This window comes from Armatimonadota bacterium, assembly GCA_020354555.1.
GTDB lineage: Bacteria > Armatimonadota > Hebobacteria.
Map to the genome: position 1 here is coordinate 3751601 of CP070648.1, position 41507 is coordinate 3793107.

Here is a 41507-nt window from a genome sequence, read left to right on the forward strand (position 1 = left end):
GACGCCTTTGCCGAGCAGGTTGCGCTCCTCCTTGGGGTCATCCCCGAGATCGAAGAAGTACCGAGGGACGTCGTTCTCCATGATCAGCTTGAAGCGCCCCCGGCGCAAGGCGGTCATGTGGATCCAGTGGTCGTGCTCCCAGTGGACCCATGCCTCGCTGAGGATGGACCGCGGCGTCCACCTATGTCCTGCCATCAACCTCGCCAGGGAGCGGCCGTGCAGGCCGCCTGGCGCCGCCAACCGGCACATGTCCAGCACGGTGGGATAGACGTCTGTCAACTGCACCGCAGTCGCGACACGTTTGCCGGGCGGGACGCGGCCGGGACACGCCATTATAAGGGGCACGCGCAGCGCCGGCCGGAAGACGGTCAGTCCGTGGGCAACCGCCCGGTGCTCCCGGAATTCCTCGCCGTGATCCGCGGTGAGGATCACCAGCGTACGGTCCGCGATGCCCAAGCGGCGCAGCTCTGCAAGGACGCGCCCGATCTGCTCATCGGTGAAGCTGATCTCGCCGTCGTAGAGCGCTTCGAAGTAGGCCACGTCTTCTGTCGTCATGTCGCGGGCGGCAACCTGCAACTCGTCGTGGCTCATGGTCGGTGGGAAGCGGCCTTTGTAGCCGCCGGTGTAATCGTACTTGGGCTGCGGCATATAGGGGTGGTGCGGATCGAAGTAGTGCGCGTAGATGAAGAGCGGTCGGGTGCGGTTATGGCGAAGCCACGCGATCACGTTGTCTGACACGCGTGCGGAGGTCACGGCGGATTCGGGTTCGTCGAGCAGGGATTCGTCCATGTGCTGGAATCCCTGGTGATGTCCGAAATGCGTGCTGACAAACGGAACCGTGACGAAGGACGCGGTGCGGTAGCCCGCTGCGGAAAGTTGCTCGGCCAGCGTCACTGCCCTCTGGGGCAGCCCGATCCACGTCCACTTGTCTTCGCTCGTGCGGTACGAGCCCGCGCCGTGCGCGCTCGGGTAGAGCCCTGTCATGAAGCTGCTCATCGAGGGCAGCGTCCACGGCGCCTGACTCGTGGCATCCTCGAACAGCGTTCCCTCGCGGGCGAGGGCGTCAATGTTGGGGCTCGTCGGGCGCTGATAGCCGTAGCATCCCAGGTGGTCCGCCCGCAGCGCATCCACGACAATGACGATGACGTTGGGCCGGGGCGACAGATGGTCCGAGGCAAGAACAAGCCCCGTGACTAGTGCCGACGCGACCACCGCGCTCGCCAGCAGAAGCCCATGCCATAGACGCCGGCGACGGGCTTTCTGCCCCGCGCCGGCAGCGGTTTCGCCGCGCCGCCTGCCGTCGGCGAGCGCGGCATGGGCGGCGCCTATGACCCAGCCGCTGAGAGCCGCGACGAGGATGAGGCCGCCGCTGAATCCCACCTTGCCCGCCACCGCCGGCGCCAGGCCCGATGTCAACGACCACAGGTTGTCCCCGCGGACGAGCCAGAGCCACCCCGCACACGCCGCCCACATCATAATGCCCACGGCGAGCAGCGCCCGCGCGGCGCCGGCGCGCCCGGAGAGCCGCAGGACCGCTCGCCCCGCGGCGATGCCGACGGCAAAGACGCCGAGAACGACCATGTGACTTGCCGCCCAGCTCGCCACATATGCGGCCAGCATTCGCGCCAGGTCGTAGTCGCCGAAGCGCAGCGCTGCCAGCCGCGGTATGGCGCGCGCAATGCCGATCACAAAGCCGGCCAAGACGCCGGTTGCAGCTATCGCGAGCGCATCGCGAAGCCATCGCCGGGCCTTGGGCTCGATTGCAGCAGCGTCAGGGGAACTCATAGCGGTCTATTCTCTTGAATGCCCAAATCGGCGGGAAACTAACCCGCGGTCGTCGTGCGGCAAATCCCGCCCATCCGCGTCGACGGGGCATTCCGCGCGAGACCGAGGCACGCCCGACGCACGGCGCCGCGAGGAGCGCACCGCGGGGCCGATGCTCGTTGTCAGAGCGGGCTCAGGCTCACTCACCCACGGCGAGGCGCTCGAAGCGCCGCATCTGCTCGGCATAGCGGCTGAGGATGGTCTCCGGGCTGCCGGCATCGGGCCAGATCTCCGCCGACGCGTAGCCGTCGAAGTCCTGCCGCGCCAGAGCGCGCACGTACTCAGCGATGGGCAGCCAGCCGTCGCCCGGGACGCAGGCGCTTCCTTCGTCGGTGCTGTCGTGAAAGTGGACGTGGGCGACGCGGCCGTCGAGCCAGCGCAGCGTCTCCGGCAGATCCTCGCGCGCGCGGTAGGGATGCATGACATCCCAATTCGCTCTAACGGAATTGTGGTTGGCGAGTTGCAGCACGCGACCGACGCTGCTGCCGAGGCGGAAATCGTCGTGCGTTTCGAGGCAGATCGTGACGCCGCCCTCCGCCCCGATGTGGGCGGCCGCCCGCAAATCCTCCGCGACTATCCCAATCGCCGTGTCGAGATCGAGACCCTCCGGTCGCTTGCCCCCGAAGACGCGCAGCCGCTCAGTCCCAACGTCCCGCGCCAATTCCAGGTGTCGCCGGAGCGATTCGACATTCTCCTTGCGCTTCGCGGCGTCATCGGTGGCGAACCGGCATGACGTCGCGACACAGCTGATCGCGAGCCCGGCGTCGCGCACCAATCGTCCCGCCCGCTGCCGGTCCGCCGCAGACGCGCTGAGCTCGATCCCGTGAGCATGATCCGCTTGAACGCGCGGCTCGAAGCCGTCGAACGCGTGCTCCTTCGCGCCCTTGATGACGTCGGTCAGACTCCACTCGGGGCACGCGAACGTCATGAAACTGAGCTTCATCATCTCTCCTCCGATCCTCGTGGGCACGTGCGTCTAAGCCGCTACCTCGTCGGCGCCGGCCGCCGCGCTCGTGGCAAACACCATCGGCTCGATGCCGGTTTCTTCGTGGTAGCGGCGGGCGACCCCTTCCTGAAGCGCCGGCACCGCGTCCGGGCGCACCAGGGTGATGGTGCATCCCCCGAAACCGGCGCCGGTCATCCGCGAGCCGTACACCCCCGGCATGCTCAACGCGAGTTCCACCAGGAGATCAAGCTCCGGACAACTCACCTCATAGTCGTCGCGCAAGCTGTGGTGGGATGCGACCATGAGTTCGCCGAAGGCGTCAAGGTTGCCGTCCTTCAGCGCCCGCACCGCCTGCAGCGTCCGCTCATCCTCGGTCACGACATGGCGCGCGCGGCGAAGCTCGACGGGCGCAAGGAGTTGCGCATGTTCCTCCAGTTGCGCCGATGACACATCGCGCAACGCGCTGATCCCGGGCAGCACCGGCGCCAGCTTGGCCACCGCCGATTCACACTGCGCGCGCCGCTCGCGGTATTCGGAGCCAACGAGTTCCCGCCGTACGCCCGAATGTGCGATGACGAGCGATGCCGCGCTTACAGGCACGTATTCGTAATCCAGCGACCGGCAGTCGAGCAGGAGCGCGTGGCGTTCGCGCCCGAGGGCGGCGATGAACTGATCCATGATCCCGCAGGGCATGCCGACGAATGCGTTCTCGGCGCGCTGGCAGAGCTTGGCGAGGGCGGGACGTTCGATCCGCAGGTCGAACAGCGTCTGAAGACCCAACGCTGTGGCCAACTCCAATGCCGCCGAGGACGATAGCCCTGAACCGGGCGGGATCGTGCTCTGCAAGGCGATGTGGGCACCGCCGATTCGGTGGCCGGCATCCGACAGCGCCCATGCCGCGCCGGCGATATAGTTCGACCACGGCTCGTCCGCGTTTGGCTCGAGGCGCTCGACATCGAAGACTGCGTGCCGGTCGAAGTCAACCGAGAACGCGGTCAGCGACGAGTCTCCGCTGGGACCGACCGCCATCAGCACATCCCGCTCTATAGCAGCCGGGAGCACGAAGCCGTCGTTATAGTCCGTATGCTCGCCGATAAGGTTCACGCGACCGGGCGCGCGAACGAACCCCGCCGGCGGAGCGCCGAAGACGCGCTCGAAGTGTTCCCGAAGTGCTGTCACTCGCTGGGTCAACGTCACGTCCTTCCTCCTGCGGCATCTCGGCGATCGGCGCGCGGGCTATCTCGCCAGGGCGCCTGTGTTCGCGGCGTTGCCCCGCGCGCCAGGCCAGGGACGCCGGTCTTTCATTTCCGCCGCAAGCGAGAAGCAGTAGAGCCGGCTGTCGGTGCCGCCGACGACGAGCTCAAGTGATCCGTCATCATTGACATCTGCGACCAGGGGCGTCGTGGCGACTTTGTCCCGCGCATCGAACTGCCACAGGAGATCCCCTCGGCTGTCGAGGCAGTGAACCACCCCGCCGGTATCGCCGAGTACGATTTCGAGGCTACCGTCGCCATCGAGGTCGGCGACCGCCGCCGCGCTTTCGGTCGTCGCGGCGACTCCCGCGGTCCACAGTTCGGCGCCGTCGCTGCGAATGCAGTAGATGCCACCCATGCCGTCGCCCGCGAAGATCTCCGGTTTGCCGTCACCCGTGACATCACCCGCGGCGAGCGTCGCGTCGAGCGCGCCGCGGACCGGGAATCGCCAGACCTGTCCCCCGTCGGTCCCGGAGACGGCCGTGACGCTGCGGTCGGCGGAGGCGAAGATAACCTCCATGTGCCCGTCGCCATTGAGATCGGCAATGACCGGGCTCGAGTTGGCCGCGCCGCCGCATCGCCATACCCAGCGCAAGCTGCCGTCAGGCTCATAGCAGCGGATGATGCCGTCGTCGCAGGGGAACGCCACTTCCAGCTCGCCGTCCGAATCCACATCGCCGACCGCCGGCTGGCCCCCGGCGTTGCCGCCGAGCGCATGACGCCACAGAACCTCGCCATCGGCGCTCACGCACGCCGCGAACCTCTCGCCGCTCACCGCGATCTCGGGCGTGCCGTCGCCGTCGAGGTCGGCGATCGCCGGGCCGCCCCACTCCGCGCGGCCATCGAGATCCGCCCGCCACAGCAACTCGCCCGCCGAACTGAGCGCGAGCAGACCGCCGTCGTTGGGCAGCGCGACGATCTCCGACTTCCCGTCGCCATCCAGGTCCGCGACTGCCGGATTGGAGTTCATGGCGCCGGCGAGGTGATAGCGCCACTTCTCGCGGCCTTGCCCGTCGAGGCAGAAGATGTCCTGCCAGCGCCCCGCCCCGATAATCTCCGTCTTGCCGTCGCGGTCAACGTCCGCCGTGACGCAGGAACTGTATATCGGCGAGCCCGCCTCGTAAGTCCACGCGAGCGGCGGGCGCACGGTGGCCGTCACGACCGCCGGGGCGGCGAATGTCTTGCCTTCCACCCGAATGCGGCAATCGGCGCGCAGGACGCAGCGCCCGAGGCGCGCGTTCCGTCCGGCGCGGATGCGCCACCCCGTCATGCTCTGATGGGTGCCATCGTAGGCCACCTTGTCAAAGCGGGCCGGCCGGGCGGACCAACCATCGGGAAGGCGCCAAGCAACGTCCGCTATCCGTGCCCCGGGCAGGGCTGACGTCACCCAGATCTTAACGGTCTCGCTTCTCCCGGGCGCCAACGACACTTCGCGCGGATAGACCTGCGCTGCAGCGCGGTGGATGGCATTGCTCCCCAGGCCGGTCACATATGTCACCGACGGCGTCAGCTCGACCGTCACCCGCGAGCCACGCACCGGCAAGGGCGCGCCGTATTGATCGAGGAGCTTCACGCCGTTCCCGCGCGCACCCAACGTCACCGTACTCTTGCCAAACGGACGCCAGAGCGCAGCCACTGCGCTGTCGGCATCAGCGAAGATCACCCCGTAGTCCGGCCACGCGAGGGGCAGGAAACCGACGGGCTTGCGCGCGCCGATGACGTCGGTGAGGGTCTCGCACGCGCGGTACGCCGGTCGCAGCCCGTCGCCGCGCGACAGACCGTAGCCGCCGCCCCAAGCGTACCATATGTGCACGGCGTTCCCCAGCGCCCAACTGATGAGCGTGGACCGCGCGAAGTAGTTGGCGTGCCATGCCTCATCGGTCGGCGTACGCGGATCGTCGGGCAGGGACCAGCCTTCCTCCGTGATCCACACCGGCATGTCGGCCAGCCCGTACGTCGCGAGCAGTTCGCGGACCCGGTAGGCGGTCCGTGGTTGCCCCGCCTCGGGCATCGGGCGATAGGGATGCAGCGACAGCGCGTCCATGTAGCGCCCGGCGCCGAGGGCGAAGATCGCCTCGAGGTACGGCCAATCGAGCCTGCCCACGGCCGCTATGGAACCGCCGATGACGATAGCGTCGGGGTTGGCGCGCTTGATGCCAGCGTACGCTTCGCGCAGCATCTCAACGTAATGGGCCGGGTTCGGCTCGCCGTGCCAGAAGCCGCCGAGGTTCGGCTCGTTCCATGCTTCGAACGCGTCTATGCGTCCCGCGTAGTGCCGCGCGGCTTCGAAGGCGAAGCGACCGTAGTCCTTGAACTCGGACCGCTGGTCCGGCTGCTCCTCTCCGTCCCCCCAGTAGCCGGGCCAATAGCAGAGGATCGGCAGTATGTTCAGGCCGGCTTGCTCGCCGCGCTCGACGACGCCATCGTACCACGCCCAGTCGAACTTCCCCGGCTCGGGCTCGGCGCTCGACCACGTCAAGTCGTGGCGCGACCACCCGATGCCGGCTTCGACCATGGTTGGGTAGTCGCCGCCGTGGCACATGCCGAGGCGGTAGTCGGGCTTCGCCTGTCCAGGCAAAGCGCAAGCCGCCAAGGCCGCCGAGACGAGCCACGAGAGAAGCAGTAATCGCATGAGACCGGTCTCCTCCTCAGTGTCGCGGTAGCAACTTCTGCGCGGTGGCAATGCGTCCCTTGCGTTGGCGCCTTCAAGCGCGTCCGGATACGCTCCGCTGACGTGCCCCGTCAATCTCATATCGCCCTGCTGCTGTGGAATAAGCCGATGGAGCAGCCGGAGCGCCTTCACTCCGGCGCGAAATGTTATGACGTCATCCGAGGACCGCCCGAGCGGGACCGCGCAGGCGGACATGGTGCTGCGCGCCCTGGACGAACTCGTGCGCGCTGCGCGCCAATGGTCCCTATACGGCAGCGAACATCGGTTAACGCGAGAGGCGTGCGATGCCGCCGCGGAGGCCCTGGTTGCCATGATGTCCGAGCGCAAGCAATTCACGCTCGCGGTAGCCGAGTCGGGGCTAGTGGCGGAGGGCGAAGAGCTGCCTGATCACGCGCCGCTTCAGCAGCTGCACGAGGCGATCAGCCGTCGTCAGATCGCCGCCGTCACCGTTCGCCCCGGCCTCACCCGTGGCGAGGTAGCGGCCGTCATCAGCGTCCTCGCGACCGACCCCGACGAACTGCTCGAGCGAGGTGGCGCCGGGCGCGTCCTCAGCGAAGCCCAATGCCCACACGTTGACTTGACCGATGTGGACTATGGGCGCCTGGTGCCGGAGTCGCAGGCCGAGTGGATGTCTACCTTCGCGGGCTCTGAGATCGGCATCCAGGCGTCGGTGCAGAACCTGGCCAGCATTTGTTTGGACGCTCTGGGAGACCGCGTCGCCACGACCCAAGGCGGTCCGGCTTCGGACCGCGGGGTGCCCATGCCTTTTCCCATACCTGTCATCGAACCGAAGGATGGCGATGCGGAGTCCGAGGAATCGTCCCTGGAGGAGCAAGTTGGCGCCCTGCCCGACGTGTCGCCCGAGGACTATGTCGCGGTCGGGTTAGCGTGGCTTATACAGGCGAGCGGCGAGGCCGTGCTGGAGAGTCCTTCAAAGGTGCGCCGAGCGTGGCGGGAAACCGTCGCGCAGCGCGTCGCAAGCATCGATCTGCCACTGCAAGCACGCATCTTCCGCGCCCCGCGCCAGGCTGGGAGCACCGCCCCCGACATGCTCGCCGCCCTCGCCGCCGACCGCTCGCCGGAGCAGATAGCGGATCTCATTCTAGCTCGACCTGCCGCTGTCGTTGGGGAGCCGTCAGGCTCTCTCGAGCGCATCCTGCGGCGTACCCTTACCGACGAACGCAAGCTCCTGGCGCTTGAGCCCCTGCTGCGCGAGCGCCTGATGGCGCGCGGAATGAGCCAGGACAGCTTCCGCAACGTCGTCGGGTTACTTCTCGATCAGATCGCGACTGACATGGCGATGCGCGTCGGCGGAGCCGTCGAGTGGATCGGTGACTTCGAGGATCTACCGCCCTCCGAGGGAGGCACCGTCGAGCAATGGCCCGAGCTGCTCAAGACGATCTCCCGGGAAGCCGTGGCGAAGTCGAGGGCGAGCATCTTGCTCAGCATGCTCAAGCACGATCTCGACGCCGCGCATTACCTCGATCTGGTCGGGCACATCGAAGCGTGCGCGACAGAGCGCGCGGCTGCGAACGATCCCGGCGTGTTGGACATCGTGTGCTCGCTGGCCGCGGAAGTGGATGCGGGCGATCCTACCAGATCTCCCATCGCCAAGGCCGGCCTCGAGCGTTTAGCCACGCGAGAGATCGCGCACGCGATGAGAGCGGCTCTGGAGAAGGCATCCGCCGAGCAGCGCCTGGAACTCATCGCCGTCATTGGCAAGATGGGTAACGAGTGCGCCGCAATTCTGCTCGAGCAAATCGAGACGGCAGAGGACCACCAAGTGCGGGCCGTGGCGGCGCGCTGTCTCGCCGAGGCCGGCGAGCGAGGAGCGTCGGAGGTCCGTCATCTCCTGGCACAAGGTCCGTTCGACGTCGCGATGTTTACGGCGGCGGCGCTCGTCGAGGGCGGCGACGAGCGATTCCTGAGCCTGCTCGCGGCCGGGTTCGATCACCGGCAGCCGGCGGTGCGCATGCGGCTCGCGGAGTGGCTCGGCCGCATCCCGGGCCTGGCAAGTGAACAACTCCTGATCCGCGCGCTGTACGACGAGGATCCGGATGTGCAGGCTCGCGCGGCGGAGAGCCTGGGAGCGCTGGGTGCCACCGGCGCTGTGCATGCGCTGAGCCTCGCAGCCAAGAAAGGCCCGCTGCACGGGCGTGCGCTCGAGGTCAGGAAGGCGGCGATCGAGGCGTTGGGCAAGCTCGGCTCGCCGGAGGGCGTGCCTGTTCTCGAAGAGATAGCGCGCAAGCGCAGCCTGCTGTTTCGGGACCGGACGCACGAACTGGCCGCACTGGCGGCAGCGGCGCTGGCGTGCATAGCCGGCCCGGAGGCGGAGCGCGCCCTCGCGGAGTGCGGCCTGAGGCAACGGGATATCGCGCGCCCACAGGACGGCGACGCGCCGACGATCTCGGCGCCGGGGCTCGAAGGGAGACGCGGTCATGGCTGATGTCACCGGCACTGCCTCGCCCGCCTCCGACCGCGAGATGGTCCAGGACGTCGTCAACGCGTTGAGCCGGGCGATGAAGAACGTCACGTTCTACCCGCCCGAGCATCCGCAGGTGGCGGAGATGACCGCCGAGGCGGCGCGCGCTGTGGGCCGTGCCGTGGCGCGCGGGGAATGCTTGATCAAGTTCATCGGGGCCAACGTCGTGCTGGATGACCGCCCGCTGTTCGACATGACGAGCTCCATCGGCAGCCTGGTCGGAGCGTGTCACAATCGTGGGATAGACGCCGTCACATTCGTGCCGGGCGTCAAGCCCAACGAGGTGAGCGAGCTGATCAAGGTGCTGACCACGGATCCGGACGAGGTGAGCGACCAAGGCGGTGCGTCGGCGGTGCTCGGCCGACGCGGGGTGACGCACGTGTCGGTGGATGCGCTGCAAGCGGTGGCGGAAGGAGCGCAGCGCCGCAAGCCGACGTCGCTGGCCCGAGGAACCTACGCGGGCGCGCTCGACGTGATGCGTGGCGCGGTGCGTCGTGCCGGAGCGGAGGCACCGCTTAACATCGAAGGCGCGGAGCGCGCCGTTGATCGGCTCATAGACGCCATCCTGCGCGAGCAGTCCGCAATGCTCGGTTTAGTGTCGGTGAAGAACTACGACGAGTACACGTTCACGCACGCTTTGCACATCTGCATCCTGTGCCTGGGGCTCGGGCACGCGATCGGCCTGTCACACGACAAGCTCAAGGAGTTGGGCATCGCCGCCCTGCTGCACGACGTGGGCAAGGTGTTCGTGCCCCTGGAGATCCTGCGCAAACCCGACAAGCTCACGCCGGAGGAGTTCAAGGCAATCGCCCGTCACCCTGTGGATGGCGCGCTGCTCCTGTTCCGCCAGGAGCGCGCGCCAGCAGTGGCCCCCGTCGTGGCATTCGAGCACCACATTCAATGCAACGGCACTGGCTACCCTCAGGTCAACGGCTCGTGGGAACTCAATCTCTACAGCCTCATCGTGAGCATCGCGGACGTCTACGATGCGCTGACCACCGAGCGCCCGTACCGCCCGCCGCTCTCGCCCGAACAGGCTCTGGAGATGATGCACGAGTCGCGGCGGGGCCAGTTCGACGAGCGGCTCCTGGGGCGGTTCACCGAGATGCTCGGCAAGTACCCGGCCGGAACGCTCGTGCGCCTGAGCAACGGTGACCCGGCCATCGTCTCGCGCCCCAATCCCGCCAACGCGGCACGGCCCTTCCTGCATCACATCGTCACCGACGACGGTCGCGTCACGCTCGGCGGGGATGAGTTGGACACGACGCAGCGCGACCCGGAAACCGGGGAGTATGTCCTGAGCATCGTGCAGGTGCTCGACCCCGTCGCGGAGCGGATTGAAGTTGCCAGTTTGCTCGGCCAACTGGCGCAGCGCGAAACCACCTGACGACGGTCGCCTGTTTCAGAACACCGAACGTACCGCAGACATCTGACCTGCAGCAACCGGCCTGAGGAGTCCTCGGGAACCCTGCAATCAACGGGCGTGGCCATGCCGTAAGTACACGGCGCCGCTCGCGAACAAGGACTCCCGACCCCCAGGAAAAACGCAGGCCCCCGTGCGCTACGGGGGCCTGGTTCATCATCTTCGCGGGCGCCAAGTCTTACGCCATTTCCCCCAACTCGCCATAACGGCTGAGATCGTGCCGGTGGCGGCGATTGAGCAGTTCGTCAATCTCGGGCGACGCATCCTGCGGCGCCACGCCGAAACACTCCTGGCACTTTATCTTCACCGCGCCGTCGAGGTAGCGGGGAAGCTCGACTATCAGGGCGCCACAGCTTGAGCAGCGCACCTTGGTCATACCTCCTGCCATGTCGTGATTACTATTCCACATGGGCATATACATATTTGACAGTTCTTGGGGTTAAATAAACCTCCCGGGTGGCATGGCGGCCGCCAATGGCAACGCGCCGGGCGCGCCATCTGGGGCCCGAGGGGAGGGACGAGCACCCGCGGAGTCGAAAGCTACGTGGGAATCCCGGCGCCGGTGCGGCGCCTCCGGGAGACAAGGAGGTGGACGATGCGGAAGACGACGGTCATCATCGGTTGCGTAGTCCTATTCACGGTCATCGCGTGCGCGGCGAGCGCCGAGAGCCTCAACGAGTTGCTCGGCTACGAGCCGGATCAGAAGCTGTTGATCGTCAACGGCGACGACGCAGGCATGTGCCACAGCGCCAACCAGGCTGTCATGGATTGCATGGAGAACGGCCTGATGACGACTTCGACGATCATGGTGCCGTGCCCGTGGTTTCCGGAAATCGCGGAATACGCGCGCGAGCACCCCGACAAGGACTTCGGGGTGCACCTGACGCACACGGCCGAGTGGGGCCTGTACCGCTGGGGGCCGGTGGCGGGGAAGGCCGCGGTGCCCGGTCTCGTGGACGAGCAGGGGTACTTGTGGAAGGACGACGAGCCGGTGTGGCAGCACGCCACCGCCGACGAGGCCGAGCGCGAAGCCCGCGCGCAGATCGAGCGCGCGCTGGCGTTCGGCGTTGACGTGACGCACATTGACTCCCACATGGGCGCCATGCAGCTCAACCCGGCGTTCCTCGAGCGATACATCAAGCTCGCCCGCGAGTACGACGTCCCGATGCGCGGCGGGCCGAAGGCGATGATGACCGCCGTTCCCAATCTGGCGCAGGCCTTCGTCAAGGCCGGGGAACTCGGGATCATCTTCCCCGACGACCTGATTCACGGGCTGCGCAAGGAAGGCGAGCCGGTGGATGTGTTCTGGAAGCGCGTCCTGCGCAATCTCCAGCCCGGCGTCACGGAACTCTACATCCACACGAATCTCGCCAGCGAGGAATCCAAGGCGATCACCGGGAGTTGGAAAGAACGCGCCGAGGAGCACCGCTTGTTCACCACCGACCCCGAGGTGCGGCAGATCATCAAGGACGGGAACATCGTTCTCATCGGGTACCGCGAGCTGCGTGAGCTGCAGCGAGCGCGACGCAAGGCGGCGGCGCTCGTGCCCGCCGGGCAATAATCGCGCACCGGCTCGCGCCGCGCGGAGACTTTGCGGATTCCTGCCGTAAGCGGGGTCCTTGGATCAACGCGGGGGCGAAGTCGGGCGGATCGTGCCCGACGACCCCATCCCGGAGGACCCCTCGGACGACGCGGCTGCGCCGCGCCTGAGCGCGGCAGGCGCACGGCTTCCGCAGCGCTTGCAGACCGGTAATGCTTGCGGCGCCGCGGGGAGTATGGACAGCGGGCCCGGCGACGCCGGGGAGACCGATCCGGAGCGGAGCCCCGGTGCGGGGGCGGCGCAAGCGACGCTCCGCTGATGCCGAGAATTCTCTATCTCTCATGTGGGCCGGTACGGGCACGGCCCCAGCGTGGGGCGGCGGCAGCAGGTCGAAGCCTGGGCACTCATCTCAAGTGTGGACGATACGCGCTAAGCTGGCCGTTATCATGATCATGGCGCTGGCGCCGCCGATGGCGGTGCTGTCGCTCGGCACGACGCGTCTGATGCTGAGTACGCTCCAGCGTCAGGCCGACGCGACGCTCGGCTACGTCACCGACCAGAACGCCATTGCCATCAACCGCGACCTGTCCGACCTGCGCACGCTGGTTGATCAAGGCGCGGAGCGCATCCAGCAAGCGGTAAGCACCGCGCTCGCGGAGGGGGCGGTTGGGGACCTCATCGCCCAAGGGCGGCATGAGGCGGCCGGCACCCGCCTCGCTTCCGCATTGCAGCCCTCGCGCACGAGCATGATCACCGTGCTCGACAGACGAGGCCTGGTGATTGCCCGCGCGACCCATCCCGCAGTTCACGGCGACCGCATGCTGTGGCATCAAGGCCAGGACACGGAGCCATACGTGACCAATCTGCGGCCGTCGGTGCGTGCAGCATTCGCCGGACGTGAGACCACCGGGATCGTCGTGCTCTCGACCGCCGCCCTACGCGCGGAGAAGGTCACTCCCAGCTCTGTCGTCGCGGGCGTGACCGAGCCCGGCGGCGGGTTGAACGATCAGGCGGCGATTGCGCTGCCGAGCGGACGCAAGCGCGAGTCGAGGGGTATGGCGGTCGGAGCCGTGCTTCCGCTGCGCGATCGGCACGGAGTCATTCGCGGGGTCGCGGTGGCCGCCCAAGTCCTGAACCGCCGTACGGAGTTGGCAAAGGCGTATCGCCACCTGACCGGACGCCGCATGGCCGCCTGCCTCGGGAGCGTCGTGGTCGCGGGAAACCTGCCAACCGACGGCGCGGGGAGCGCGGGAGACGTGATGTTCCATGAGTGCGCGGCCCCGATCCTGGACGAAGGCAAGCAGCGCTGGACCGGGCGCCTGCATTCGACCGGCGTTGACCTCAACGCCGCCGCCAGCGCGCTGCGCGACGTCAACGGCACCGCGGTAGGCATGCTCGTCACCGCGTCGCCGGTGACCGAGCTGCAGCGAGTGGTTGATAACATGCAGGCCGATGCCGCCCGGTTGCGGAGCCGCGCGCTGATCGCGCTGCTGGTGTGGGTTTCGGTGGGTGCCGGACTCGCATTGATACTGGCCGCACTGGCTGCGCGCGGGATCACCCGTCCCATCCAGCAGCTCCAGGCGGGCGCTCGCCGGATCGGCGAAGGGGATTTCTCCTATCGGCTGCGAGTGCGCAGCGGCGACGAACTGGAGCAACTCGCCTCCGAGTTCAACCAGATGGCGGAACGTCTGGCGCGCGCCCGCGACGAGGAGCGCCTCGCGGTTATCGGCCGCACGGCAAGCAGCATCGTCCATGACATCCAGAACACCCTGACCAGCATCCGCGGCTACGCCCCACTCCTCGCGGAGGACGATTTGCCCTCAGATCAGCGAAAGGAGTTCGCCGCCATCCTGGTCGAGTCGGTGCAGCGCATCGCCGATATGGCGCACGACCTCTTGGAGTTCGCACGCGGCGAGGAGGCGAAGCTCGATCTGCGAGCCATAACCGTGGATCAGTATCTGACCGAACTCAGACCACACCTCGAGCGTGACTTCCGCGAATCAAGCATTCGCCTCGCCTTCGATCTCGATTGTCCGACGCCCGTGCGCTTGGATCCCGGGCGCATGAACCGGGTCATCTTCAATCTCGCCGTCAATGCCCGCGACGCGATGGGCGAGACGGGAGTGTTTACCATCACCAGCCGCTGCGAGCGCGGCTACGCCGAGATCCGCTGCTCCGATACCGGGCCGGGGATAGCGCCGCAGATGGCAGGGCGGCTATTCCAACCATTCGTGAGCTTCGGCAAGCCGTATGGCACTGGCCTCGGGCTTGCCATCTGTAAGCAGGTGGTCGAGGCCCACGGGGGCACGATCGAGGCGCGCTCCGAGCCGGAACAAGGGGCGACTTTCATCCTGCGCCTCCCCCTGGTCGAGACCGTGGAGACGCAAGGCGAAGGAGACGGCGACGCCGCGGCCGACGGCTGACGGCGGCTCCCCCAGTCGCCGGTGAGCATCCGTGAGAGGACTGGCGGCGACGACGGCGAAGCGAAGCACATCACCGAAGATGCCGAGAGCCGCATAGCCTTCATGCAATCACCTCACGTCAAGCCCGCCGGTCGCCCGCGCGTGCTCATCATCGGCCTTGACGGCGCGCCCCCGGCACTCGTGGAGCGCCTCGCGGCGGCGGGAGTAATGCCTAACTGCGCCCGGCTGCTGCGCGAGGGCGCGTTCGGCATTCTGCGTTCGACCCCGAACTACAACAGCTTCTCCGCGTGGTGCTCGTTCATGACCGGCGTCAACCCGGGAAAGCACGGCATCTTCAACTTCCTGAACCGCATCTCAGGCACATACGACCTGCGCCGCGTGCACAGCGGCATGCGTCAGGTGCCGTCCGTTTTTCAGATCCTCAGCGACGCCCGTAAGTCAGTGATCTCGCTCAACGTGCCGTCAACGTACCCGGCGGAAGAGGTGCGCGGGCTGGTCGTCGCCGATTGGATGACGCCGTCGGTTCGCAGCGAGGGCTTCACCTACCCGGCCGAGTTGGCGGCCGAATTGCTGGCGGCGACCGGCGGCGAGTACCATTTGCATACCGAGGTGCGCAAACCGGCGTTGTCCCGTCGTTACGATCAAGCCTTTCGCAATCTCGCGGATTCCTTCCGCAGCCGCCTCGCAGCGGCGGAGTTCTGCTTGCGCCGGGTGGACTGGGATGTCGCCGCCGTCGTCTTCACCGAAACGGACGCGGCGAATCACTACTTCAGCCATTTCGACCGCGATCATCCCCAGCACGACTGCCGCGCGTTCGACAAGTACGGCGACGTGCTCGCCGGCGCTTACGCCGAGGCCGACGCCGTGATCGGGCGGCTGCTGGCGCACGTCGACGAGAATACGACGGTCGTCATCCTGTCGGATCACGGGAGCTGCCCGGAATCGCGCGGCAAGGCCTTCACGCGCGGCATTCTGGAGGCGATCGGCGCCCTGACACCGCGGCGCGGGGGCGCCTTGAGCCCCGTCAAGTCGCTTCGCTCCGCTGCGGCGCGGGCAGGCAAGCGTTCCTTCGAGGCGCTCAACCGCATGCTCCCGCGCGGCCTCAAGATGCGCCTGGACGAGCGCTTCCGCGGCCTCTCCCACCGCATGATCGCGGGGTCCTTTATCTTCGACGTGGACTGGGCGCACACGACGGCATACTGTTATTACTGGGACACCGACCCGTACGTGAATCTGCAGGGGCGCGAGCCACACGGCATTGTGCCTCCCGCCGAGTACAACGCCGTGCGCGACGGCATCGCCGAGCAGCTCCTTGCGGCACGCGACGCAGCGACCGGACGACCCGTGGTGAAACACGTGCTGCGATGCGAGGACGCGTATCACGGGCCGTGCGCGGACAGTTCGCCGGACCTCATCGTGTGGTGGGACGATACGGGGCCGATTGAGCGCATTCGACTGGGCGACTCCGCCGACGGCACCCCCGACGCGCTGCCTTCGACAACGCTGTGGGATGTGGTGACGGGCGGACATCATCCCGACGGCACGGTGATCCTGTGGGGCAGGGGCGTGCGACCCGGTTGCTCATTGACCGGCGCCAACATCATGGACATTGCCCCGACCACGTTGCACTTGCTCGGCGAGCCGGTGCCGACCAACATGGATGGCAAGGTGCTGACCGACGCGCTCGTCGCCGGGCTCGCGGAGGTCAGGCACAGCGCCGGAGCCGAGGCCGGCGTGGCGGAAGCCGCGCCCGACGAGGGCTACTCCGACGAGGAACTGGAACTCGTTGAGAAGCGGCTACGCAACCTGGGCTATCTGTAAGCGCGGCGTCGGTGGCGATGCGGTCATCGGGCAGCATGACTCCCGACGGTTGAGGAGATCATAGGTGGTGCGTCATTATCGCGCGATGCTGAGGTCCGGCTGCAATGCGGCGGCCGCCCGAGCGCGCTGGGTATCGCGGTTGTGCGTGACCGCGCTCGTGGTCGCGTTGTCTCAGTCAATCGTTGCAGCCGCGGACGACGACGTGCGACGGTGCGAGCGCTGCGACGGCGTCATCGTCGAGAAGCTGAGAGTTGTGGGCACCGACTTCGCCGACGACCAGGAGCGTCTGTACTGCAACGTCGGCTGCGCGATGGCGGACATGATGGAGAAGTTCCCGACGTCGCGGGTGGTCGCCCACGATCCGTTTGCGGGCAAGGAAGTGAGGGTGATCCGCACCGGCGCGAAGTGGGTGGCGTGGCCGAAGTCGGCGGTGTTCCTATTCCTACCGGGGGCGAAAGAACTCGATCCGGCGCAGAGGTGTCAGGCGTTTCCGCGACAAGTCGAGTATGTGCAGTACCTCGCGACACACCCCAAGGTCGCCGTGTTTAAGCCGCGCCCCTTGCGGCTCGATGACATGCTGGCGGAGTTGAAGCGACACACGAAGCAAGCGCCGGCTGCGGACTGACAGCGCGACGCACCCGGGACTCCCCGTCCGGAGGCCGCGTACGGTCAAGCCACGCGGCTCGCTCCGCTAACCCGCATTACTCGTGCCCGCGACGGGTCGGCGAGGCCGGCCGTTCCTCAACCGGGCCTGAGGGCTCGGGGTGATTCATGACGGCGGATCTGACCTCGTCATGGACAACCCACGCTAATCCTCCGGGAACTTGTCCATGGCGAAGATGGAGCTGTAGTTCGGGTTTTCCCGGGTGATCCACACATCGTGGGGATGGCTCTCCCGCCAGCCCGCGGTGGTCATGCGGACGAAGCGCGCCCTGCCGCGCAACTCGGCGAGGGTGTTGGCGCCGCAGTAGCCCATTCCCGAGCGCAGTCCGCCCACGAGCTGATGCACCGTCGCGGAGAGCGGCCCGCGATGCGGCACGCGCCCCTCGACGCCCTCGGGCACGAGCATGCTCTCGTCGAGGTGCGCGTAGCGGTCGCTCGATCCCTCCTTCATGGCGCCGATGGACCCCATCGCGCGGTACACCTTGAAGCTCCGGCCGCGATAGATCTCGATGTCGCCGGGGCTCTCGTCGGTGCCAGCGAAGAGGCTGCCGATCATCACCGTGTCGGCGCCGCCGGCGAGGGCTTTCACGACATCGCCGCTGTAGCGCACGCCGCCATCCGCGATGACGGGGATGCCCTGAGCGCGCGCCTCGGCGGCACATTCCATGATCGCCGTGAGCTGGGGGACGCCGATGCCGGCCACAACCCGCGTGGTGCAAATGGACCCAGGCCCGACGCCGACGCGGATAGCGTCTGCGCCTGCCTCAACTAAGCAGCGTGTGGCCTCGGCGGTTGCCACGTTGCCCGCGATCACCGGCAGCTTCCGGTGGGCGCGCTTGATCTGGCGCACCGCCTCGATGACACCGCGCGAATGACCGTGGGCGCTGTCCACGACGATCACGTCCACCTCGGCTTTGACCAACGCCTCGACGCGCTCCCTGAGCCCGATCAGCGGGCCGACCGCGCCGCCAACCCGCAGGCGGCCGTTGTGGTCCTTGGTCGCGGCGGGGAATTGGCGAATCTTCTCGATGTCCTTGATCGTCACCAGGCCCTTGAGGCGGTCTTGGCCGTCCACGATCGGCAGCTTCTCGATCTTATGCTTCTGCAGTATCGCCTTGGCCTCGTCCAGGGTCGTGCCCTCGCGGCCGGTGATCAGGCGCTCCTTGGTCATGACCTCGGAGATTTTCTTCGAGTAGTCATCCTCGAAGCGGACGTCGCGGTTGGTGATGATGCCGACGAGCTTGCCGCGGCGGGTAACGGGGACGCCGGAGATGTGGTAGCGGGCCATGGCATCGAGGGCATCGCGCACGGTGTGCGACGGCGACAGCGTAATCGGGTTGCGGATCATGCCGTGCTCGGAGCGCTTGACGCGATCCACTTCCTCGGCCTGGGCCGCGACGGGCATATTGCGATGGATGATGCCGATGCCGCCCTCGCGGGCCAGAGCAATGGCGAGGCGAGACGTGGTAACCGTGTCCATGGGGGAACTGACGAGGGGGACACGCAGAGTGATGTCGCGAGTCAGGGCAGTCGAGGTGTCGACTTCGGCCGGCAATACCTCGGTCTGCCGGGGCACCAGCAGCACGTCGTCGAAACTCAGACCTTCACCACCCGCGATGGACTCCTCTGCCATGAGCTGACCTGCCTCTACTAGGTTAAATAGATAGTTTATTGTAAAGAGCACGGCTGTGTCAATAGCGCAATGCAGGGCGTTTCCGCCGTTACCATACGTAGGTAACAGCTACCGTAGTCTCAGCCCCGCCCAGATCGACGGTGACGCGCGACCCCAGCCGCCGTCAGGCTACTGTCGAGCAGTCGCGCGAGGAACGGCCCACACCCGCGCCGAACTCGACAGCGAAGACGAACATGATCGAGCAAGCACTCATCCTCGCGGCGGGCAAGGGCACGCGCATGGGCAGCCTGACGGAGCGGCGCCCCAAGCCGCTGCTGCGGGTCGCCGGGACGCCGATCCTGGAGCACATCCTGCTTCGCCTCGCCGACGTCGGCGTCAGGCGGAGCGTGTTGGTCATCGGGCATCTCGGCGACCAGATCGAGCGCTATTTCGGCGACGGCGCCGGCGTGGGGATGGCGATAACCTATCGCACACAGGAGCAGCGGACGGGCACGGCGAAGGCCGCGCTTCTCGCGCAGGATGACCTGACGGCGGCGCCGTTTGTAATGAGCTTCGGCGACATCCTGTGCGCTCGCGCCAACTACAGGGGGCTGGTCACCAGCTTCGAATCGAGTTCGTGTGACGCGCTGCTCGGCCTCAACCCGGTTGATGACCCCTGGGAGGGCGCGGCCGTGTACCGGGACGGCGATCGCGTGACGAGGATCATCGAGAAGCCTCCGCGCGGGACATCCTCGACGAAGTGGAACAACGCCGGCGTCATGGTTCTGACCGCCGCTGTGTGGCCGGTCCTCGCGGGGCTCGAGCCGTCGGCGCGGGGCGAGTACGAGCTGCCGGTGGGCATTGGGCGCATGGTCGAGTCGGGATGCGACATCCGGGGCATCGAGTTCGATGGCTTCTGGTCCGACGTCGGCCGGCCGGAGGAGCTGGACAGGATCAACGCTCTCGCGGCGCGCGGCGCTCTCGACCTGTCCTGAGATGCGCGGCGCCGGGCCGCTCCGGCATCAGGTCAGCGCTGGAGCCCCATGAGGCGCTTGACGATCTCGATGCGCTGCACCGGGTCTTCGTGGTATGCGCTGCTCAAGCCGTCCATGAGCGCGCGCATGTCCGGGTCGCGCGTGTAGCTGTAGAGCACGTACTTGCCGCTGCCGAGTTCGAACCGCTCCAGCAGCCCGCCGTCTGCGAGCGCGCGCAAGGCGTCCTCGACCATCCTCGGATCGTGTCCCACTCGGCGGGCGATGCCCTCCAGGCGGTCCACGAAGCCGGGGTTCTGCTGGAAGAACAGCGCCAGCTCCAGCTTCACTAGATCGTCAATGCGCCCGCTTATGAGCCTTTCGATTTCGTCGCGCACTTGAGCCGCCCCGGGTGTCGTTCAACCGCTCGCGATCGTCGCTGTCCGCTTCCGCGCGGCGACCACTCCTCGCCGCATCGCGGCGGCATACCGCAATGACAGAGCATGATGGCTCGCCCACAAGCAGCTCGTTCCATGTGTATCTGCGACGATTGCGCTGTCGGTTCGACTCTCGCTCACACCTCGCGGCAATCGCGGCCCCCCGACGGCCGGTCGGCTTCGTGAGCGTCGAGATCATACGCTTCGACTCCCCGGCTTGACGAGCGCGACGCCTCGAGCGCACAGCGGGCATGAGTCGGGGGAGTAGTTCTCCACCGTGACGCGCGCCAGCGCCTCTATGCGCATGCCGAAATCAACGCCGCCGCTGCGGTCGAGAATCACGCCCGCGCCCACTACCTCGCCGCCGCAAGCGCGCACGAGTTCGGCGGACTCAAGCACCGAGCCGCCCTTGGTGATGACGTCGTCTGCGATGAGGACGCGTTCGCCCGGGGACACAGTGAACCCTCGCCGGAACGCGAGGCGATCGTTCTCGCGCTCCGCGAAGACGGATCTGACGCCGAGCTGGCGCGCGAGTTCGTAGGCGACCACGATACCGCCGAACGCCGGCCCCGCCACCACTTGAGCCCCGAGTTCACCCACGCGCAGTGCCAACTTCTGGCACAGCCGCTCGGTCTGCTCGGGGTATTGCAGGACCTGGGCACACTGGAAATACCGACCGCTGTGCAGTCCGGAACTGAGCACGAAATGGCCGTCCTGCGCGGCACCCGTCTCCTCCAGTATGCGCAGCACCTCGGCGTCCGTCATGAGCCGGCGAGCTCCTGTGAGATTCGCATTGCCGCTGCGGCCGGATCGGGCGCTTGCGTGATCGGCCTGCCGACCACGACGTAGTCGGCTCCGGCCTCCGCCGCCTCGCCCGGCGTCATCACTCGTTTCTGATCCCCGCGGCTGGCCCACGTCGGGCGCACGCCGGGGGTCACGACCAGGAAGTCGCTCCCGCACGCAGCCCTGACGTCGCCGATCTCCTGCGGCGAAGCGACGACGCCATCAAGGCCCGCCTCGCGCGCCGACAGCGCCAGCGCGACGACTTGCTCGCGCATCGGGCGCGCCACGCCAGCCTCTCGCAGGTCGTCGTCGTCCATGCTCGTCAGGACAGTGACGCCGACCACCCGCGGCCGCTCGATGCCCAACTCTTCCGCCTTGTGAGCGGCGGCGCGTACAGCGGCGCTCATGACCTCACGCCCGCCCATCGCGTGCACGTTGAACATGGCGACGCGCTGGGCGGTGATGCTCCCTGCGGCCCCGGCGACGGTATTCGGAATGTCCAACAGCTTCGCGTCGTAGAAGACCGGTCCGGCGATGTCGGCAATCGCCCGCAGCACCCCCGGGCCCTCGGCGCTGAACAGCTCGAGCCCCACCTTGAACACGTCCGCCAGACCCGCCAGTTTCTCCGCCACTTCCCGTGCTTCGCTCAAAGCGGGGAAATCGAGTGCGACGATTAGCTTCGGGCGGGAGCGCGCCATCTCATCGGCGATTATAGCACGCGGGACATCCCTTGGCAACGCGCCTCAGCGCGACATTACTGAGGCCGCGTCAGCTCCGCCAGCCGGGCGAGACATTCGCGGAACTGCTCGTCCTCGATGGCGTCATCCCGGCTCAATGCGGTGATGACGCGCAGCACCTCCGCGGTGCCCGAGTCCACATCTTCGAAGGGCAGAAAGCCGACGGAGGCGGTGGGGCGCCGCGGCGGAGGCAAGTGCGCGCCAGTGGGCTCGATAAAAACACTCGCACTTCCGAGATGGACGCGATACGTCGCGAGCCGCCCTTGCACGACGACGTAGCTGCCCTCCTCAGGGGCGGCGACGTTGTGCAACTCGAGGATGCGTGCGAGCTGACGCGCCAGCGCCCGGCGGAACTGCACCGTCTGGTCGGACGTGAATCCGAGTTCGCCCGCGGTCGCGAGTGACACGACGAGATCGGCATCGCGCATCGTCTCACTGTAGACGAGCGGAGGAACCTCCCCGATGGCAACCGGCTCCCCCCGCTTGCCGTCCGCCAGCAGCCGGTAGAACGCGACGTCGCCGGTTGTCACCGGCTCCGCGCGTCCCTCGCCGCCGAGGTGGTAATCGAGCTTGGGCCGGTCGCGCCCCCAGGTGAAGTGAGCCTGCATGCGCGCGTGGGGCCAGTCGCGACGGGCTTCGCCCCGACCGGGCGAGTAGCCTCTCGACCGCAGCAGCGCGAAGGCGCGCGGGACCAGAACCTGGTGTCCCGCGAACCTCGCGGACCGACCGGCGTTCGCCTCGTCCGGCAGCGGCCGGTAGACCTCGCGGAAACACTGCTTGAACGGTTGGACGATGCGCTCGTCGAAGATCCTGTGCTGCCAGGACTCCAGAAGCCCCGCGTTGAGCAGCTCCACGGGATGGGCGACCCGCGCCGGCCCGGCTGCGGCATCGCGGCCGAGCGCCACCTCCTGCCCCACCCACAGCACCAGGCGCTCGCTCAGGTCGTCGAACACCGGGTTCGACCGCAGCACGGTCAACTCCGACGCCGCATAGACCCGCGAGGTGACCATGGACTCCTCGAGGCTCTTGCGGAACTCCGCGTATTGCTGCGCGAGTTCGCGGCGCGCATCGCTGATCTCTTCGAAATCCGGGTGCTCGCGCACCGCCTTGGGGATCGTCTTGAGCGGCCCGCGCCGGCCATAGACCGTGACCTTCACTTTGCCATGAGCGGCCGACAGCCGGACCCGATAATCCCCGATATTCCACCATACTTTCGAGCGATGCCCCTCGAGGCCGGCGTCCGACCACGCGAGCGCCAACTCCTTGCGGCGTTCCAGTTCGCCGGTATCGGTCAGGCCGTGCCGCCGCGCGACGAGCATCAGCGCATCTTCGGCAGCGGCACGCGTCGAGCGATTGCCCCGCTTCTTGAGCGCGAACAGTTCCGCGACCAGCCTGCTTTCGTCGCCATCGAGCAACCCGAGCGCGCGGATAGCGCTCACCGTGTCGTCGTGCGCGCGCCGGATGAGCGCGTCCTCGTTCCGGCCGGCCAGCGCATCGGCGTAGTCGAGGTTGAGGCTGACGCGGGTGAAGCCCGGGCACAGGTGCGCCGACACGAACCTCTCGACCAGGACGTACCGCTGCGATTCGGCGGACACTGCTCCATCGTCGGGTGCGTCCCGCAGCATCTCCAGCGACCGCGCGGAGATCATCGGAGGCAAGCCAAGCAGCCACAGCTTTTCCACTGCGTCGGCGACCACTTCACTCGAGCGCGCGCACCACTCCACGAGCCAGTCGGGCGCTGCCACGGCGAGCGCCCACGCCGCCTGAGCGGACGTGCGCAGCCACGCCATCGCCTGCGCGTGCGCCTCCGCGTCGAGCGCCTCGCCAATCTCGCGATCGAGGTCGTCCCGGAGCAGTGACACCAAAGCCAGGGTCTGCGGCGCGAACGCCGACAACCGGCGACTCAAGTCCGGGCCGCGTTCGCCGAAATCAAAGCCCCACTTCGCGGCGTGAAGCGCATGCAAAGCCGAGGGATCGGCCTCCAACTCCTCGAGCGCGCGGAAGAAGTAATCGCGCCCGCTCAGCATTCGCAACCACCAGACATCCTCCCAGCGCCCGGCTCGATCCGGATCCGTCTGCTCGTGCGCGAGCCGCTGATACATGAGCCGGAAGTACCGGCTCCGGGTGAGCCCGAGGGAATCGAGCACCGGCTGATAGAACGGTGGCCCTGCGCGGCGCCCGCTATAGTGAGCGGGGTGGAACGCGCCCCCGCAGCGCGCGGCATCGGCGAACTCGTCGTAGGACAGTAGCCGGTGTTGCAGCAACTTGAGGAAGACGAGGAACAGGGCCGGATCCGGCTCGCGGTCCCTCGCAGCGTAATGGCGCGCGGCCTGAGATAGCCTCGGCAGCACGCCGCGCCACATCGCCAGGGTTGCGGTGGTGTCGGTGCCCACGAGCGCGAGGACGCACTGCTCTCCGCGGCGTCTTTCGTGCCAGGGCAGGTCCTCGCCTCGCGCGGCCGCTTCGCTCCAGGCCGCTACCGCATCCGAAAGACCGTCCGGCCGTTGCAGACGCCGGCCGCCGAGCAGCGCCGCCACCGGTCGCCACAGCGCCACCGCCGATGGCGTGGGCGGACCGAGCAACAGGTCCGCCGCGCTCTGCTCCCATCCCGCCGCCTCGCGGTCGAGACGCGAGATCAGCTCGTCGAAAGCGTCCAGCAGCCGCGAGCGCACCTGCGTGCCCGAGGCGCGCCGCATCCAGTCCTGCACGACGGTCGGCATGGCGCGCTGCCAATACGAGGCAGGAAGGCGCATTTCGTCGAGGGCGTCCTCGATGATGGCCTGGGCCTTCTGCCACTTGGAGCGCTTGCGTTGTGTCATGGCTGCGGAGTGCGAAACCGGCGATATCGGGATCGGACTTGCCCGGCGCGGACGCGCGTCACGTCGCCGTCACGGCGTCTGGGGACGCGCGCCTGCAACTCACACCTCGCGGAGCGGCGTCGAACTCATAAACTGCTGCGTCTCGTCCATGCCCCTGATGCCGGCGGTAGTACCGATGGCCAGAGTGCAGAGAGCGCCGACAGCGTTGGCGAAGCGCGCCGTCTCGCGCAGATTCCATCCTTTGACCACGCCGGCGAGGAACCCTGCCGCGAACGCGTCACCCGCCCCAGTCGCATCAATCGGCGATACCTCGTAGGCAGGGACGCGCAGGGCCTCGTTGCCGTTCGCCACATAGCATCCAGCCTCGCCCATCTTGAGCGCCACCACGCCCACACCGCGTGCGAGGAAGAACTGCGCGACGTCCTCCGGCGTGTCGACGCCGCTGAGCATGCGCGCTTCCTCGATGCTCGGCAGGAAGTAATCGACATGCTCGAGGCACGGCGCGAGCGCTTTCATCCAGCGGCCGGTGCCATCCCAGACGGTGTCGAGGCTGGTCGTAACGCCGCGGCTCTTGGCGTGCGCCATCAACTCCGCCGTCGGTTCACCGTCCAGCGCCGGCATGAGCAATGCGCCCGCGACGTGAAGCACCTTGGCGCTCGCCACGCGGTCGAGGTCAACGTCCTCGGAGCGCAGCGTGCCGTTGGCGCCGATATAATGGATGAAGGACCGCTCGCCGTCCCCATGCACGAGCACCATCGTGCTCGACGTGTTGGCCGAGTCGTCGCGCACGATGCCGCCGGCGTCCACGCCTTCGCTGGCCATCGCGGAGAGGAAGAAGTCGCCGAATCCGTCGTCGCCGACCTTGCCGATGACGCTTGCCGGGATGCCGATGCGGCTCAGCCCGATCGCCGTGTTGCCCGCGCAGCCGCCACTGTGGAGCTCGATGCGGTCAACCAACACCAGCCGGCCGCGCTCGGGGTATCGCTCCACCGGCCGCGCGAGGACGTCAGCTACCAGGATCCCCAGGCAGACTACCTCCGACATCGTCCTGCCTCTCCGACCGTTCGTACTTGCGCAGCAGTTCCAGGAGCGCGTTATTCGCCACGAGCGCGACAAAGCCTGCCTCGACGAAGCAGAGCACGAGCGCCGATAGTCCGACCAGCACCGGGATCGCCAGGAGTGCCGGCAGGACCGCGACGAACGTCCACAACACGAGCGCGCCCGCCACGCCGAGGGTGTATCCCGGGTTGTCGAGGGTGAGCAGCACGGAGCGTTTCATCGCCGTCAGCGGCCCGCATCCCTGCTCGACCAGGAGCGGGTAGCAGTAGAGCATGGCGAGCGCGAACATGACGACGACGTAGCCCCAGACGACGCCGATGACGCGCCACCACGGTCCGGAGACGACCTGGAGATAGAAATACACGTTGAAGGCGCCGAGAGCGAGTATCGCCAGGAGAACGAGGACGAGCGCGAGACTGCCCGCGGAGTAGCGTGCGAGCGCGTCGCGGAAATCGCGCAGGGACACGTCGCCGTGGGCCATACGATTGGCAAGGCGGAAGAGCATGGCGTTGCCTGCCGCGAGGGTCAGCACGGTCGTCAGCAGGCCGCCGACGGCCACCGCGGGGTTGAGGGCGAGGCGGCCGAGCAAGCCGAGGGGCAAGCCGAGCAGAATCACCCAGATCACGTTGACGGCGACGAACAGCCCGAGGTAGAGCCACGCGTCGGCAATTGACTTGCGCAGCGCGCGCATGACACTGGGGTGATGCGCCGCGGCTTCGCCCTGGCTGTCGGTATCGGCGCGATCATCGCTCATGAGCGCGCGGTTGCCCCTGCTCCCTGCGTAAGCGCCCGGGCTACATGCTCTCCGGGGCCGAAACCCCGAGCAGCCGCAGCACGTTGCGCAGCGTGATCAGCGCGGCGCCCACCAGCGTCAGCCGCGCCGCAGTCAACGCCGCGTCATCGCCGAGCACCCGACAGTTAGTGTAGAAGACGTGGAACACGCCGGCCAACTCGGAGGCGTAGCGTGTCATGCGGTGCGGCTCATAGCGCTGCGCGGCCACGGAGACTTCGTCCGGGAAGTCGGCGAGCTTGCGCATCAGGGCCAGCTCATCCGACTCCCGCAGCAGTGACAGGTCGGCCTGCGCGGGATCGGGCAGCGCGACGCCCTGCTCCTGCGCGTTGCGCAGGATGCTGCTGATGCGTGCGTGGGCGTACTGCACGTAATAGACGGGGTTCTCGGCGGTCTCCTGCTTGGCCAACTCGAGGTCGAAATCGAGGGGGCTGTCGGAGGAGCGCATCAGGAAGAAGTAGCGCGCAGCGTCGGCGCCGACCTCCTCGGTCACCTCCTCGAGCGTGATGATTTCGCCCGCGCGCTTGGACATGCGCACCATCTCGCCTGCGCTGAACAGCCGGACGAGCTGGTGAATGATGATGTCCAAGTTGTCGGCGGGGTACCCGAGCGCCGCCGTCGCCGCCTTGGTGCGCGCCACGTAGCCGTGATGATCCGGGCCCCAGATGTCAATCAGCCGGTCGAAGCCGCGGTCGAACTTGTTGCGGTGGTACGCAGTGTCGGCCGCGATGTAGGTCGGCTTGCCGTTGCCCCGCACCAGCGCCCGATCCTTATCATCGCCGAATGCGGTCGAGCGCAGCCACAGCGCGCCCTCGGACTCATATGCATACCCGCGCTGCTTGAGCAAGTCGAGCACCTCGTCCACCTCACCGCGCTCGAACACGGAACTCTCGCGGAACCAGTTGTCAAACGTCACGCCGAACGCTTCCAGAACGCGCCGGTGATCCTCGACGAAGCTCCGCTCGGCAACCGAGGCGAACGCGGCAAGCCGCTCCGCCTCGGGCATGGCCAAGTACCGGTCGCCCTCGCGCTCGATGATGTCCTGGGCCATCCGCGCCAGGTACTCCCCTTGATAGCCGTCTTCCGGCACGGCTTTGTCTTGCCCCAGCGCTTGCCCGTACCGCGCGTCCAGGGATGCCGCCAGCTTCTGTATCTGCGTGCTGCTGGCAGCGTCGTTGACGTAGTACTCGCGGGACACGTCATAGCCGCGTGCTTCGAGCAACCGCGCCAGCGTGTCACCGATCGCCGCAGCGCGCCCCTGTGCGACGGTGAGCGGCCCCACGGGGTTCGCGCTGACGAACTCGATGAGGATTCTCCGACCGGCGCCCTCAGCGCCGCCGCCGTAGCGGTCGTCCAACGAATGCACGGCGCGCACCACTTCGTCCAGCCAGGTCGGCTTGAGGTGGAAGTTGATGAAGCCGGGGCCGGCGATCTCGGCCTTCTCGACGATGTCGTCGAGCCCGGACAGCCGCTCCAGCAGAATCGCGGCGACCTCGCGCGGCGGTCGGCCCTGCTCTCCAGCCGCAGTCATTGCCAGGTTGGTGGAGAAATCGCCGAACCTCGGATCCGGGGGCGCAAGCAGCTCGATCTCGGGTTGCGGCGCCGAGCCCAGTTCTCCAGCCTCAATGGCGGCGGCGAAGGCCTGAGCCAGCGCCTCGCGCAGTTTGTCCTTGATCATGACCGCTCTAGCCTGGGCTATTCATACTACGCTCAAGGAGCGTGCATCTCACATGCGATGCGTGCGCGCGGAAACACTGCGCGCCAGCTCAGCGCACGTAGATGGGATTCGAAAGTATCCAGGGGCGCAGTTCGCCGACAAGCTGCACGTAGGCCTCAACTCGATAGACGCCGGGCTGCGAGATCGGCCATGTCGCGCGGCGACCCGTGATCTCGCCGCACTGCTCGCCGTTGCGGTAGAGGCGCACGACAGCCTCGGCCGGCAGCGCGGCCTCCAATGCAAGGCCGGGCGCGCAGGCCGTCTCCTGGCCCATGATCGCCACCGGGCGGTCGTCCTTAACCGCCGTGAAGCGAAAGCCCTCGGGGTTGGCGATCCAATCGAACGCCACGTAGCAGCGGCCGGCGCGCAGGCCGGCGAGAAACTCCTGTGGAGTGAGATCCTTGGCGAGAACGAACGTGCCGACGTGTCCCATGCTGGCATCGTACGGATCGAGTTGCAGCTTGAACAGCACGTCGCCGGGCTGCGCGTCGGGCCGGACGACGCCGGGGAAAGGCACTGCCGCCGCGTCGAGGACGGCGATCTCATCGCCGAGGAGTTCCTCGACGCGCACCTTGCCGTCCTCGGCGGCCTTGAGCACGATTCCCGTATTGCTGTGCGAGTCGGGGGCGGCAACGCCGGTGAGCGGGTACTTCTGCGTCATCTCATCGAACCGGCGCAGATACAGGTCGGGGCGGAAGGCTATCGCCGCCAGGGCCTCGCGCGGGTAGGTCTGAAACGCCTGCACCAGGATCATGAGCCGGGCAACGTCCTGCGCGCTGCGCGGCGTGATGACCTGGAAGATGCCGGGGGCCTCGTACGCCGCCGCGTGCAGGTTGTAGATCTCCATGCCGGTCACGCCGGTGAGGTCGAAGTCCTGATGCCCCTCGATGTGGGACAGGAAGGTCGTGCCTCCCTTCGATTCGACGAGGTCAATCAGATCCTGAAGCGTCGTCGGCGCGTCAATGTCAATCGAAGTCGGCGTGTAGATGAGGAGGCCGCGCGCCTCCGAGCCCGGGAAGAACAACACGCCGTCGTGCATGCCCGAGAACCCTTCGGTCAGCACGTCCTGCTCCTGGGAACGATGGTCGGTGAGCATAACGACGTCGGTGCCGGACGCGTGGGCCGCCGCAACCATTTCCTCGAGCGTGCCTCTACTATCGTGCGAGAGGTAGGAATGGGAGTGGATAACCGCCCGCAAGTCCTTGTACTGATCTCCCGTCTCGACCGGCGTCAGGGTCTCGGCGAGGTCCTTGACCTCCTCGCGCAGCGCAGTGAGCTTGCCGAGCTGCAGGCGCTCGAAGACGGTGTCGGTGTGGTCCGCAGTGACGACGCCGCAAACGAGCACAAGCGCCGCAACCGCAAGGGCGAATCTGGTCACGTGGATCTCCTCCTCGATGCGAATTACCACCGCCCGAACGGGAACAGGCCGAGGTGCAGCCAATCCGACAGATAACCGGCAGCCGACCAGGTTGCGATGAAGCCGAGGGCGACCTGAACGATGCCGACGTTCCACAGCCTCGCCAACCCGCCGGCGTGGTATGAAGGCCGTTGCTGATAGCGCGACAGCAATTGTCGCGCGGCGCGGATAGCGCCTTCGAGCTGTCGCCGACTGGGCGGCTTGGTGGTCAGGAATCGCTGGATGCCAGCCCCGACCCCGCGCCAGATCAGATAGACGACGATCAAAAGCATACCGAGTCCGGTGATGGCGCCGATGCTGCCGAGGTAACTCTCCATAGACATGATGAGCGAGCCGCCGGCGAACACGATGAAGACGAGAGCCATGAGGTTGGTGCCGCAGCGCGGGTGTACACGTGGTTTCCTGGCTACGGTGTCGATGGTGAGTTCCTCACCTTCTTCGATGGCGTGAACCACCATGTGCTCGGCGGCGTGCGTGCCGGTCAGTGGCGCGAGGCGCAGCAGGATGAAGAAGATCGCAAGTTGCAGGCCAAGGATCAGCAGACTGCCGAAACCGGCGATGCCGGCGCCGGCATAGTCCCGGTTCACGGCGACCTCCTGCGCGATAGTCATGGCGAAGATCGGCCAGCCCAGCCACGTCTCGATCCCGAGCGCGATGAGGTTCGTTAGGAAGCTCGCGGCCAGGAACATCAGCACGAGAGCGACGCCGCTCAGAAACAGGCCGATGTCGCCTACCCCTCCGCGCGTGTGCCCTGTGGTAAGGAAGACGCCGAGCGGCGTCGCCAGGCCGCCCACACGCGGCGGGCTGGTGACGCCGAACAGCGCGGACATGACGTCCGCCCGCGTCACGACTCCGCGGAAGGTCCCGGCGGCATCAATCACCGGCAGCACGCGCAGGTCGGATGACGCGAACAGGTCGCGCGCGTGCGCCAGCGTCTGCCCGCCGTACAGAGCGACGATGGGGACGGACATGGCACGGCTCACGGGAGTCGTGCGCAGGCTCTCGACATTGCCGCGGGCGGCTTCCTGCGTGAGCAGGCGCATGATATCGCCCTCGGTGACCATGCCGAGCAGCTGCCCCGAAGCGACGACGGGCAGCGCCGAGAGCCCCGCCTGACGCAACGCTTCGACCGCCTTGCCTAGGCCGTCGGTGGCATCCAACGTGCGGCAGGGATGGGCCAGTGTCTCGATTCTCTGGTCGCCGAGCGATTCCATGGTGTGCGTGCGCTCCCGCGTCCGCCGGGCGGGTTCCGTTCGTCCTTGCTAAACCTTACTCATTATGATAACATGATTCAGTTCCACGGGGAAAGACCACCTTCCACGGCCTTGCTGGAAACCGGCAGGGCTGTGGCTTTTCAACAGGAGACCGCCATGGCACAGCGCTGCGCCGTCTGCGGAAAAGCGCCTCAAGTCGGATACAACGTGAGCCACTCCCACGTGCGCACCAAGCGCCGCTGGTTGCCCAACCTGCAACCAGTGAAGACCGCCGGACCCAAGGGAAAGAAGACCCTGCGCGTCTGCGCGAAGTGCCTCAAGGCGGGGAAGGTCAAGCGCGTAGTGTAAACCGGGCTCGGGCGCTGCCATAAGCCGCGCAGACCTCGGAACCACCCTCACCGACTCCGGTGAGGCTTGGCTTCACCTCCGGCCTCCCCCCAACGGGATCCCGCGAGCGTCTCAGTTGCTTCGCAGATAGCCGAGACCCTCGAACAGCCCGGACTCCGTGGGTCGCCATTCCACAGGCGTGGTGCGGGCCGGGGGGCCACAGCCGTACGCAGCCCACGCAGTTCACCTCAGGCGGTCGTCGGTTACCGGCGCCGCGGGGAGGGCTGACGTGTTGCCGCAGCGATGCAGGCGCGCACTTCGGAGTCGCTCAACTCGCGCGATTCGCCGCGCGGCAGACCGCCGAGCCTGAGCGGCCCGAATCCCGTCCGCTTCAATACTACGACGGGATGGCGCACTTTCGCCATCATGCGCTTGACCTGACGCTTGCGTCCCTCGTAGATGGTGAGTTCGACGATGGCTTCGTCGTTCTGCCGGTCAATGAGCCGCGCCTTCGCAGGCGCCGTGAGGCCATCTTCCAGCTTCACGCCCGATCTCAGACGCTCGAGATCGCCGTGCGACGGTACCCCTCGCACGCGGGCCAGGTACACCTTCTCTATCTCCTGCGAAGGACGGGTGAGAGCGGCGGTGAGGTCGCCGTGATTCGTGAGCAGGAGCAGACCCTCCGTGTCGGCGTCGAGCCGTCCCACGGGATGCGTCCCGGGCGGCGCATCCGGGATCAGGTCCATGACGGCGCGCCGTCCGAAGCGGTCCGACACCGTCGTGAGGTAGCCCTTCGGCTTGTTGAGCATGAAGTACGCGTGGGCCACCGATGCCACCGGCTGCCCGTCAACGGCAACCGTCTGGCGGCTCGGATCGGCCTTGTCGCCCAATGTGGCCACTTTCCCATCAACTGTCACGCGCCCGGCGGCGATAAGCTCCTCGGCGCTCCTGCGCGAGGCGACGCCCGCGGCGGACAGGTACTTCTGAAGGCGCATAGGCCTTCCACTACCTTGTTCGTTTACGGCCAAGGTGGGGACTCCTGGGGATCCCGCACGCTCCGCGCATCGCGGCGCTCACGCCCGGTTAATCAACTCGACGCCTGTGCCAGAGGAAAGCGCGCCTACTGCGGCAGTATGTCGGAACGGGGCTCTCGCTGCGCAGGTGTCAGCCGCACGTGGATACGCCTGGTGCGGTGCTTCTTGGTCGCCACGGAATAGCCACGTACGGCGATCACGGCAGCGACAAGGCACAGCATGGTCCGGCTCATCCCAAGCCAGATGCTCGACAGCAGCGATCGCGGGATCGTCTCGCCGGCGAGCAGATCCACCGCCGCCAGCTCTGTGTCGCCGGCGACGAGGACCATGCGGCCCATTTGTTGTCCCGCGCGTACCGGGGCTCCCAAGCGCGAGCGCGACAGGTCGATGCGAGGCATGTAGCCGTAGTCCTGCCGGCTCCACTTCGGCAGTACGAGCATCAGGCTCGCGGAGGGAACGAGAGGCACCCGTGGGCTCTCGCCTCCTTGCACCTCAACCGAGGCCACCGGTTTACCGCGCTGGGCGAATTGCAGCGCACGGAAATTGTCAAAGCCGTAGCCGAGCAGTGCTTCCGCCTCCGTCCACAGATCGGGGCTGTCGAGCAGTACGGCCATCAGTCGCCATCCATCACGCGTCACCGACGCGACGAGGCACGGGCCGGATTCCTTCACGTAACCCGTCTTCACCCCGTCGGCGCCGGGCATGAGACTCAACAGCCTATTCTTGTTCGCCAGGCGTCGCTCACAATCCTTGCCCGGCCAGGGAATCGTGCAGCTCTTGGTGCTGACGAGATCCGCGAACCGTGGTGAATGCATCGCCTCGCGCGCCATGAGGGCGAGATCGCGCGCGGTGGAGAAATGCTCGGCATCGTACAGCCCGTGCGGATTGGTGAAATGCGTGTTCGTCGCGCCTAGTTCGCGCGCCCGCTGGTTCATCGTGTCCACGAAAGCCCGTTCGCTGCCCGCCACCGCCTCCGCCGCGGCCACCGCGGCATCGTTCGCCGACTTCACCAGCACCGCGGCCAACAGGTCATCAAGGCGCAGTCGCTCGCCGGGGTCCAACGAGATCGAGCTCTGGGGCGTTTCGGCGGCCCGCTTGCTCACGCTGCACACCGCGTCGAGCTGGCCCCGCTCGATGATCAGCAACGCGGTCATGATCTTGGTTGTGCTCGCGATGGAGCGCCGCTCGTCGGCGTTCTTCTCGTACAGCACCTGGCCCGTCTCGGCGTCCACCAGGATGGCCGCCGTCGCCTCGATTCTAGGTGCGTCCGCGCGCGCGTGTGCGGCCGCCGCGCATGATGTCGTGATGATTGCTGCGACTAGTGCTGCGATGCCTGCTCGCAAAACGCTCCTCCTCTCGCGTGAGTTATGAAGCCTGCGGGTCGGACAGCGGCGTCTCATCGCGAGGCTCCGCCGCCTGCTCCTCGCCGCCGCCGGTGTTTGCTTCGACTGGCTCCGACGCCTTCCCTTCGGGGGCGGATCCTTGCTCCGTCGGCGCTTTCCGGTCGTCCGCTGCCCCGTCGTCTTCCGCCGTTTCCCCCATGACCTCCGTCGTCTGCGCGTCGTGTTGTTCCGTTTCCGACCCCGGCTCGTCGGCTTCCGCCTCGGCGGGCTCCGTCTCCGCGTCGTCCTCTTCCGTCTCCACCTCGTCCTGCCGCCCGAGACGATCCAGGTCGGGCAAGTCTTGCAGCGAGTTGAGTCCGAAGTGCGTGAGGAAATTCTCGGTGGTGGCGTACTGGATAGGCCGTCCGGGGCTGCGCCGGCGCCCGCATTCGCGGACCAACTCGTGCTGGAGCAGGGTCTCCATCACCCCATCGACATTGACGCCGCGGATTTCCTCGACCTCCGGGCGCGTGGCGGGCTGCTTGTACGCGACAATCGCCAGCGTCTCGAGGGCGGCGCGAGAGAGGCGAAAGCGCTTCGGCTGGAGCAACTTGGCGACCAGCTCGCCGTACTCGCGCCGCGTTACCAACTGAAAGCCGCCAGCAACGCTGGCAATGTGCACGGCGCGCCGCTCGCAGTCCTGGCGCAGCAGATCGAGCGCTGCGTTGACCTGCTCCGGCGCCTCGCCCGTCAACTCGCACAGATCGTCGAGACTCAGCGAGGCGCCTGACATGAAGAGCAGGGCCTCGACCGATCGCGTCAGCCGCGCCACATCGTCATCGCTGCGGTCGTCGGCATCCGCTGCGGCCCCAGATTCGGTTTCAGTCCTTTCCATTAGCATGGATCCAGATCGCTCCGAACGCGTGCTTCTGCACGACCCGTATAAGCTGCCGGCGCATCATCTCCAGGATCGCGAGAAAGGTAACGATGACCTCGAGCTTGGTCACGACTTCCGGGAACAGGGCGACGAAATCCAGCCCCTCTTCGCCGGCGTCGCGCAGGCGCGCCGCCACCTGGGCGACTTTCATGGCGACGGTCACGCGCGGCCGACGCAGCTCCGCGACGGGAGTATCCTGCGCGCGCGCGAGCACGTGCTGCAGCGCCGACCACAGGTCGAACGCCGTGGCCGCGTTGAGCATCAGGTACCCGCTGCTCTCCTCCTCCTCGCCCAGCAGCGAGCGGCTGAAAACCCAACGCTGGATCTCGGCGCGCTCGCCGAGGCCGGCGGCGACCTCCTGATACTTCCGGTATTCGAGCAGACGCTCCACCAGCGCGGCGCGTGGGTCCGGGCCCTCTTCATCTTCCTCCGGCACCGACTCGCGCGGCAGCAGCATCTTCGACTTGATCTCCAGCAGCGTCGCCGCCATGACCAGGAATTCGCCGGCGACCTCGAGGTTAAAGGACTCCAGCATGGTCAGATAGTCGAGATACTGCGCGGTAATGCGCGCGATGGGGATGTTGTAGATATCAATCTGGTCGCGGTCAATCAGGTACAACAGCAAGTCGAGAGGGCCCTCGAAAACGGGGAGCCGAACGGGGTGGCCGGTGAAGTGCGTGTGTATCTCGGGCTCAGTCTGCGGCTTGGGAGCCGTGATCATTGCTGCTCTCCGTGCTGCGATTTGGCTGCGGGTTGGTCTGTTGCTCGACGCCGAGTTGTGTCGTTCTTCCGTTACTCCCTCGCGGTCGTCTTCTCCTGCGGCAATTTCATCGCCTCGCGCACCAGGGCCATTGTGCTGCGGGCGACGCGGCGCGCCCTCTCTGCGCCTTCGTGCAGAATCTCATCTACGAGGCCCGGCCGCGCCTCGATTTCCTGCCGACGTTCTCGAATCGGGGCGAGCGCGGCGATGATGGACTGCGCCAGCTTCTCCTTGCACTCGACGCAGCCGATCTGCGCGCCTTTACATTCCTGCTCTATCTCGCGCGTCACGTCGGTCGCGGTGTAAATCGAGTGATACGTGAACACCGGGCAGATATCCGGGTGCCCCGGATCCGTGCGATAGGCCCGGCTCGGATCCGTGAACATGCCCTTGACCTTGGCGCGAATGGACTCCGGATCCTCGGCGATGTATATCAGGTTGTCGTAGGACTTGCTCATCTTCCGGCCGTCGAGGCCGGGCAGCACAGCGTGCTTGGTAACCTTCGCTGCCGGCTCCGAGAACACCTCCCCGTAGAGGTAATTGAATCTGCGCGCGATCTCACGCGTCAGTTCCAGATGCGGGAGCTGATCCTGGCCGACGGGCACCGTATCTGACCGATAGAGCAAGATGTCCGACGCCATGAGCACGGGGTATCCGAGCAGCCCGTAGCCGGGCGCCGCGCCGTGGAGGTCATCGACTTTCTCTTTGTACGTCGGCACGCGTTCGAGCCAGCCGACGGGCGTGATCATGGACAGCAGGAGATGCAACTCGGCGTGCTCGCGCACGTGCGACTGCACGAGAATCGTCGAGAGCTCGGGGTCAATGCCCGCGGAGATGAAATCAACCGCCATCTGGCGCACGCGCGCGGCAAGCTCCGAAGTGTCCTCGTGGTCAGTCGTGAGCGCGTGCAGGTCAACGATGCCGCAGTAGAGTTCGTACTCATCCTGCAGCGTGACCCATGAGCGCAGCGCACCCTCCAGGTTCCCCAAATGCACGGGCCCGGTGGGGCGCATGCCGCTGAATATGACCCCTTTCTTCAACCGTACCTCCCAGTGCTGACGCCGGACGCTGCGCCCACGACGGCCGTTCTCCGCGGTGACGCCGCATTCCGCATCGGCGCGCCGCGCATTATAGCACAGCCGCCGCTTTGTCAGCAACTTTGCCGCGAGCAGCCGCTTGGTCGCCCGCCATGCCGCACCCCCGCCTGCACGGCGGCATTCACTCGCCCGTGCGCCGACGGGTTCAGCCCGCCAGCAGCGATTCGTACAGCGCGAGCAGCCGGCCCGCCATTGCCGCGGCGGAGAACGCCCGGGCTGTCTCGCGCGCCGCCGCACCCATATGCGCCAGCCGGTCCGCGTCACGAAGCAGGGAGACAGCGGCGGCGGCCACAGCGCCGGCGTCGTGCTCGACGATCACGCCGTTGACTCCATCCCGCACCAGCCCCGTGACCGCGCCGCTCCGCGCAGCGATGCACGGCGTTCCCGCAGCCATTGCCTCCACGACGACCAGGCCTTGCGTGTCGGTGATGGACGGAAACAGCAGGGCATCCGCATCCGCGGCGCACCGTATGGCATCCTCGCGCGGGAGAGTGCCTGCGAAGCGCACCGAGTCCGCAATGCCCAGTTCCACTGCCATGGCGCGCGCCTGCGCGTCCCACGCCCCCGACCCCACGACGAGCAGCATGCACTGCGGCACCTGCGCCGCGACGAGCGCGAACGCGGCCAGCATCAGGTCGATGCTTTTCTCTTTCGCGACGCGCCCGACGTACGCGAGCAGCGAAGCCTGCGGCGGTATTCCCCAGCGCTCGCGGGTCGGAGTGAGGCGATCGGGGGCCGCGAGTTCCAGGTCGAGGCCGGTTGGTATGACCTCGATGCGCGAGGTCACGCCGTCGCGCCGCAGCATGTCGCGTATGCCGTCTGAGGGCGCCACGACGGCATCGCAGCGCTGTGCAAAGCCCCGACTGATGCGCCGCGCGAGGAACCTCGCGAGCGGCCGCGGCAAAGGGACATAATGAACGTATTCCTCGTACACGGTGTGAAAGGTGAACACGAGCGGCCGGCGCAGTTTGCGCGCCACCCGCCTGCCGAGGCCGCCAGCGAGAAACGGGCTGTGGACGTGGACGACGTCCGGCTCTCGGCCGCGCAGGCGCGACGCGACGCGGGACCACCACGGTATCATCAGGGGATAATCGGGGCGCCACGGCGGTGTCACGGAGCGGAGTCGGAGCATGCCGTCGGTTATGTCGCTGTAGCCCGCATACCGCGGCGCGACGACGGTTACTTCCACGCCGAGCCGCCGGAGTTGCTCCGCAAACGTATTCACCGAGACCACCACCCCATTGACCGTGGGGAGATAGCACTCGGTGAACATGCACACTCGCATAGGAGTGCCATCCAGAAGGCGCCCCCAGCGAGCGCCCGGCGAAAGCGACGGAAGGATAGCACAACGCGGTGCTCAAGTCAATATGCGAGCAGGAGTTTGATGCGCGCCCAGGAAAGCTGTACCTGTCGCTGCAATTGTCGCACGTCGCTGTCGCACTCGTCCCTATCATTGCCTCGATCCTGACCCGTAGCCTGTATCGTGGCCGTACGGAGTGGGTCTGTGTCGCCATGGTGAGGGCGTACCGCGACGGATTGCTGCGGGCGAGTGCCGGGCTCTTGCGGGCGGACTCTACAGCTGCACGATGCTGTCCTCGAAGTAAACGCGCAGGCCGCTGCATACGTCACGGATCATGCGGGAATGCGCGACGAGTTCGGCGTAGGGCAAGCGCGAGTGGTCGGTGACAATCACGGCGCAGTCGCCAGCGTCAGACGGCATTGTTCGCTGCCGCGCACGGGAGTGCCATCGCAATCGCCCCGCGCCGACAGCGAGCAACCATCATTCGATCCTCTATCCGGTTAGTCGGGCACAGACACCTACCTTCGGAATCAAGAGGCGGCTACAGTATAGAGAAACCGCAGAGTCGGGTCAGTTGCTCGATGGACCGGGGTGTGACTGCGGAGCTTTGGTATGCGGCCTCAGCTCCGCCGGGCGGCTCTGCGAGCCGCCTAGGCCCAGCCGAGGGCGGCTGGGCCACATCCGGTCGCGCGGCCCAGCCACCAACGAAAATCGGTCACACCGATGGACCACACGTCAGCGCACGTTGTTCTGCGAGGGCACCGCGTAGGGGGCGACCAAGCGGTCGTTCCCCTGCTGAAGGTTCGCGCGGACCGCGTCGTCGGGCGTGACTCCGGCTTTCTCCAGAGCGAGGATTGCGGCGCCGATGACCGGCTCCATGGACGGCACGATCACGTCAGCGCCCGGCACCTGCGCGCGAATCTTTTTCGTCGCGAGGTCGAGGAGCATTGCGCCTCCGGCCTTGTAGACGCCGCCGCCGAGCACGACGTCACACTCGCTCCCCTCCAGACCCACGCGGCGCAGCATCGCCAGAGCAGCGAGAGCCGTCTCCTCGGCGACGCGCTCGGCTATCCCACGGGCGACCGTATCGCCGGTCGCGGCTGCCTCGAATACGAGCAGCGTGAGGCGCCCTAAAGCGGCGGAGGGAATCTGCCCGTGGTTGAGCTGTCGCGTCAGGCCATCTATGTCGGGGACGCCGAGACGATCGAGGACCATCGCGGTCAGGGCGGTCGGCTCGCCCCGCCCGTCGTGGGCGCGAAAGACGCGGTGCATCACTTCGGAGCCGATGGAGCCGGCGCCGCCCCAGTCGCCGAAGAGGAATCCTTCCCCCGGCAGGCGGCAGTCGCGGCCGTCGGGCGCGAAGCCCGCGGCATTCATGCCCGAGCCCATGATGACGACCGCGCCGTATCCGCGGCGGCTGCCCGCGGCGAACGCCGCGCGCGTGTCGTTGTAGACGATCACTGCGTCGGCCACATCAAGCGCGCGGACGGCCTTGGTCAGCATGTCGAAGTCTTCGGGGAAATCCGCCCCCGCCAGGCAGAAGCACCCGACGTGCGCCCGCGCCGCGCCAGCCGCATCCACAGCGCCCCGACATGCCACGCCGATTTCAGCCATGGCGGCCTCGAGTCCAGGCCCCTCGTAGTTCCCGCAGCCGCCGCGACCGAAGCCCACCACGCGGCCACGCTCATCCGCCGTGACTGCGAACGTCTTGCTCCCACCACCGTCAACGCCGAGGATGATCACTGCGACCCCACTTGCTATGCGAACTGCGGCAGATACTCGTGATGCGCCTCCAGGAGCGCGTCGAGAAGCGACTCGGCGACGCTGAAGCAAGGCACCAACGGGTGGTTCGTGAGCGCCAACAGCGCGGCCCGGCGATCACCTGCCACTGCGGCGTGCACGGTCAGTTCCTCGTACGCCTTCACCGCCTGCACCAGGCCGCGCACGTCGAGCGGCAGCTCGCCGACCGGCAAGGGATGGGCGCCGTCGGCACTCACCTGCGCCGGGACCTCGACCACCGCCTGATCGGGCAGATCAATGATGCAGCCGGCGTTGACGACATTGACGACGTGCCATTCGTCCTTATCGTTGTGGATGGCGCTGATAAGCGCCATCGCGGCCTCCGAATAATGGGCGCCGCCGCGCTTCTCGAGTTCCTTGGGCTTGCTGGTGAGAGCTGGGTCGCGATACATCCGCAGCAGGTCGGCCTCGACCTCGGCCACGGTCTCACCCCGCGTCTGGCCGGCGCGCAATTGCTGCTCCACGACTTCATCCGTGAAGTAGTAGTAGCGCAGATAGCCTGAGGGAATCATCCGCAGCGTGCGGATGAGCGCCGCCTCTCGGTCGTTGTGCCGGGACGCCGCCGCCTCCAGAGCGCGCTCGGTGACGTCCTCGCCGCGGACGCGTACACCGCGCACCCAGGACAGATGGTTGAGGCCGAAGTAGTCGAGAACGACATCCGACGGCCGTGCGTCGAAGTGCTGCGCCAGCTCGCGCTGGAGACCGATAGGCGAGTTGCACAGGCCGATGACCTGAGCGTCGCTGTAGCGACCCAGCGCCTCGGTGATGATCCCGGACGGGTTGGTGAAGTTGATGATCCAAGCATCGGGCGCGAGGCGCGACGCGTCGGCCGCGATATCGAGCATGACCGGTATCGTCCGCAGCGCCTTGGCGAACCCGCCGGGGCCCGTGGTCTCCTGGCCGACGACGCCGAACTTGAGGGGGATCTTCTCGTCCTGGATGCGCGCCGCGAGCCCGCCGACGCGGATCTGCACGATCACGTAGTCCGCATCGGCGAGCGCTTCCGCGCGGTCGGCCGTGACGGTCAGCTCGAGGCCGCTGCCCGCCGCCTCGATCATGCGCTTGACGAGGCCGGAAACCGTGTCCAGCTTTTCGCGGTCAATATCCATCAGGGTCAGACGGGCGATGGGCAGTTCATCGCGGCGAGCAATCACCCCCTCGACGAGCTCCGGGGTATAGGTGCTCCCGGCCCCTATGACACACAGCTTGACACCGTCCATCATACACCTCTGCAGCTATTCTACGACGCACGGGTTTCGGCGTCACCGTCAGGCGCAAGCACGGCGGCATCTGCCCGAACCTACGGCTGAGTAGGCTGGTACAGCGAGGGGCCTGACACGGGTCGAGCGTTGCTGCAGCGAAGTAGGGCGGCGCAGGCCACACGCGGCCGATCGCTTGGCCGTAGAATGATTCGAGGCCAGGTGTCGCAGCTCCTGGCCCCGATCCACGTCATCGTTCGACCATCCGCGCGGGCCGACGGCGCCGCGGCACGGAGGCACGTGCGCCGCGTTACCTGCGGCGCACGAACGCAGGCACGTCCAAGTCCTGCGGCTCGGCCGGCTCCTCGGGCACCTCCTCAGCGAACGCTTCCACGACCTTCTGCCCGGTTTCGGCGTGCGGCTCGAAGCCGGTGGCGATGACCGTCACGCGAACGGCGTCGCTGACGTCCGGGTCAATGACCACGCCGAAGAGGACGTTGGTATCCGGGGTGTCGGAGGCGCTGGCGACGATCTGCGCGGCTTCCTCGACCTCAGACAATGCGAGGTCGGGCCCACCGGTGATGTTGAACAGTATCCGCTTGGCGCCCTCGATTGAGGATTCGAGCAGCGGACTCGATATGGCGGTCTGCGCGGCCTCGGCCGCGCGGTGCTCACCGGTCGCCTCGCCGATGCCCATGATCGCGGTTCCCGCCCCCGACATGACGGCGCGGACGTCGGCGAAGTCGAGATTGATGCGGCCCGGGACAATGATGAGGTCGGAGATGCCCTGCACGCCCTGCCGCAGGATTTCGTCCGCCTGAGCGAACGCCTCGTCGAGGGTGGCGTGTTTGTCAACGATGCCAAGGAGCCGGTCATTGGGAATGGTGATAAGCGTGTCCACCTGCTCCTTGAGCGACTGCGTGCCGCGCTCGGCGACGGCCATGCGCCGGCCGCGCTCAAAGCCGAACGGCTTGGTGACCACGGCAACGGTCAGCGCGCCCAACTCGTGGGCCACCTCGGCTGCCACCGGGCACCCGCCGGTGCCGGTGCCGCCGCCCATACCCGCGGTAATGAAGACCATGTCCGCGCCCTCGAGCGCGTTCTTCATCTCCTGCCGGCTCTCCTCGGC

The 41507-nt window shown here is 67.1% G+C and carries 33 protein-coding genes; 8 read left to right on the top strand and 25 right to left on the bottom strand.

Annotated features, from left to right (window positions below):
- From JSV65_15325 to JSV65_15340, 4 genes are all read right to left on the bottom strand, one after another.
- Positions 1-1785 (bottom strand): sulfatase (locus tag JSV65_15325; GenBank protein UCH33914.1); only part of this gene is annotated, 1785 nt, incomplete at its 3' end.
- A 178-nt stretch (positions 1786-1963) separates the two neighbouring features.
- A complete protein-coding gene (locus JSV65_15330) occupies positions 1964-2770 on the bottom strand; it encodes a sugar phosphate isomerase/epimerase (protein ID UCH33915.1) in 807 nt (268 codons plus the stop codon).
- Between the two features lie 30 nt (positions 2771-2800).
- Positions 2801-3949, bottom strand: coding sequence for a galactokinase (locus tag JSV65_15335; protein ID UCH36803.1), 1149 nt, complete (start codon positions 3947-3949; stop codon positions 2801-2803).
- Positions 3950-4006: 57 nt separating this feature from the next.
- On the bottom strand, positions 4007-6655 hold the full coding sequence (locus JSV65_15340; GenBank protein UCH33916.1) for a VCBS repeat-containing protein: 2649 nt from the start codon (positions 6653-6655) through the stop codon (positions 4007-4009).
- A gap of 187 nt (positions 6656-6842) precedes the next feature.
- On the opposite strand from JSV65_15340, the gene JSV65_15345 reads away from it, so the two are divergent.
- Together JSV65_15345 and JSV65_15350 are read left to right on the top strand one after the other, a co-directional pair.
- Positions 6843-9140 (top strand): HEAT repeat domain-containing protein, encoded by a 2298-nt coding sequence (locus JSV65_15345; GenBank protein ID UCH33917.1) that lies wholly within the window; start codon positions 6843-6845, stop codon positions 9138-9140.
- Positions 9133-10563 (top strand): HD-GYP domain-containing protein, encoded by a 1431-nt coding sequence (locus tag JSV65_15350; GenBank protein ID UCH33918.1) that lies wholly within the window; start codon positions 9133-9135, stop codon positions 10561-10563. The genes JSV65_15345 and JSV65_15350 overlap by 8 nt, the downstream gene beginning before the upstream one ends.
- 214 nt (positions 10564-10777) lie before the next feature.
- Here JSV65_15350 and JSV65_15355 read toward each other — a convergent pair whose 3' ends face one another.
- Positions 10778-10975, bottom strand: a complete 198-nt coding sequence (locus tag JSV65_15355) for a hypothetical protein (GenBank protein UCH33919.1) — start codon at positions 10973-10975, stop codon at positions 10778-10780.
- Positions 10976-11194: 219 nt separating this feature from the next.
- Between JSV65_15355 and JSV65_15360 the strand changes: the two genes are divergently transcribed.
- From JSV65_15360 to JSV65_15375, 4 genes are all read left to right on the top strand, one after another.
- Complete coding sequence (locus JSV65_15360; GenBank protein UCH33920.1) at positions 11195-12160, top strand: polysaccharide deacetylase family protein; 966 nt, start codon at positions 11195-11197, stop codon at positions 12158-12160.
- A 392-nt stretch (positions 12161-12552) separates the two neighbouring features.
- Positions 12553-14562 carry a HAMP domain-containing histidine kinase gene (locus tag JSV65_15365; GenBank protein UCH33921.1) on the top strand — a complete coding sequence of 670 codons (2010 nt, stop codon included), beginning with the start codon at positions 12553-12555 and terminating at the stop codon, positions 14560-14562.
- A gap of 21 nt (positions 14563-14583) precedes the next feature.
- Entirely contained in the window at positions 14584-16383 is a 1800-nt protein-coding gene (locus JSV65_15370; protein UCH33922.1) for an alkaline phosphatase family protein, read from the top strand.
- Positions 16384-16450: 67 nt separating this feature from the next.
- The gene (locus JSV65_15375) at positions 16451-17008 is read left to right on the top strand and encodes a hypothetical protein (protein UCH33923.1); all 558 of its coding nucleotides are present in this window, start codon (positions 16451-16453) and stop codon (positions 17006-17008) included.
- Between the two features lie 183 nt (positions 17009-17191).
- Here the strand turns inward: JSV65_15375 and guaB are convergent, their stop codons facing one another.
- The gene (guaB, locus tag JSV65_15380) at positions 17192-18679 is read right to left on the bottom strand and encodes an IMP dehydrogenase (GenBank protein ID UCH36804.1); all 1488 of its coding nucleotides are present in this window, start codon (positions 18677-18679) and stop codon (positions 17192-17194) included.
- 233 nt (positions 18680-18912) lie between these two features.
- On the opposite strand from guaB, the gene JSV65_15385 reads away from it, so the two are divergent.
- Positions 18913-19653 carry an NTP transferase domain-containing protein gene (locus JSV65_15385; GenBank protein UCH33924.1) on the top strand — a complete coding sequence of 247 codons (741 nt, stop codon included), beginning with the start codon at positions 18913-18915 and terminating at the stop codon, positions 19651-19653.
- 32 nt (positions 19654-19685) lie between these two features.
- On the opposite strand, the gene JSV65_15390 is transcribed toward JSV65_15385, so the two are convergent.
- From JSV65_15390 to JSV65_15430, 9 genes are all read right to left on the bottom strand, one after another.
- Positions 19686-20027 carry a hypothetical protein gene (locus tag JSV65_15390; protein ID UCH33925.1) on the bottom strand — a complete coding sequence of 114 codons (342 nt, stop codon included), beginning with the start codon at positions 20025-20027 and terminating at the stop codon, positions 19686-19688.
- Positions 20028-20261: 234 nt separating this feature from the next.
- The gene (locus tag JSV65_15395) at positions 20262-20831 is read right to left on the bottom strand and encodes an orotate phosphoribosyltransferase (GenBank protein ID UCH33926.1); all 570 of its coding nucleotides are present in this window, start codon (positions 20829-20831) and stop codon (positions 20262-20264) included.
- Entirely contained in the window at positions 20828-21547 is a 720-nt protein-coding gene (gene pyrF / locus JSV65_15400; GenBank protein UCH36805.1) for an orotidine-5'-phosphate decarboxylase, read from the bottom strand. Before pyrF ends, JSV65_15395 begins: the two co-directional genes overlap by 4 nt.
- A 56-nt stretch (positions 21548-21603) precedes the next feature.
- Entirely contained in the window at positions 21604-24405 is a 2802-nt protein-coding gene (locus JSV65_15405) for a DUF4132 domain-containing protein (protein ID UCH33927.1), read from the bottom strand.
- A gap of 99 nt (positions 24406-24504) precedes the next feature.
- On the bottom strand, positions 24505-25449 hold the full coding sequence (locus JSV65_15410; protein ID UCH33928.1) for a sugar kinase: 945 nt from the start codon (positions 25447-25449) through the stop codon (positions 24505-24507).
- Positions 25412-26218, bottom strand: a complete 807-nt coding sequence (locus tag JSV65_15415; GenBank protein UCH33929.1) for a hypothetical protein — start codon at positions 26216-26218, stop codon at positions 25412-25414. Before JSV65_15415 ends, JSV65_15410 begins: the two co-directional genes overlap by 38 nt.
- A gap of 40 nt (positions 26219-26258) precedes the next feature.
- A complete protein-coding gene (locus JSV65_15420) occupies positions 26259-27932 on the bottom strand; it encodes an arginine--tRNA ligase (GenBank protein ID UCH33930.1) in 1674 nt (557 codons plus the stop codon).
- 88 nt (positions 27933-28020) lie between these two features.
- Positions 28021-29349, bottom strand: a complete 1329-nt coding sequence (locus JSV65_15425) for a hypothetical protein (GenBank protein UCH33931.1) — start codon at positions 29347-29349, stop codon at positions 28021-28023.
- Between the two features lie 23 nt (positions 29350-29372).
- Complete coding sequence (locus JSV65_15430) at positions 29373-30602, bottom strand: DUF1385 domain-containing protein (GenBank protein UCH33932.1); 1230 nt, start codon at positions 30600-30602, stop codon at positions 29373-29375.
- 156 nt (positions 30603-30758) lie between these two features.
- Between JSV65_15430 and JSV65_15435 the strand changes: the two genes are divergently transcribed.
- The gene (locus JSV65_15435; GenBank protein ID UCH33933.1) at positions 30759-30950 is read left to right on the top strand and encodes a 50S ribosomal protein L28; all 192 of its coding nucleotides are present in this window, start codon (positions 30759-30761) and stop codon (positions 30948-30950) included.
- Between the two features lie 242 nt (positions 30951-31192).
- On the opposite strand, the gene JSV65_15440 is transcribed toward JSV65_15435, so the two are convergent.
- From JSV65_15440 to ftsZ, 10 genes are all read right to left on the bottom strand, one after another.
- Positions 31193-31924, bottom strand: coding sequence for an rRNA pseudouridine synthase (locus JSV65_15440; protein UCH33934.1), 732 nt, complete (start codon positions 31922-31924; stop codon positions 31193-31195).
- 125 nt (positions 31925-32049) lie between these two features.
- Positions 32050-33306: a D-alanyl-D-alanine carboxypeptidase gene (locus JSV65_15445; GenBank protein ID UCH33935.1), complete on the bottom strand. Its 1257-nt coding sequence runs from the start codon at positions 33304-33306 to the stop codon at positions 32050-32052.
- 22 nt (positions 33307-33328) lie between these two features.
- A complete protein-coding gene (gene scpB, locus JSV65_15450) occupies positions 33329-34180 on the bottom strand; it encodes an SMC-Scp complex subunit ScpB (protein UCH33936.1) in 852 nt (283 codons plus the stop codon).
- Positions 34167-34943, bottom strand: coding sequence for a segregation/condensation protein A (locus tag JSV65_15455; GenBank protein UCH33937.1), 777 nt, complete (start codon positions 34941-34943; stop codon positions 34167-34169). Before JSV65_15455 ends, scpB begins: the two co-directional genes overlap by 14 nt.
- A 71-nt stretch (positions 34944-35014) precedes the next feature.
- The gene (gene trpS / locus JSV65_15460) at positions 35015-36022 is read right to left on the bottom strand and encodes a tryptophan--tRNA ligase (GenBank protein UCH33938.1); all 1008 of its coding nucleotides are present in this window, start codon (positions 36020-36022) and stop codon (positions 35015-35017) included.
- A 202-nt stretch (positions 36023-36224) separates the two neighbouring features.
- Positions 36225-37364: a glycosyltransferase gene (locus JSV65_15465; protein UCH33939.1), complete on the bottom strand. Its 1140-nt coding sequence runs from the start codon at positions 37362-37364 to the stop codon at positions 36225-36227.
- A gap of 288 nt (positions 37365-37652) precedes the next feature.
- Entirely contained in the window at positions 37653-37799 is a 147-nt protein-coding gene (locus JSV65_15470; GenBank protein ID UCH33940.1) for a hypothetical protein, read from the bottom strand.
- 315 nt (positions 37800-38114) lie between these two features.
- Positions 38115-39122, bottom strand: a complete 1008-nt coding sequence (locus tag JSV65_15475) for a kinase (GenBank protein UCH33941.1) — start codon at positions 39120-39122, stop codon at positions 38115-38117.
- Between the two features lie 14 nt (positions 39123-39136).
- Positions 39137-40399: a 6-phospho-beta-glucosidase gene (locus tag JSV65_15480; protein ID UCH36806.1), complete on the bottom strand. Its 1263-nt coding sequence runs from the start codon at positions 40397-40399 to the stop codon at positions 39137-39139.
- Between the two features lie 289 nt (positions 40400-40688).
- Positions 40689-41507: cell division protein FtsZ (gene ftsZ / locus JSV65_15485; GenBank protein UCH33942.1), on the bottom strand; the 819-nt coding region annotated here is incomplete at its 5' end.

What these genes read in the sequence shown, in the direction of transcription:
- JSV65_15360 (UCH33920.1), top strand. Translation starts at nt 11,195, where the DNA reads ATGCGGAAGACGACGGTCATCATCGGTTGCGTAGTCCTATTCACGGTC.
- JSV65_15420 (UCH33930.1), bottom strand. Translation starts at nt 27,932, where the DNA reads ATGATCAAGGACAAACTGCGCGAGGCGCTGGCTCAGGCCTTCGCCGCC.
- JSV65_15385 (UCH33924.1), top strand. Translation starts at nt 18,913, where the DNA reads ATGATCGAGCAAGCACTCATCCTCGCGGCGGGCAAGGGCACGCGCATG.
- JSV65_15480 (UCH36806.1), bottom strand. Translation starts at nt 40,399, where the DNA reads ATGGACGGTGTCAAGCTGTGTGTCATAGGGGCCGGGAGCACCTATACC.
- JSV65_15405 (UCH33927.1), bottom strand. Translation starts at nt 24,405, where the DNA reads ATGACACAACGCAAGCGCTCCAAGTGGCAGAAGGCCCAGGCCATCATC.
- scpB (UCH33936.1), bottom strand. Translation starts at nt 34,180, where the DNA reads ATGGAAAGGACTGAAACCGAATCTGGGGCCGCAGCGGATGCCGACGAC.
- guaB (UCH36804.1), bottom strand. Translation starts at nt 18,679, where the DNA reads ATGGCAGAGGAGTCCATCGCGGGTGGTGAAGGTCTGAGTTTCGACGAC.
- JSV65_15465 (UCH33939.1), bottom strand. Translation starts at nt 37,364, where the DNA reads ATGCGAGTGTGCATGTTCACCGAGTGCTATCTCCCCACGGTCAATGGG.
- pyrF (UCH36805.1), bottom strand. Translation starts at nt 21,547, where the DNA reads ATGGCGCGCTCCCGCCCGAAGCTAATCGTCGCACTCGATTTCCCCGCT.
- JSV65_15330 (UCH33915.1), bottom strand. Translation starts at nt 2,770, where the DNA reads ATGATGAAGCTCAGTTTCATGACGTTCGCGTGCCCCGAGTGGAGTCTG.
- JSV65_15440 (UCH33934.1), bottom strand. Translation starts at nt 31,924, where the DNA reads ATGCGCCTTCAGAAGTACCTGTCCGCCGCGGGCGTCGCCTCGCGCAGG.
- JSV65_15435 (UCH33933.1), top strand. Translation starts at nt 30,759, where the DNA reads ATGGCACAGCGCTGCGCCGTCTGCGGAAAAGCGCCTCAAGTCGGATAC.
- JSV65_15355 (UCH33919.1), bottom strand. Translation starts at nt 10,975, where the DNA reads ATGACCAAGGTGCGCTGCTCAAGCTGTGGCGCCCTGATAGTCGAGCTT.
- JSV65_15395 (UCH33926.1), bottom strand. Translation starts at nt 20,831, where the DNA reads ATGACGGACGCCGAGGTGCTGCGCATACTGGAGGAGACGGGTGCCGCG.
- JSV65_15410 (UCH33928.1), bottom strand. Translation starts at nt 25,449, where the DNA reads ATGTCGGAGGTAGTCTGCCTGGGGATCCTGGTAGCTGACGTCCTCGCG.
- JSV65_15470 (UCH33940.1), bottom strand. Translation starts at nt 37,799, where the DNA reads ATGCCGTCTGACGCTGGCGACTGCGCCGTGATTGTCACCGACCACTCG.
- JSV65_15350 (UCH33918.1), top strand. Translation starts at nt 9,133, where the DNA reads ATGGCTGATGTCACCGGCACTGCCTCGCCCGCCTCCGACCGCGAGATG.
- JSV65_15340 (UCH33916.1), bottom strand. Translation starts at nt 6,655, where the DNA reads ATGCGATTACTGCTTCTCTCGTGGCTCGTCTCGGCGGCCTTGGCGGCT.
- JSV65_15455 (UCH33937.1), bottom strand. Translation starts at nt 34,943, where the DNA reads ATGATCACGGCTCCCAAGCCGCAGACTGAGCCCGAGATACACACGCAC.
- JSV65_15345 (UCH33917.1), top strand. Translation starts at nt 6,843, where the DNA reads ATGACGTCATCCGAGGACCGCCCGAGCGGGACCGCGCAGGCGGACATG.
- JSV65_15415 (UCH33929.1), bottom strand. Translation starts at nt 26,218, where the DNA reads ATGAGCGATGATCGCGCCGATACCGACAGCCAGGGCGAAGCCGCGGCG.
- JSV65_15430 (UCH33932.1), bottom strand. Translation starts at nt 30,602, where the DNA reads ATGGAATCGCTCGGCGACCAGAGAATCGAGACACTGGCCCATCCCTGC.